This is a genomic window from Acinetobacter puyangensis, from assembly GCF_900096995.1.
Classification (GTDB): domain Bacteria; phylum Pseudomonadota; class Gammaproteobacteria; order Pseudomonadales; family Moraxellaceae; genus Acinetobacter; species Acinetobacter puyangensis.
In genome coordinates this window covers 519,043-576,713 of sequence record NZ_OANT01000001.1, presented here as the reverse complement: position 1 = coordinate 576,713, position 57,671 = coordinate 519,043, and the positions used below count along the sequence as shown (strand labels likewise).

50 protein-coding genes (1 of these 50 running past the window's edge) are annotated in these 57,671 nt (G+C 40.6%); 23 read left to right on the top strand and 27 right to left on the bottom strand.

The features are described from left to right. From CRO21_RS02695 to CRO21_RS02680, 4 genes are all read right to left on the bottom strand, one after another. Positions 1-472: the 5' portion of a CSLREA domain-containing protein gene (locus CRO21_RS02695; protein ID WP_097077787.1), read on the bottom strand. The gene continues 1,955 nt to the left of window position 1, outside the view; 472 of the gene's 2,427 nt are visible here — the first part of the coding sequence; it begins with the start codon at positions 470-472; the stop codon falls past the left edge of the window. Between the two features lie 14 nt (positions 473-486). Further along, positions 487-2,340, bottom strand: coding sequence for a rhombotarget A (gene rbtA, locus CRO21_RS02690; RefSeq protein ID WP_097077786.1), 1,854 nt, complete (start codon positions 2,338-2,340; stop codon positions 487-489). A gap of 116 nt (positions 2,341-2,456) precedes the next feature. Next, the gene (locus CRO21_RS02685; protein WP_097077785.1) at positions 2,457-3,164 is read right to left on the bottom strand and encodes a DnaA ATPase domain-containing protein; all 708 of its coding nucleotides are present in this window, start codon (positions 3,162-3,164) and stop codon (positions 2,457-2,459) included. A gap of 34 nt (positions 3,165-3,198) precedes the next feature. Then, positions 3,199-4,398 (bottom strand): AI-2E family transporter, encoded by a 1,200-nt coding sequence (locus tag CRO21_RS02680; protein ID WP_097077784.1) that lies wholly within the window; start codon positions 4,396-4,398, stop codon positions 3,199-3,201. A 143-nt stretch (positions 4,399-4,541) separates the two neighbouring features. Between CRO21_RS02680 and purM the strand changes: the two genes are divergently transcribed. From purM to CRO21_RS02665, 3 genes are all read left to right on the top strand, one after another. Beyond that, positions 4,542-5,612, top strand: a complete 1,071-nt coding sequence (purM, locus tag CRO21_RS02675) for a phosphoribosylformylglycinamidine cyclo-ligase (RefSeq protein ID WP_097077783.1) — start codon at positions 4,542-4,544, stop codon at positions 5,610-5,612. A gap of 3 nt (positions 5,613-5,615) precedes the next feature. Further along, positions 5,616-6,239 carry a phosphoribosylglycinamide formyltransferase gene (purN, locus tag CRO21_RS02670; protein WP_097077782.1) on the top strand — a complete coding sequence of 208 codons (624 nt, stop codon included), beginning with the start codon at positions 5,616-5,618 and terminating at the stop codon, positions 6,237-6,239. A 319-nt stretch (positions 6,240-6,558) separates the two neighbouring features. After that, positions 6,559-7,929, top strand: a complete 1,371-nt coding sequence (locus CRO21_RS02665; RefSeq protein WP_097077781.1) for an OmpP1/FadL family transporter — start codon at positions 6,559-6,561, stop codon at positions 7,927-7,929. Positions 7,930-8,011: 82 nt separating this feature from the next. Here the strand turns inward: CRO21_RS02665 and thrH are convergent, their stop codons facing one another. From thrH to orn, 4 genes are all read right to left on the bottom strand, one after another. Continuing rightward, complete coding sequence (gene thrH, locus CRO21_RS02660; protein ID WP_097077780.1) at positions 8,012-8,629, bottom strand: bifunctional phosphoserine phosphatase/homoserine phosphotransferase ThrH; 618 nt, start codon at positions 8,627-8,629, stop codon at positions 8,012-8,014. A gap of 178 nt (positions 8,630-8,807) precedes the next feature. Further along, a complete protein-coding gene (locus CRO21_RS02655; protein ID WP_097077779.1) occupies positions 8,808-9,611 on the bottom strand; it encodes an enoyl-ACP reductase FabI in 804 nt (267 codons plus the stop codon). Between the two features lie 163 nt (positions 9,612-9,774). Then, a complete protein-coding gene (locus CRO21_RS02650) occupies positions 9,775-10,506 on the bottom strand; it encodes a Bax inhibitor-1/YccA family protein (protein WP_097077778.1) in 732 nt (243 codons plus the stop codon). 243 nt (positions 10,507-10,749) lie between these two features. Then, positions 10,750-11,307, bottom strand: a complete 558-nt coding sequence (gene orn / locus CRO21_RS02645) for an oligoribonuclease (RefSeq protein ID WP_097077777.1) — start codon at positions 11,305-11,307, stop codon at positions 10,750-10,752. Positions 11,308-11,436: 129 nt separating this feature from the next. Between orn and rsgA the strand changes: the two genes are divergently transcribed. From rsgA to secB, 4 genes are all read left to right on the top strand, one after another. Beyond that, the gene (gene rsgA, locus CRO21_RS02640) at positions 11,437-12,510 is read left to right on the top strand and encodes a ribosome small subunit-dependent GTPase A (RefSeq protein WP_097077776.1); all 1,074 of its coding nucleotides are present in this window, start codon (positions 11,437-11,439) and stop codon (positions 12,508-12,510) included. 89 nt (positions 12,511-12,599) lie between these two features. Beyond that, positions 12,600-13,007, top strand: a complete 408-nt coding sequence (locus tag CRO21_RS02635) for a rhodanese-like domain-containing protein (protein WP_097077775.1) — start codon at positions 12,600-12,602, stop codon at positions 13,005-13,007. A 16-nt stretch (positions 13,008-13,023) separates the two neighbouring features. Next, positions 13,024-13,284, top strand: a complete 261-nt coding sequence (gene grxC, locus CRO21_RS02630) for a glutaredoxin 3 (protein ID WP_097077774.1) — start codon at positions 13,024-13,026, stop codon at positions 13,282-13,284. A 32-nt stretch (positions 13,285-13,316) separates the two neighbouring features. After that, entirely contained in the window at positions 13,317-13,778 is a 462-nt protein-coding gene (gene secB / locus CRO21_RS02625) for a protein-export chaperone SecB (RefSeq protein ID WP_097077773.1), read from the top strand. 400 nt (positions 13,779-14,178) lie between these two features. On the opposite strand, the gene typA is transcribed toward secB, so the two are convergent. Beyond that, complete coding sequence (typA, locus tag CRO21_RS02620; protein ID WP_097077772.1) at positions 14,179-16,014, bottom strand: translational GTPase TypA; 1,836 nt, start codon at positions 16,012-16,014, stop codon at positions 14,179-14,181. Positions 16,015-16,192: 178 nt separating this feature from the next. On the opposite strand from typA, the gene CRO21_RS02615 reads away from it, so the two are divergent. From CRO21_RS02615 to CRO21_RS02605, 3 genes are read left to right on the top strand one after another with little or no spacing between them, the layout of a single operon-like run. Continuing rightward, positions 16,193-17,557, top strand: a complete 1,365-nt coding sequence (locus CRO21_RS02615) for a uracil-xanthine permease family protein (protein WP_097077771.1) — start codon at positions 16,193-16,195, stop codon at positions 17,555-17,557. A 51-nt stretch (positions 17,558-17,608) separates the two neighbouring features. Continuing rightward, the gene (locus CRO21_RS02610) at positions 17,609-18,616 is read left to right on the top strand and encodes a class I SAM-dependent methyltransferase (protein ID WP_097077770.1); all 1,008 of its coding nucleotides are present in this window, start codon (positions 17,609-17,611) and stop codon (positions 18,614-18,616) included. 18 nt (positions 18,617-18,634) lie between these two features. Continuing rightward, a complete protein-coding gene (locus CRO21_RS02605; RefSeq protein WP_097077769.1) occupies positions 18,635-20,101 on the top strand; it encodes an amino acid permease in 1,467 nt (488 codons plus the stop codon). Positions 20,102-20,142: 41 nt separating this feature from the next. Here the strand turns inward: CRO21_RS02605 and CRO21_RS02600 are convergent, their stop codons facing one another. From CRO21_RS02600 to CRO21_RS02585, 4 genes are all read right to left on the bottom strand, one after another. Next, complete coding sequence (locus tag CRO21_RS02600; RefSeq protein WP_171293966.1) at positions 20,143-21,573, bottom strand: putative bifunctional diguanylate cyclase/phosphodiesterase; 1,431 nt, start codon at positions 21,571-21,573, stop codon at positions 20,143-20,145. 969 nt (positions 21,574-22,542) lie between these two features. Further along, positions 22,543-23,559, bottom strand: a complete 1,017-nt coding sequence (gene ilvC / locus CRO21_RS02595) for a ketol-acid reductoisomerase (protein WP_097077767.1) — start codon at positions 23,557-23,559, stop codon at positions 22,543-22,545. Positions 23,560-23,708: 149 nt separating this feature from the next. Then, positions 23,709-24,200, bottom strand: coding sequence for an acetolactate synthase small subunit (gene ilvN, locus CRO21_RS02590; protein ID WP_097077766.1), 492 nt, complete (start codon positions 24,198-24,200; stop codon positions 23,709-23,711). Continuing rightward, positions 24,200-25,924 (bottom strand): acetolactate synthase 3 large subunit, encoded by a 1,725-nt coding sequence (locus CRO21_RS02585; protein WP_097077765.1) that lies wholly within the window; start codon positions 25,922-25,924, stop codon positions 24,200-24,202. The genes ilvN and CRO21_RS02585 overlap by 1 nt, the downstream gene beginning before the upstream one ends. A gap of 510 nt (positions 25,925-26,434) precedes the next feature. On the opposite strand from CRO21_RS02585, the gene CRO21_RS02580 reads away from it, so the two are divergent. The 9 genes from CRO21_RS02580 (at position 26,435) to CRO21_RS02540 (ending at position 37,673) form a co-directional block, all read left to right on the top strand. Next, positions 26,435-26,806: a DUF4124 domain-containing protein gene (locus CRO21_RS02580; protein WP_097077764.1), complete on the top strand. Its 372-nt coding sequence runs from the start codon at positions 26,435-26,437 to the stop codon at positions 26,804-26,806. A 111-nt stretch (positions 26,807-26,917) separates the two neighbouring features. Then, the gene (leuS, locus tag CRO21_RS02575) at positions 26,918-29,542 is read left to right on the top strand and encodes a leucine--tRNA ligase (protein ID WP_097077763.1); all 2,625 of its coding nucleotides are present in this window, start codon (positions 26,918-26,920) and stop codon (positions 29,540-29,542) included. A 137-nt stretch (positions 29,543-29,679) separates the two neighbouring features. Then, on the top strand, positions 29,680-30,201 hold the full coding sequence (locus CRO21_RS02570) for an LPS-assembly lipoprotein LptE (RefSeq protein ID WP_097077762.1): 522 nt from the start codon (positions 29,680-29,682) through the stop codon (positions 30,199-30,201). A gap of 8 nt (positions 30,202-30,209) precedes the next feature. Beyond that, positions 30,210-31,199 (top strand): DNA polymerase III subunit delta, encoded by a 990-nt coding sequence (gene holA, locus CRO21_RS02565; RefSeq protein ID WP_097077761.1) that lies wholly within the window; start codon positions 30,210-30,212, stop codon positions 31,197-31,199. Positions 31,200-31,299: 100 nt separating this feature from the next. Further along, positions 31,300-32,655, top strand: a complete 1,356-nt coding sequence (locus CRO21_RS02560; protein ID WP_097077760.1) for a MacA family efflux pump subunit — start codon at positions 31,300-31,302, stop codon at positions 32,653-32,655. Between the two features lie 2 nt (positions 32,656-32,657). After that, a complete protein-coding gene (locus CRO21_RS02555) occupies positions 32,658-34,646 on the top strand; it encodes a MacB family efflux pump subunit (protein WP_097077759.1) in 1,989 nt (662 codons plus the stop codon). 18 nt (positions 34,647-34,664) lie between these two features. After that, entirely contained in the window at positions 34,665-36,065 is a 1,401-nt protein-coding gene (locus tag CRO21_RS02550; protein WP_097077758.1) for an efflux transporter outer membrane subunit, read from the top strand. A gap of 70 nt (positions 36,066-36,135) precedes the next feature. Beyond that, positions 36,136-36,969 (top strand): AraC family transcriptional regulator, encoded by an 834-nt coding sequence (locus CRO21_RS02545; RefSeq protein ID WP_097077757.1) that lies wholly within the window; start codon positions 36,136-36,138, stop codon positions 36,967-36,969. 71 nt (positions 36,970-37,040) lie between these two features. After that, the gene (locus CRO21_RS02540; protein ID WP_097077756.1) at positions 37,041-37,673 is read left to right on the top strand and encodes a LysE family translocator; all 633 of its coding nucleotides are present in this window, start codon (positions 37,041-37,043) and stop codon (positions 37,671-37,673) included. A 53-nt stretch (positions 37,674-37,726) separates the two neighbouring features. Here CRO21_RS02540 and CRO21_RS02535 read toward each other — a convergent pair whose 3' ends face one another. From CRO21_RS02535 to acnA, 6 genes are all read right to left on the bottom strand, one after another. Next, positions 37,727-38,023: a cyd operon YbgE family protein gene (locus tag CRO21_RS02535; protein WP_097077755.1), complete on the bottom strand. Its 297-nt coding sequence runs from the start codon at positions 38,021-38,023 to the stop codon at positions 37,727-37,729. Between the two features lie 3 nt (positions 38,024-38,026). Then, positions 38,027-38,128 (bottom strand): cytochrome bd-I oxidase subunit CydX, encoded by a 102-nt coding sequence (gene cydX, locus CRO21_RS02530; protein WP_087619165.1) that lies wholly within the window; start codon positions 38,126-38,128, stop codon positions 38,027-38,029. A gap of 21 nt (positions 38,129-38,149) precedes the next feature. Beyond that, positions 38,150-39,295: a cytochrome d ubiquinol oxidase subunit II gene (gene cydB, locus CRO21_RS02525; RefSeq protein WP_097077754.1), complete on the bottom strand. Its 1,146-nt coding sequence runs from the start codon at positions 39,293-39,295 to the stop codon at positions 38,150-38,152. Next, positions 39,292-40,875, bottom strand: coding sequence for a cytochrome ubiquinol oxidase subunit I (locus tag CRO21_RS02520; RefSeq protein ID WP_097077753.1), 1,584 nt, complete (start codon positions 40,873-40,875; stop codon positions 39,292-39,294). The genes cydB and CRO21_RS02520 overlap by 4 nt, the downstream gene beginning before the upstream one ends. Beyond that, the gene (gene cydP, locus CRO21_RS02515; RefSeq protein WP_097078115.1) at positions 40,872-41,066 is read right to left on the bottom strand and encodes a cytochrome oxidase putative small subunit CydP; all 195 of its coding nucleotides are present in this window, start codon (positions 41,064-41,066) and stop codon (positions 40,872-40,874) included. The genes CRO21_RS02520 and cydP overlap by 4 nt, the downstream gene beginning before the upstream one ends. A 549-nt stretch (positions 41,067-41,615) precedes the next feature. After that, the gene (gene acnA, locus CRO21_RS02510) at positions 41,616-44,369 is read right to left on the bottom strand and encodes an aconitate hydratase AcnA (RefSeq protein ID WP_097077752.1); all 2,754 of its coding nucleotides are present in this window, start codon (positions 44,367-44,369) and stop codon (positions 41,616-41,618) included. A gap of 266 nt (positions 44,370-44,635) precedes the next feature. Here acnA and CRO21_RS02505 point away from each other — a divergent pair, with 266 nt between their 5' ends. From CRO21_RS02505 to CRO21_RS02495, 3 genes are read left to right on the top strand one after another with little or no spacing between them, the layout of a single operon-like run. Continuing rightward, positions 44,636-45,187 carry a YfiR family protein gene (locus tag CRO21_RS02505; protein ID WP_097077751.1) on the top strand — a complete coding sequence of 184 codons (552 nt, stop codon included), beginning with the start codon at positions 44,636-44,638 and terminating at the stop codon, positions 45,185-45,187. Continuing rightward, positions 45,187-46,422 carry a diguanylate cyclase domain-containing protein gene (locus tag CRO21_RS02500; RefSeq protein ID WP_097077750.1) on the top strand — a complete coding sequence of 412 codons (1,236 nt, stop codon included), beginning with the start codon at positions 45,187-45,189 and terminating at the stop codon, positions 46,420-46,422. Before CRO21_RS02505 ends, CRO21_RS02500 begins: the two co-directional genes overlap by 1 nt. 19 nt (positions 46,423-46,441) lie before the next feature. Further along, positions 46,442-46,924 carry an OmpA family protein gene (locus CRO21_RS02495; RefSeq protein WP_171293965.1) on the top strand — a complete coding sequence of 161 codons (483 nt, stop codon included), beginning with the start codon at positions 46,442-46,444 and terminating at the stop codon, positions 46,922-46,924. Between the two features lie 469 nt (positions 46,925-47,393). Here the strand turns inward: CRO21_RS02495 and CRO21_RS02490 are convergent, their stop codons facing one another. The 7 genes from CRO21_RS02490 to CRO21_RS02460 all read right to left on the bottom strand — a co-directional run bounded on the left by CRO21_RS02490 (position 47,394) and on the right by CRO21_RS02460 (position 56,037). Then, complete coding sequence (locus tag CRO21_RS02490; RefSeq protein ID WP_097077748.1) at positions 47,394-48,740, bottom strand: MFS transporter; 1,347 nt, start codon at positions 48,738-48,740, stop codon at positions 47,394-47,396. Between the two features lie 71 nt (positions 48,741-48,811). Then, on the bottom strand, positions 48,812-49,192 hold the full coding sequence (locus CRO21_RS02485; protein ID WP_097077747.1) for a PaaI family thioesterase: 381 nt from the start codon (positions 49,190-49,192) through the stop codon (positions 48,812-48,814). Between the two features lie 25 nt (positions 49,193-49,217). Beyond that, positions 49,218-50,495 carry an OprD family outer membrane porin gene (locus CRO21_RS02480; RefSeq protein ID WP_097077746.1) on the bottom strand — a complete coding sequence of 426 codons (1,278 nt, stop codon included), beginning with the start codon at positions 50,493-50,495 and terminating at the stop codon, positions 49,218-49,220. Positions 50,496-50,558: 63 nt separating this feature from the next. After that, positions 50,559-51,698 (bottom strand): acyl-CoA dehydrogenase family protein, encoded by a 1,140-nt coding sequence (locus CRO21_RS02475; RefSeq protein WP_097077745.1) that lies wholly within the window; start codon positions 51,696-51,698, stop codon positions 50,559-50,561. Between the two features lie 30 nt (positions 51,699-51,728). Continuing rightward, positions 51,729-53,594, bottom strand: a complete 1,866-nt coding sequence (locus tag CRO21_RS02470) for a feruloyl-CoA synthase (RefSeq protein WP_228150341.1) — start codon at positions 53,592-53,594, stop codon at positions 51,729-51,731. Positions 53,595-53,700: 106 nt separating this feature from the next. Further along, the gene (locus CRO21_RS02465; protein WP_097077744.1) at positions 53,701-55,152 is read right to left on the bottom strand and encodes an aldehyde dehydrogenase; all 1,452 of its coding nucleotides are present in this window, start codon (positions 55,150-55,152) and stop codon (positions 53,701-53,703) included. Between the two features lie 45 nt (positions 55,153-55,197). After that, positions 55,198-56,037, bottom strand: a complete 840-nt coding sequence (locus CRO21_RS02460) for a p-hydroxycinnamoyl CoA hydratase/lyase (protein WP_097077743.1) — start codon at positions 56,035-56,037, stop codon at positions 55,198-55,200. A gap of 266 nt (positions 56,038-56,303) precedes the next feature. On the opposite strand from CRO21_RS02460, the gene CRO21_RS02455 reads away from it, so the two are divergent. After that, positions 56,304-56,789, top strand: coding sequence for a MarR family winged helix-turn-helix transcriptional regulator (locus tag CRO21_RS02455; RefSeq protein ID WP_378234911.1), 486 nt, complete (start codon positions 56,304-56,306; stop codon positions 56,787-56,789). 3 nt (positions 56,790-56,792) lie between these two features. Here CRO21_RS02455 and CRO21_RS02450 read toward each other — a convergent pair whose 3' ends face one another. After that, a complete protein-coding gene (locus CRO21_RS02450; RefSeq protein ID WP_097078112.1) occupies positions 56,793-57,602 on the bottom strand; it encodes an IclR family transcriptional regulator domain-containing protein in 810 nt (269 codons plus the stop codon). Positions 57,603-57,671 lie beyond the last annotated feature (69 nt).

Sequence of the window (57,671 nt, the reverse complement as noted above, 5' to 3'; positions counted from 1 at the left end):
CCCGATTAGACTTACCCTTTGTCAAACGTAGTCTATTTAAAGTTAAAGTTGCTTTTCCAGCAGTGGTATCAATTAAACCAAAACTTCCATTACCCTGTATCGTGGTTTGCAAAGCTGTACGTCTAGGGTAATCACCTGTAATTACATCTTTTTCCTCAGCAATTGAGTCCAGTGCACCGTATATACTGACCAGAGAACGTGGGGTCAAAGGCTTGCTAATTTGATATATACCCGCCTTTAATTGAATAATATCTGTGACACTTGCAGTAGTTTTCCCCGCACTACACCCCCCATAGGCTTTATTCTGATAAGCAGCAGTCAAGGCTTCGCGCAATGAACAGGCATTGGCATTCTCTCCATCTTCATCATCAAAAGTCGTCACATAAATTACAGTATCGTCTGAGGTTGCCGCCAGCAATGGGAAGGTCGCAAGCACAGAGATCGCAAACAAAGCTTTTTTATAGTTTTTCATCTTAACGCTCCGTGTTAAGCTTTTGTGCGTCGGCGTAATGCCAACAGCACTAATCCTAAAATACTCAATCCACCGAATGCACCACCTGAAACTTTAATTTTCTCACTTTTAAAATCATCTGGCGGATTCTGTAAAATTCTGGCCGGAATCACAATATCCCGATCCGTTTCCGATTCTGAAAAACGTGAGGCAGTGGTCACTATTCTTAAATTAAACTCATCCAGACCATGCCAATTAGAATTAGGGCGATAAACCAGCTTGCCATTTTCATCCAGTGTAAGCGTACCTTTGGATTGGGGTGTTGCTGTACTTTGTTCAATACGCAAGCAACCAATGGTCCATGGATTACCATTTGGATCTATATCTCTACCAAATACATTTTTGCATTCTTCTGCTGGCAACAACTCACCATCAGCCAGATTATCAGCAATGCTCATTTCGGCAATTTCGCCATAAAAAATGCTTTGACCAACACGGGAAATATTATCACTACTAACCACAAGCTCTATTGCGCCGAGATCACAATGCACTGCATTGGCACGTGTTAGGCCACGCTGATCGGTACTTTGACAGGTAAATTGCCCTTGACCTGTGCCATCACTATACAAACGACCACGGTTAACGATAGGTGAATCAAGGATTGTTTGATAAGTCGATAATAATCTTGGTTTAAAAAAACCTAGAAAAGCATTGTCAGGGGTTCTAAAAGGACATAATAATCCTTTGGCCGGAGGAAGATTACAATTGCCTTCGCTACTTGAACCTGCAAATAATTGATTATTGGATTGTGTCGATAAATCAATATTTTCATTGCCGGCTTCGCCTGTTCCACACAATGCACGACTCGCTACCAAATTGTTATAAAATAAGGATTTGTCACCTGATGCAAAGGTGCAATCCACATTATTATTCCCTGCCAGAATGCTATTGGAAAGATGGGCTTTGCCTTTTGGCGCATCAAAATACAAGCCTTTGCTATTATCCACTATGGTGACATTATTGGCGTAAACACCATCACGTAAGTTCACTAGATAGCCTGTATTTTTAAACAGTGTGCTATTTAAAATATAAGCAGCCCGAATAAAACTATCGGTACCCGTTGTTTCATCATCAAATGCATTGGCCGAATAAATAATACTGCCGTTACTGTCGGTTGCCGTATTGTTACGAATGACACTATTACTTATTCTAAATAATGGCTGACCTAAATAAAGTGCTGCTCCATTTTTTGCTTTATTCTCGGTAAAAATAGAATAACTAATGGTGACAGCGCCAGCAGAATAAGTATTATTACCTACAATCAAACCATCACTATAAATTGCCCCACCCTGATTGGCATAACCCTGAGAAATTTTTGAATAGGCAATTACCAAAGCTTCGCGGTTATAAATAATGCCACCTGAGTCTGCGCAGATACTCGTGCTACCACAGCCCTGTAAATTGACTTGGGTTAAATTGACCGTCAGTTGACTAATATCGGACTTACCATCATTAATATTAAACAAACGGTGATTACCGGAGGCTTTAATTGTGGCATTGTGCAAACCAATACCAACTGTATCAGATGACAGATCATTATTTTGAGTTTGTATGCTCAGTGCTGCCTTAATGTCTATGGCTTGATCCAGCGTATAAACCTGATCAGATTCAAGCAAAATCGTTGCAGTCGCATCTTCACCACCACAACCGTTATAACCTGCCTTCTTCTTATCTTCGTCACTTAAATACTCATTGACATAAGTAATCGCTTCACGCAAGGAACAAATATCATCGTCTTTGACCAGATCTTCTGTTGTGGTGACCTGTATTGTGGCATAGGAATGCCCAGCTAGAAATAACAGTCCAACACCAATGCCCTTTTTAAGCATTTACCTACTCCTTAAGAAATGCCGTATTTTTTGTTTTTTATGGCAAGCACTATGCCAATCTATTTCGCTATCCTTTCTCGCAGCACTACTGCTGCGACAAATCAATATCCTAGGTATTAATGACTATACTCATCAATCAGTGCAAAGATTTGTTTTAACTTTACATTTGAAAGTTTGAGCTGGTGCCCTTTTAGCAATTGCTCAAGTTTTTCCAGCGTTTGTAATAGCGTGGCTGTTTTTTGCGGTCCATGCAATAGCAGATAATCAACAATTGTCTGTTCAAAATGCAAACCGCGTCTCAGCATAACAGCCTTTAATAGCGCTTGTCGATCATTAAACTGTTGACCATTGGGTATACGGATACTGACCGCCTGTGTCAAGCGTGACTGTAAATCGGGGAATTGTAATTTTAGTTCTGTCGGGGCAAAACGCGAAGAAAACACCAGTTGCCCAGTGCCTTCATAGTTTAAATTAATTAAATGAAAAATGGCTTTTTGCCATTGTAACATGCCATTAATCGCCTCAATATCGTCCAATGCAACCAAATCGTAAGTATCCAGTGCATGGATGGCTTCCACAGGCGCATCAAGTAATTCCAGCAATGAAACGTTGATTGCTGTCTTGCCGACATCAAGATAAGAGTCACAAATCGCACTTAATAAATGCGACTTGCCTGTTCCAGCTTCACCATAAATATAAAACTGCTTGATTAACCCTGTATGTAATTGTCGAATATTATCAATTACAGGTGCCCAACTTGGACCTGCAAAATCACTTATTTTTGCATCCAAATAAGGTTCAATATCAAGCTGTAATTGACGCATGTTGACATTACCTCATTGTTTATCATGGCTAGGTTTATTTAGAACTATCATCTTTATTGGCATTATCTGTCTGTGCGATATCATAACGGGTATTTTTATGGGTACTGTCCTGATTCATTGATGTACTTAAATCAATATTTTCAATGTGTTCAGTTGTGACAACAGGCTGTGCACCATATAAACGGCTTCTTTCATAACTGGCACGAAGATGTCTTAATAATACAACAATTATCGCAGCAACGGGTAAAGCAATCAGCATTCCCGCAAAGCCAAGTAACTGTGCCCCGGCAAGTACAGAAAACACCACGGCAACTGGAGATAATCCAATTTTATCGCCCAATAAAAATGGCTGTAAGATATAACCTTCTACCGCCTGACCAATCATAAACACCAGAAAAACCAGCGCTAAATGCACCCAGTCCATGCCAAATTGTAAAAATGAAGCAATCACTGCTGCCACAATACCCACGGCAAAGCCCAGATAAGGAATGATACTTGCCAGCCCCGCCACCAAACCAATAATCAATCCGACATGCAGACCAATTAACTGTAAACCAACGGCATAAACCAGACCAAGTAAAATCATGACCAAAAATTGCCCTTTGACAAAAGCCCCCAGCACTTCATGGCATTCACGGGCAATTTGTACCACATCAGTTTCCATCGGACGTGGAATAGTACGACGCATGTGCTGCAACATTCTTTCCCAATCCAGTAAAAAATAGAAGGCAATGATGGGCACCAGCACCAATGTTCCGCCAATCTGGATAAAACTTAAACCAGATTGTGCCAGTCGCAGTGCGATATCCTGAATATTATCGACACTATAATTGGTCTGGATATAATCCATAACAGTCACAGACAATTCATCAGTATTGATTTCCATCGGCTCAAGATTAAAAGTCGTCGACGCCCAAGGTAGAAATGTTTCGTTAATCCAATGAATCATCTCTGGAATATGATCTCTAGCATACATCAACTGCGCCCAGATCATGGGAACAAGAAACCACCCCACCAGTGTCAATCCAACAATAATCAAAATAAAGACCGTTGAAATCGCAAGCCACCGTGGCAAACCAATTTTTTGCATTTTTTCGACCAGTGGACTAAACAGATAAGCCACTAAAAATGCAATCACAAACGGGAGCACTACGGGTAATAGTAAATAGATTACCCATAAGAAACTGGCGATGCCAGCAAGGATAAATATTCTTTTTAGCATTGGGTCATGCATAATTATGTATCTCAATCATTTTGATGTGTATTTTACTCGCATTAAGTAAAATATTTTTAAAAAAGATAACATTTTATGTGAGAAAAACCATAAGAGTTTTGTAGATTCAGGTATAATCAGCCGCCAATGCGGAGACTTCACTTATGAGCAACTCAACTTCTACTTCAAACACTGGTTTAAGCTACAAAGATGCTGGTGTCGATATCGAAGCTGGCGACTTACTCGTCGAGCGAATTAAATCGGTAGCAAAACGGACGACACGCCCTGAAGTCATGGGTGGACTCGGTGGTTTTGGCGCATTGTGCAAAATTCCCAAAGGTTATGAAGAACCTGTTCTGGTTTCTGGGACTGATGGTGTGGGAACCAAATTAAGACTGGCATTACAATTGAACAAGCATGACACGATTGGTCAGGATCTTGTTGCAATGTGCGTTAATGACCTCTTGGTAACTGGTGCAGAACCTTTATTTTTCCTTGACTACTATGCAACCGGACATCTCAATGTCGATGTGGCGGCCAATGTAGTGACCGGAATCGGTGTAGGCTGCGAACTTGCTGGTTGTGCGCTGGTCGGTGGCGAAACTGCCGAAATGCCGGGTATGTATGAAGGTGAAGATTACGACCTTGCCGGTTTTTCTGTGGGCGTGGTTGAACACAGCAAAATCATTGATGGTTCTAAGGTCAAAGCTGGTGATGTGCTGATTGGTCTGGCATCAAGCGGTGCACATTCGAATGGTTATTCATTAGTACGCAAAATTATTGATGTCAAAAATATCGATTTAAATACCGAGCTTGATGGCAAAGTATTAAGTCAAGTGGTGATGGAACCAACCCGTATTTATGTCAAGCCTATACTAAAATTGTGCAAACAGGTTGATGTTCATGCCATGGCGCATATTACGGGTGGTGGCTTACCTGGTAATGTACCTCGTGTCCTTCCTGATGGCTTACGCGCACGTATTGACGAGCAATCATGGCAATGGCCAGCTTTGTTCAAGTTCTTACAGGAACAAGGACAAGTTGAACAATTTGAAATGTATCGTACCTTTAACTGTGGTGTCGGTATGATCATTGCGGTGGATGCAAGCGACGCTGAACGTACCATTGAAATCCTGAACAGTCAGGGTGAGACAGCGTGGAAAATCGGTGAGATTGAAGCAGATGCAGCATCAGTAAAAAATGCTGATGAAAAAATTCGTGTTATCTTCGCTTAACTTATGCGTATAGCTGTTCTGGTTTCAGGCCATGGTAGCAATCTACAGGCATTAATTGATGCCAACCTCTGTGGCGAAATTGTTGGTGTTTTAAGCAACAAAAACACTGCCTATGCGCTTGAACGGGCCAGACAAGCCAATATTGACACAGCTGTCATTTCACATCAGGACTTTCCAACACGGGAAAGTTTTGATGCACAAATGCACCAGCAACTATTGGCATGGCATGTTGATCTGGTGGTGCTCGCAGGTTTTATGCGAATTTTGACGCCTGATTTTGTCAAAAAATGGGAAGGTCGAATGTTGAATATTCACCCTTCTCTGCTACCTGCTTATAAAGGCATGCATACACATCAGCGGGTTCTCAATACCGGTGATAGATTACATGGCTGTACTGTACATTTTGTCACAGCCGAACTTGATGCAGGACAAGCCATTGCGCAAGCTGTATTATCTGTTACCGCTCATGATAATATAGAAACACTAGCACAGCGTGTTCATCAACTCGAGCATTTTATTTATCCGCAAGTTGTTCAGTATTTCTGTATAAAACAACTGGTCTGGCATAATCATCAAGCCTATCTTAACAATCAACCCCTATTAAAACCAATTCGTTTTATCAAATAATCTTTAAGCACAAGTGTTCGATTATCTTTAAAGACAATACATTGTGCTAAAGCATACTATTTATTGACCTTATGTATTTTTTTTGAACTCACCAGTAACTAAAATAAAAGTATAAATTTCAATCAAATAACAAAAAACATTGGCTTTCACTACAATTTTATTCGTTTTTTTTCATAGATCAGTTATATTTAGCACATAGTGAAGAAATCACTACATCTTTACTCATTTTGCATACAGTTTTTACTTTTTGACGAGGTTTAAACAACATTGCAAATACGATAAAGATTAGTTTAAACCTCTTTTTCATGGATCGATGACAATGAAAATTAAGACGCTTACAGCTGCACTTGCATGTGCTTTACCTATGACTGGTGCTTTCGCAGCCGCACTAGACCGCTCTGGGCAATCAATTTCTTCCTTTTTACAACCTGGAAATTATTTTGAAGTTGGTGGATCTGTATTAGCTCCTGATGTATCTGGAAAAGAAAATTCAGGAAATAAAATAAGTGATATGGCGCAAAGTTACGCTTTCGCCAGTGCAGCCATTAAAATTCAAGCCACTGACAATTTTTCTGTAGGCTTACTTTTTGACCAGCCATTCGGCGCCAAAGCTGCATATTCTGGCGATAATATTTTCGTGTCAAAACCAACCAATAATGTACTCGGTGCCTTGCCTGTAACAACAGCTCAATTGGCTGGTGCAGCGGGTTCTACAGCACCTACAGGAAATACAGAGGTTAGTGTGGAAACACATAATCTTGCTTTAATTTTTGGTTTTCAACCGAATGAAAATTTCAACTTCTATGCTGGACCAGTCTATCAAGAAGTGAAAGGTGATGTAAGTTTAAGAGGTTCAGCCTATAGCTTATATAACGGTTACGATGCACATATCAAAAATACTGACGGCTGGGGATGGCTTGCTGGTATTGCCTACCAAATTCCTGAGATTGCATTAAAAGCATCTTTAACTTATCGTTCAGAAATTGATCATGATGTTAACATTGAAGAGCGTACACCTTTAGTTGATGATTTAACCACTGCTGCCGGTAACGGAGCTTTAGCACAATTGATGCAAAGTTTAGGAAGTAATCCAAATATTGCACCTTTACTTCCATCAATACAAGCAGCAATTGGTGGTGCAATCGCAGCCAATGGTGCATCAAGTAAAGAAACCAGAATTACGACACCGCAATCAGTTAATCTGGATCTACAATCAGGCATCATGGCTGACACTGTGGCTTTTGTAAATATTCGCTGGGTAAACTGGGAAGACTTTGCACTTAGACCTTATAAATTTGGTGCTATCTCAGAGCAAGTGGGTGGATTACTCAATCCATCACGACCAAATGGTTTCAATCTGGTTCAATATTCCAAGGATCAGTGGTCTGTAACCACAGGTGTAGGACGTAAATTTAATGATAAATGGGCTGGTAATGCTTCTGTAGGTTGGGATAGTGGTGCTGGTAATCCTGTTACCACATTAGGACCAACTGAAGGCTACTGGAATGTCGGTCTGGGTTTACAATATAGCCCAGCACCAAACTACTTTGTTGCTGGTGGGGTAAAATACTTTTGGTTAGGTGATGCCAAAGCACAAACCGGTGCTCAAGCTGGAAGTGACCAATATGTTGCAGAATTCGCTGATAACGATGCAGTCGCTTATGGTTTAAAACTTGGCTATCGCTTCTAAATTCTTATTCAAGTATAGATACATTTAATCACATAAAAATAGGGCATTTGAAATGCCCTATTTTTTACTCATTTTTATATGATCAGGCAGGAATATTGCGCTTTGAGACTGCACGAATCGCCTCTTTTAATGCATCATAGCCGTGGATTGCTGGGAATTGAGGAAATTCGGCAATTACATTGTCCGGTGCATCAAATAAAAACCCGTGATCAGCTTCACCTAGCATGGTTGTATCGTTATAAGAATCGCCTGCGGCAATCACACGAAAATTCAAACCATGTAATGCTTTAACCGCTTGACGTTTTTGATCAGGTTGACGTAGTTTATAAGCCGTCACATTACCCTGTGCATCAGTTTCCAGTTTATGACAAAAAATTGTTGGCCAGCCCAATTGCTGCATTAAAGGATGAGCAAATTCATAAAAGGTATCTGATAAAATAATAAGTTGAAAATGTGTACGCACCCATTCTACAAACTCTTTTGCACCCGGTAATGGTCCCATATCGGCAATAACAGCCTGAATATCTGGTAAACCCAAGTTATGTTGTTTTAAAATATTTAAACGTTGTGTCATCAGCACATCGTAGTCTGGAATATCACGCGTGGTCGCTTCCAATTCTTTAATACCGGTTTTTTTGGCAAAATTAATCCAAATTTCCGGGACCAATACGCCTTCTAAATCTAAACAAACAATTTCCATGGAACTTTCTCAAAGGTGGCTGATGTTTGTCCGGCATATTAGCATAAAGCCTATCATTTATTAACTTAGCACATTAAATTTAATATGGTTTTATTTTGAATTGAATTGCAAATTAACTGTTATTGAAAAAGAAATCCGCCCTTGTTAGAGCGGAATATCCATCATCAGATGAAGTGTTTTACTCGTCATTTAGTAAAGCTGTACTCATCCCTACTGTACTAAATCCGGCATCGACATAGAGAATTTCTCCAGTAATCCCCGATGCCCAAGGTGAACACAGAAATAAGGCTGCATTCCCGACTTCTTCGATGGTGACATTGCGATGCAATGGTGAAGTTTTTTCATTGACATCCAGCATTTTACGGAAAGATTTAATGCCACTTGCCGCCAATGTACGAATTGGCCCTGCGGAAATTGCATTAACACGAATACCTTCTGCACCCAAACTTGAGGCCAGATAACGTACACCCGCTTCGAGGGATGCTTTTGCCAAGCCCATGACATTATAGTTCGGCATCACACGCTCTGAACCCTGATAAGTCAGTGTCAATAAACACCCCTGACGTGCTGTTAACAATGGACGTGCTGCACGCGCCATGGCAATAAAACTGTATGAACTGATGTCATGGGCAATTTTAAACCCTTCACGACTGGTCACTTCAGTAAAGTCACCATCAAGTGTTTCAGCTGGTGCAAAACCAATGGAATGAATTACGCCATCCAGACCATCCCAATGCTGCGCCAGATCAGCAAACGCCTGTTCAATTTGTGCATCATCAGCGACATCGCAGGCAAAGACTAGATTCGAGTCCAGTTGTGCAGCAAAGTCATCTACCCTCTTTTTTAATTTTTCATTTGGATAGGTAAATGCAAGTTCTGCACCTTCGCGGTGAAGTGCTTGAGCAATACCATAAGCAATCGATAATTTACTGGCAATCCCAGCGACCAAAAAGCGTTTTCCGGCTAATAACCCTTGACTCATATGAACAATCTCAAACCATCTAAAAACTGTCCCATCATGCCGAATATTCGATAGCAATGTAAAGGTTGAAATCTTCCAAAATTTTAAGCTCAAAAAAAATAGCCTTGCAATGCGCAAAGCTATTTTTATATTTATACCCTAAGGTATAAAATAAATTTCAGGGTTAATCGTTGTTGAGTAGCCCGATCAAACGCAAGAAAGAAATATACATCCAGACCAGTGTAGCCAACAATGCAATTGCGCAGAGCCATTCAAAACTTTTAGGTGCGCCATTGGCAGCGCCATTTTCAATCAGGTCAAAGTCCAGAATCAGGTTAAGCGAAGCAATGATTGCAACAAACACGGCAAAACCAATGCCTAACCAAGAACTTTCAAACAATCCCGGAATTGAGCTACCAAATGCCAATGTCATGATCCACTGCACCACAAATACCGCCAAAATCGCAATACTGGCAGAAATCACCACGGCTTTAAATTTTGCAGTGGCTTTAATAATACCAAAGCGATATAAAGCAAACATAGTTAAGGCACTGGCAAATGTTGCCAATAATGCCTGCGATGCAATGCCCGGATAACGCATTTCAAAAAACAGAGAAATACCACCTAGGAATACACCTTCAAGCAATGCATAAGGCACAGCCAGAGTTGGCGCAAGATTGGTTTTAAATGTCGCAATCATTGCCACAACAAAAGAACCGATTGCACCAACCAGCAAACCTGCATTGGCAATGCTATAGGCACTTGTCATGGCACAATAGATATAAAATGCAACACCGACCAGTGCTGCAATAACGGTAAGCATGACAGATTTTTGCACAGCCCCTTCAACACTCATAGGGTGGCTATAATCTGCCCTGACTTCCACACGAGAAAGAATCGGGTTATTACTTTGCATAAAACTGATGTCCCATTAAACTGATTGTTAATTATAAAATTTGAAGCACAACTGGAATACAGAGATACGGTATCCCACTTTATTTAATTGGTTCAATGTAGCATAAAACAATGTAAAATTTGTATATTTATTTTATCTCTTAAATTCTAAAAAGATGCTTACGATCGTAAGCATCAGATAGGCACAATTATAATTAAAAGGTTTTAAATATAATAACTTAAACTAAAAATTCAGATTTTATTGTTATTTTAGTTCAACACGGAAAAAGTATTCACGGTAATATTTGAGTTCACGAATAGAATCACGAATATCATCTAAAGCCAGATGGGAGGCATCTTTCTTCAAACCACTCATGATTTCAGGCCGCCAACGTTTTGCCAATTCTTTTACAGAAGACACATCCAGATTACGATAGTGAAAATACTGTTCAAGTTCCGGCATTAACCGATGCATAAAGCGGCGATCTTGGCAAATTGAGTTGCCGCACATTGGGGAAATTTTTGCATTCACCCATTTTTTTAAAAATTCAATAGTTTGTTGTTCGGCATCGCGCGCAGTTAACTGACTACGTCGTACACGTTCAATCAAACCTGATTGGCCATGCTGACGTGTATTCCATTCATCCATGGCATTGAGGATTTGGTCAGATTGATGAATCGCCAATACCGGCCCTTCGGCGAGGATATTTAGCTCATCATCAGTAATAATTGTTGCAATTTCAATAATCTGATCTTTATCGGTATCTAAACCTGTCATTTCAAGATCAATCCAGATTAAACGTGTGTCGGCAGCGCTGCTCATGAAAATTCTTACTTATCCTGTTTGTTTCAATATACATATTAGCAAAATTTTTTGTTGCACACTGTAAATATACCTACTCTTCATGCTATTTTTGCCTATCCCAATTTTTTATGACGATATCGAGGATGAATGGCTTTAATTCGTAAGCGACGTTTAACCGAACAGCAACAGCGCCGTATTGAAAAGCAGCAAAAAAATCGACAACAAGAATTCGATCATGATTTGGATATCGAAGGTCTGATTGTGCAACATTATGGACGTCAACTGGAGGTACAAGTCTGCTCACTGCCAAAATCCCCACCTGCCGCCCCTCAAACCATTGAAGGTGAACCCGAAGTATTCTGGCGTCCCATTCAACTCGGTGATATCTGGCGTTGTCATACCCGTACCAATCTGGATGCCTTAATTACCGGTGATCGTGTAACGTGGCAAGCTGATCCAAATACCGGTCTGGGTGTGATCACAGCCCTACATCCGCGTACGTCATTATTAAGCCGCCCTGATCGATATCATAAATTAAAACCTGTTGCAGCGAACGTCGGTTTAATTGTGATTATTTTTGCACCCTCACCAGAACCTTCGGCAGGTCTGCTTGATCGCTATCTCGTTGCCTGTGAGAATGCAGATATTCAACCATTATTGGTGCTCAATAAGGCAGATTTATTAACAACAGATTCCCAAGCCAACGCATTTCTGGAAGAATATCAAAAACTGGGCTATGACACCTGTATCACACACGCCAATGCAGCGGAAGACAGCCCGTATCACCCACGATATTTGTCGCAAAAGATTCAGGATCAAACCGTGGTATTTGTCGGGCAATCCGGTGTAGGTAAAAGCTCTTTAATCAACACCATGATTCCAGAAGCTGCTCAAAAGACCAATATTATTTCTGAAAATTCGGCACTCGGGCAACATACGACGACGTCGACCCGTTTAATTCAGTTTGGCACACAGGGCGCATTGATTGATTCTCCCGGGATTCGTGAATTTGGTTTGTGGCATTTGAGCGAAAAGAATATTTATGCAGGTTTTCCGGAGTTTGAGCCATTTTACGGACAATGCCAGTTCCGTAACTGTACCCATCAACATGAAAAAAAATGTGCTTTACGTGATGCCGCAGCTCAGGGGCTGGTACTGCAACGACGATTGAATAGTATGAATCGTCTGTTGAATGAACTTGAGGATGCAGAAAAATCCTAAATTGCGATTAAATGCGCTTGAAGTTCGATTTTATAGCACCATATATGCGTTATACTGTGCTCGATTTAGATATTAACATAAGGTGAATTGTGGAACGTTGGTTCGAATTTATGGGTAATCACCCAATTTTGTTTGGCATTCTGGGTGTTTTGATTATCCTATTCTTCGTGTTTGAAAGCCGTCGTAGTGGTCGTAAAATTTCACCACAATCTTTAGGTATCTTAACGAAAGCACAAAATGCCATGCTGATCGATTTACGTGACGGTAAAGACTTTAAACAAGGACATATTAGCGGTAGTCGCAATATTCCTTATAGTCAACTTGAAAAACACGTAGAAGAATTAAAAACCACTGATCGTCCTTTGATCTTTATTTGCAATATGGGTCAGGTTGCAGGTACTGCATTACAAAAAGTTGGGCATCAGGATAGTTACCGCTTAGATGGTGGAATTATCAACTGGAAAGGTCAAGGTTTACCTTTAGTCAAATCTAAATAAATTGGAGCGTACAAGCATGACAGCGAATGTTGTTGTTTATTCTACAACTGTGTGCCCTTATTGTATTCGTGCCAAACAATTGCTCGAACGTAAAGGGATCGCATACCAAGAAATTAATTTATCAACAGAACCAGCAGAAGTACGCAGCGAATTGATGCAACGCACCCATCATCGTACCGTACCGCAGATTTTTATTAATGATCAATTTATTGGCGGCTTTGACCAGCTTTATGCCTTAGAGCGTCAGGGTCAGCTTGATCAGCTTTTAAACAACTAAGCACTCACTTCCATTTAATCAAGGATTCAACAATGAGCGAAGAACAACAAGCAGCACAATCACAACTGGCGCTTGAACGTATTTATGTAAAAGATGCTTCTTTTGAAGTACCTGGGGCACAAGTTTTTACCAAGGAATGGCAACCGGAATTAGGGATTAACCTGTCTTCTGCTGCCGAGCAACTTGATCCGACACATTATGAAGTGGCATTAAAAGTTGTGGTTACTGCAACCAATAACGATGAAACTGCATTTATTGTGGATGTGACGCAAGCCGGGATTTTCTTAATTGAAAATGTTGAGCAAGAACGTCTACCATATATTTTAGGCGCATATTGCCCAAATATCTTATTCCCTTTCCTGCGTGAAGCAGTGAATGATTTGGTCAGCAAAGGCAGCTTCCCACAATTATTGCTTAGCCCAATCAACTTTGATGCTGAGTTTGAAGCGAATATCCAACGCTTACAACAAGCAGATGCTGAAGGTCAGGCTTAATCAAACCAAACCTATCTAGCCGGACAAAGCTTGCGCCTTCAATTTAAAGTCGGATGTTTTAACGGTGATATGGTAGTGTAGAAAATAGGGAAATGACGATGATCATTTCCCTATTTTTATGTTTTCGATTTGAACTAAGATATTGGCTTGGTGATTTTAAGACTAATAAAGTGGATTAGTAAATATCTCAAGGGAACGATTCTGACATGTAGAAACGCAAAAGCTTATATGTTCCATGTTATTCATCTTGGCACAACAAACAAAGTATTCATTAAAAACAATATAAGCGTTCTTCGTAACTGAACTTAATGTCATCTATTTATCACCCAATAAAAATGCCAATCTATTTTCTGATTGGCATTTTAAGTTCAGATTTTAAAAATCTAAGCGAATAGCTTCTTTATTTATCACGATTACGTTTACGTTCATTCTCAGTCAAATAACGCTTACGGATACGGATTGATTTTGGTGTCACTTCAACCAATTCATCATCTTCAATGAATTCCAATGCTTGTTCCAGCGTATATTCCACTGCTGGCGTTAACGTTAATGCTTCATCAGTACCTGATGCACGCACGTTGGTTAACTGTTTTGCTTTGGTTGGGTTCACTGTCATATCATCTGAACGAGAGTTAATACCAATAATCATGCCTTCATATACTTCCAACTGTGGTTTAGCAAATAAACGACCACGGTCTTGAAGGGTAAATAGTGCATAACCAAGACAAGTACCTTGAACCATTGAAATCAATACACCATTTTGACGTTTCGCAACAGTCCCTTGTTTTGCAGGACCATAATGTGAAAAGCTTGATGTCATGATCCCTGTACCGGAGGTCATGGTCAAAAACTCGGAACGGAAACCGATCAGACCACGTGAAGGTACAGTTGCCTCAATACGGATACGACCTTTACCGTCAACTTCCATATTGGTCATTTCACCTTTACGGAAACCCATTTGTTCCATTACAGAACCCTGATGCTGTTCTTCAACGTCAAAAGTTACGTTTTCGTATGGCTCTTGTTTTTCACCATCAATTTCTTTCATGATGACTTGTGGACGTGAAACGCCCATTTCAAAACCTTCACGACGCATATTTTCGATCAATACAGAAAGATGTAGCTCTCCACGACCAGATACCTTGAAGCGGTCTGGACTATCGGTATCTTCAACACGAAGTGCCACGTTATGAATTAATTCACGATCCAGACGTTCACGAATATTACGTGAAGTCACGAATTTACCTTCTTTACCGGCAAACGGTGAATTATTTACCTGGAATGTCATGGATACGGTCGGTTCATCAACAGACAATGGTGGCAATGCTTCAACATTTTTCGGATCACAGATCGTATCGGAAATATTTAATGCATCAATACCTGTAATACAGACGATATCCCCTGCTGATGCTTCTTCTACATCAATACGCTCCAAACCATGATAACCCATGATTTTCAGGATACGACCATTACGGGTTTTACCTTCTTTATCGATCACTGTAACAGGTGTATTTAATTTCACCGAACCACGCTGAATACGACCAACACCAATAACACCAACAAAACTATTATAGTCCAATGATGAAATTTGCATCTGGAATGGACCATCAGCATCAACTGCTGGTGGTTCAACAATATCCACAATTGTTTCGAACAATGGAGTCATATCTTCGGCAAGTTCTTCTGGAGAAGGACCGGCCACACCACGTAAGCCTGATGCATAAACGATAGGAAAATCTAGTTGCTCATCTGTCGCACCAAGGTTATCAAACAGGTCAAATACCTGATCAATGACCCAATCCGGACGTGCGCTTGGTTTGTCGACCTTGTTGATAATTACAATTGGTTTTAAACCACGGGCAAAGGCTTTTTGTGTCACAAAACGGGTTTGTGGCATTGGACCTTCCTGTGAATCAACCAGAAGTAGTACACAGTCAACCATGGACATGACACGTTCTACTTCACCACCAAAGTCAGCATGTCCCGGGGTGTCAACGATGTTGATACGGTATGTGGTATCAGTACGTTTATCCAACCAAGTAATGGAGGTATTTTTTGCAAGAATGGTAATCCCACGTTCACTTTCCAGCGCATTCGAATCCATGATACGCTCAATCTCGCCCGCTCGGTCACCAAGTGCACCAGACTGTTGTAAAAGTTTATCGACTAATGTGGTTTTACCGTGGTCAACGTGCGCAATAATTGCGATGTTACGAAGATTTTTAATATCTGACATGGACTTTGAATGCTACCAAAAAATTTGAGGACAAATTATACAGCAAAAAGCATAGCATTGAGTAGTGACAGTTTCACGACATTTCGACCAGTTTTCATAATTTATATGTTTTTTGCTTTCTCATTGACTAGCTCTCCTTTAGAATACGCTACTTTCGCTACGCTAATGTATTTTTTACATGACTGAATTATCTAAAGATTCCTCAAAACACAATCTAATTTACGGCATTGATGCACGCCCTAAACCACTCGCGGCTTTTTTTGCAGCATTACAACATTTACTTGCGATTTTAGTGCCGATTGTGACACCGGGTTTGCTCATTTGCGGTGCTTTGGGTGTTCCGGCGCATGAAACCACCATGATTTTATCGATGTCGCTGATGATTTCCGGTATTGCAACTTTTTTACAATGCAAGCGTGTCGGACCATTCGGTGCGGAATTATTGATTGTACAAGGCACCAGTTTTAATTTTATTGGTCCGATCATGGCGATTGGTTCAGTGATGATCGCCAATGGTACGCCTTATCAACAAGTGATGTCCGCAATTTTTGGTGTAGTAATCTGTGGCGCATTTATCGAAATGGGTGTTTCACGTATTCTGCCCTGGATCAAAATGTTGATTACCCCGCTGGTCACTGGCATTGTGGTGTTACTCATCGGATTAACCCTGATTAAAGAGGGACTGATTAGTATGGGCGGTGGTTATGCTGCTTTGGGTGATGGCAGTTTTGCCAATAGCGATAATATCATTATGTCATGTAGTGTACTGGCAATTATTATTCTACTGAATCGTATTTCAATCATCTGGATTAAAAGCTCGGCTATTTTAATTGCCTTGGTAATCGGGTATATTCTCGCAGCCTTTATGGGGCATCTAGATTTTACTGCCCTTGGTCAAGCACCGTCTTTTCAGTTGCCCACACCTTTGCATTTTGGTTTGAGTTTTTCCTGGTCATTGTTTATTCCACTCGCCTTTATTTATCTTGTGACCTCACTGGAAGCGATTGGAGATATTACCGCCACCAGCAAGATTTCCAAAGAACCCGTGAGCGGACCGATCTGGATGCAACGGATCAAAGGTGGTGTACTGGTGAATGGTGCAAATTCTTTTCTGGCCGGCATTTTCAATACCTTTCCAAGTTCAGTTTTTGCCCAGAACAATGGTGTCATTCAACTGACCGGTGTTGCCAGCCGTTATGTGGGTCTATGGATTGCCGCCATGCTGATTATTTTGGGTCTATTTCCTAAAATCGCAGCCGTAGTTCAGGCAGTACCACAGGCAGTTTTGGGCGGCGCAGTGATGGTCATGTTTGGCGCAGTTGCCGCTTCAGGGATTAATATTCTGGCCGGGATTAAACTGGATCGACGGGCCTTGTTAATTATTGCCGTATCATTAGGTTTAGGACTTGGTATTGCACAAGTACCGGACTTTTTAAAACATATGCCCGAGATTATCCGTAATATTTTCAGTTCAGGTGTGGCAACTGGTGGCATCGCTGCATTGATCCTGAATTTCGTTCTACCAGATACAAAATCTGAATAAAGTATTTAATTCAGCATGTGTAATGAAGCTTTAAAACTGAGGTGTATAACGATGGATGCAAAAAGTGAAGTGCTTCTACGACAACCTGAACTATTTTCAGGTAATATTTTATTGGTCAATGCACCTCAGGATCAGCTTAGTCAATCACTGGATGCGACAGTTTCGATCTGGAGCTGGAACTTTGCTGACCATCAATACTTTTTGCAATCCGGTTATCACAGTGTATTTGACATTGTCCCGCCACAGCAAACCTTTGATCAGGCAATTATTTTTATTCCCAAAGCCAAAGAATTACTCAACTATGTGCTTGAACATTGCGCCGCAATATTAGGACAGGATAAACCGATTTTTCTGGTGGGCGAGAAAAAAGCCGGCATTGAAGGTGCAGCCAAACAATTACAGGCTTTTGCTAAGCCTGTTAAAATTGATAGCGCACGTCATTGTCAACTCTGGCAAGTCAAAGCCCAGCAGCAACATCAGGTAAAACCGCTAGAGGCATGGCTTAAACATTATCAATATACATTCAAGCAAACCCATCTGGATATTTGTGCTTTACCTGGTGTATTTAGTCAAGACCATCTGGATATTGGAACACAACAAATCCTGCCATTTTTAGCACAGGTCAAAGCAGGTAAAATTCTGGATTTTGGCTGTGGCGCAGGAATCATCTCTGCCATATTGGCAAAATCAAATCCCAAAAATCACATTACTGCGGTAGATATTGATGCTTTTGCTTTACATTCTACACAGCTCACCTTTGCCAGAAATAACATCTCCCCTCAACTGACCACCATTGCCATTACCGATATTCGGGATGTTGATGGTCGCTTTCATGCAATTGTTAGTAACCCACCCTTTCATCAAGGGATTAAAACCCATTATCAGGCCAGTGAAAATCTGTGCCAGTTTTCAAAGGCGCTGCTCAGATCTGCCGGGGAATTATGGATTGTGGCCAACCGTTTTCTAAATTATCAGCCGTTTATCGAAAACAGCTTTGGGCATTGTCAGATTAAATCTGATCAAAACGGTTTTAAAGTCTTTTATGCCAATAAAAAGTAATCTTCATCAGGACGATCTATGACTGACACTTCAAATCAGCATTTACAACGTAAATTAAGTGCACGCCATCTGAATATGATTGCCATTGGTGGTTCAATTGGTACCGGACTGTTTCTTGCCTCTGGCTCGACCATTGCCACCGCAGGACCCGGCGGTGCATTGCTGGCATATGCCCTGATTGGTGTCATGATCTACTTCTTAATGACCAGTCTGGGTGAACTGGCAACGCATTATCCAAGTTCTGGTGCATTTTTTACCTATGGCAGTAAATATGTAGATGAAGGCTTTGGTTTCGCGCTCGGCTGGAATTACTGGTATAACTGGGCAATCACGGTGGCATTTGAACTGGTCGCGGTACAATTCATTATGAAGTTCTGGTTTCCGGAAATTGCCGGTGTATGGTGGAGTGTAATCTTTCTTGCCATTATTTTTACCATCAATGCCATGACCGTCAAAGGCTTTGGTGAAAGTGAATTCTGGTTCTCTATGGTTAAAGTGGTTGCGATTGTCGTCTTTATTGTCATTGGTTTATTTACCATCGGCAAAATCATGCTGACACCAGATGTGAGCGTATTACAGAACTGGACCTATGGCGATGCGCCTTTTGTTGGTGGTTTACAGGCCATGATCGGGATTGCCATGATTGCAGGCTTCTCTTTTCAGGGCACAGAAATGGTCGGTGTTGCTGCGGGAGAGTCTAAAGAACCCCATAAAACCATTCCTTTAGCGATTAAACAGATCTTTTGGCGCATTTTACTGTTTTACATCCTGTGTATTTTTATCATCGGTACCTTGATTCGTTATGACAATCCACTACTGATGCATGCAGCAGAAACAGACAACGTTGCTCTCTCACCGTTTACCTTACTCTACGAACAGGCAGGATTTGCCTTTGCAGCCAGTGTCATGAATGCGGTGATTTTGACCGCTATTCTCTCTGCGGGAAATTCCGGCATGTATTCTTCCACACGTATGCTCTATGATATGGCACATCAAGGACGGGCACCTAAAGTGTTTGCCCGACTTGATCATCGCGGCGTACCGATGAAAGCGCTATATGCCACGACAGTGGTTGCTGCACTTTGCTTCTTAACCACATTTATTGGCGAGCAAACAGTGTTTAACTGGTTACTCAATACCTCCGGCATGTGTGGATTTATCGTTTGGTTAGGCATTGCAATTTCCCATTATCGTTTTCGTAAAGGCTATTTAGCACAAGGCTTTAAACTTGAAGATCTGACTTATCGAGCGCGATTCTTTCCTTTTGCACCTTGGTTTGCATTTATATTGTGTTCAATGATTATTCTTGGACAAAATTATCAAGCACTCACTGCGGGCAAAATTGACTGGCTGGGTTTATTGTCGACGTATATCAGTATTCCATTGTTTTTAATCATTTGGCTGGGTTATAAATGGAAGAATAAAAGCAAAATTATTCCTTATCACAACATGGATGTTCGTCCTTTAAAAATTGATGAAACATAATCTGTTCTTTTTAAAAAGCGGCTAAAATCATGGTCGCTTTGTTAATTTTCAAACTTAAACTGCTGCAACACTTCGGCTGTCATAGGCTTGGCAAAAAAGAAGCCCTGCAATTGCTGGCATCCCAATTTAATTAATATTTCCGCCTGCTCGGACGTTTCCACACCCTCGGCAGTTACAGTTAATCCTAGCTTTGTCGCTAGCTCAATAATGCTCGCCAGAATGGCTTCTTCTTTGGAGTCGGCAATTAAATCAGTAATAAATTCTTTATCGATTTTTAACTCATCTACAGGCAGGTCTTTTAAATAAGAGAAACTCGAATAACCGGTACCAAAATCATCAATAGCGATTTTTATCCCCATTTGTCGCAAACGTTCAAAACTTTTAACACTTAAATCTATATCCCGCATCGCTGTGGTTTCAGTAATTTCAATTGAAAGATGCTCTGGATTAATCTGATAGGTTTGCAAAGCATGTTCCAAATTTTCAAATAAGGCATGATGCTCAAACTGTAATGCGGAAAGATTAATTGCAATCGGATAAAACGGCTGCTCACTTTTTTCCCACTTCTGAATTTGATGACATGCCTGCTGTAACACCCAATATCCGATTGGAATAATTAATCCTGTTCTTTCTGCTTTATCGATAAATAAATCTGGTCCCAAGATTCCCAGTTTTGGATGCTGCCAACGGATCAAAGCTTCAACACCACATAATTGTTTTTGATCATTAAATTTTGGTTGATATAACAGAATAAATTGTTTTTCTTCAACTGCTTTATATAAATCATTTTCCAGTAAAAGTTCACTCTTCAGGTGCTGTGCATCCAGTGTTTCATTATACACCCGATAAGCATTTCGACCTCTTTGTTTTGAGGAGTACATAGCGATGTCGGCATTGATCAATAAATCCTTATAACTCACACCGTGCTGTGGATAGATTGCAATACCAATACTTGCCGAGATGGTTACTTTACGCCCACCAATTACATACGTATGCTGTATGAGATCCAAAGCATTTTGTGCAATATGAACAGCTTCATTGAGATGAGAATCTTCAATAATCAATAAAAATTCATCTCCTCCGATTCTCACCAGTTTATTTTTATGATTTAACAAAATCTGCATGCGTTGTACAACTGCAATCAATAGCTGATCACCGATTTCATGTCCAAATGCATCATTCACTACTTTAAAACGATCCAGATCTATATATAAAATGGCAATTTCTTTTCTGGATTTTCGATGATTTATAATTAACTGCTTAACATACTCTTCTACAAAATTACGATTGGGAAGTTTGGTTAAATGATCCTGTATCGTCAATTGTGCCAGTTGCAAATTTAGTTTTTTTAAATCTCGACTTTTTTGTTCTAATTTATATTCAAGTAATAAAATGCATAAACTGACAACGATCACCACCAAGATTAAAAATAAAACGATATAAAATAAGTCCTTATAGCTTACGTAATTCAAATAATGCAATCTAATTGTTAATAAAACATCAAAATAATTACCTTTTCGATTGATATAATACATACCAACGATAGCTAATATAAAGGGTAAAATAATCATCCCTCTTAGGATTCTTTTGCCTTGATATTTGAATTTATATTTATCATATAATAAAAATGATATTGCTGCGCCCATTGAAACAACAAGAATAGAAAACAATATAACCGAAGGATTTAAAATAGCATCCTGATCTAATATTTTAAAACTCATCAACCCCATATAATGCATAATAAAAGTACTGATACCGATCAGTAAAGAACCAATAATTAATCGAATATATGAAATAACATGACGTGCATTTAACCAAATTGCCAATGTATACATGGTAATATTAATTAACAATGAAAATAATAGCAGTCTATAATCCACCCCATCATTTATTGATAAAGGACAAAATAGGATACTTGTGGTATTTACTAACCAGATCAAGAAAGAAAATAGCATGCCAAAAATGACAATATTCAGATTATTTTTATTTAATTGTTCCTTTGCGAATGTTGTTTGCAACACACCAAGCGAGACATAACACAGTAAAAATGTAATTACCGTAGAGAGCATACTGAGAGATAGATCACAATTAACATCATAGAACATAAGTTCTTCCACAAATACTTTTTTGTTAGCGACGTGGCAAATAAACTAAAACACGAAAGACTTCCGATTTCTTATACAGAGATTATCAGTTGAGAAATTTCATTTACAATAGCGGTTTCTGTTTTGTGAGGCAAGTATTATTTAGTTTAAACATACATTGATCGTACAATAAAAATAATAAGGCATTAAAATCAATTGAGTCATATTGTCTAGTAGATCTTGAGGTTAACCCAGCTTATATTAAACAAATAAAATATAGGATAATATCGTACCTATATAAAATAAAACCTCTGCAATAAATACAGAGGTTTTAATAAAACCAAATGTTTAAAACAATTAGTTTTTATCTTTATCGATAATTTTGTTGGCTTTGATCCAAGGCATCATCGCACGTAATTTTTCACCTGTTACTTCAATACCGTGCTCGGCATTTAAACGACGACGTGCGGTCATAGAAGGATAGTTCAATGCACCTTCTTGGATAAACATTTTTGCATATTCGCCAGATTGAATACGTTTCAATGCATTACGCATTGCTTCACGTGATTGATCATTGATCACTTCAACACCAGTCACATATTCACCATATTCTGCATTATTTGATACAGAATAGTTCATGTCGGCAATACCGCCTTCAAACATCAAATCAACGATCAGTTTTAATTCATGTAAACATTCGAAATAAGCCATTTCTGGTGCATAGCCAGCTTCTACCAGAGTTTCGAAACCTGCTTTAACCAATTCTACTGCACCACCGCAAAGTACTGCTTGCTCACCAAAAAGGTCAGTTTCAGTTTCTTCACGGAAAGTTGTCTGAATAATACCCGTACGCCCACCACCTACACCAGACGCATAAGACAAAGCAACATTACGTGCATTTCCAGATGCATCCTGTTGAATGGCGATCAAATCCGGTACACCTGAACCACGTTGGAATTCTGAACGTACAGTATGGCCAGGTGCTTTAGGCGCAATCATGATCACATCAAGATCTTTACGCGGTACAACTTGGTTATACAAAATAGCAAAACCATGGGCAAATGCCAAAGTCGCACCTTCTTTAATATTTGGTTCAATCACATCACGATAAAGTTGAGATTGGAATTCATCAGGTGTCAAGATCATGACCAAATCAGCTTGTTTCACTGCTTCTGGTACTTCGGCAACTTTAAGACCTGCACCTTCTGCTTTTTTCCAAGAAGAAGAACCTGCACGTAAACCTACAGTAACATCTACGCCAGAGTCTTTCAGGTTTTGTGCATGTGCATGGCCTTGTGAACCATAACCAATGATTGCGACCTTTTTGCTTTGGATGATTGATAAATCACAGTCTTTATCGTAAAAAATTTGCATTTGTGTTCTCCGCTAAAATTCTGTTTATTCCTTAATTAAAGGAAATAAGGCTTAATATCTAAATCCCTCCCAACCTCCTTTTAATCATATATTTATATGAATTCGTGGAAGCCCCCCCCCTTTCTAAAAGGGGGATTTAAGGGGGATTTCTAAATACTTAAAATCTTTTCACCACGTGCGATACCTGATACACCAGAACGTACCACTTCTAAAATGGTATTTTCTGCCAGCGCATCGATAAAGCCATCGAGTTTTTCTGTTGTTCCCACAATCTGAATGGTGTAGGTATTGGGTGTGACATCAACAATCAATGCCCGAAAAATATCTGCTGTGCGCTTGATTTCTGAGCGTGCCACACCTAATGCCTTGACTTTAATCAACATTAATTCACGCTCGATATGCGCCCCATCGGACAAATCGACAACTTTTACCACTTCAACCAGTTTATTCAGTTGTTTGGTGATTTGCTCAATCTTGTGCTCATCGCCATGTGTGGTCAGTGTCAGACGTGACAGTGTCTCATCTTCTGTAGGTGCCACATTTAAAGTTTCAATGTTATAGCCACGCTGACTAAATAAACCGACCAAACGAGAAAGCGCACCTGATTCATTTTCAATGAGTACGGAAATAATATGTCTCATTAGGTACGCTCCCCTTTATGTAACCACATATCCTTCATCGCTTGACCAGCAACCTGCATCGGATAGACATGTTCGGTACGATCAACCATGACATTGATAAATACACATTTGTCATTAATATTCATGGCTTGTTCAAGCTTGGCTTCCAGCTCATCAGCATGGTCAATCTGAATACCGACATGACCATAGGCTTCCATCAATTTTGGAAAATCTGGCAATGATTCAACGTATGAACTGGAATGACGCCCTTCATAGTTCATGTCTTGCCATTGTTTTACCATACCGAGCGCACGGTTATTCAGGCACAGTATTTTGACATTCAAACCATATTGCTTACAGGTTGAAAGTTCCTGTATACACATCTGAATTGATGCTTCGCCTGTAATACACACCACCTGTTTTTCCGGAAAAGCCAGTTTGGCCGCCATTGCATACGGCAAGCCGACACCCATGGTCCCCAGACCACCGGAATTAATCCATTGACGTGGATGCTTATACTTGTAATACAGCGCAGCAAACATTTGGTGCTGCCCTACATCCGAGGTAATAATCGCATCGCCATGGGTAACTTTATATAATGCTTCGACCACTTGCTGCGGCTTCATGGTGTTATCAGTGGTGTGCTGATAGCGTAAACCATGGACCTTGCGCCATTCATCAATTTGCTTCCACCAATCAGCAATTGCTTCGCTATTTGGTTTGGATACATTCAATTGTTTCATTTGTGTCAGCATTTCCTGTAATACAGGTTCAACCGCACCAACAATTGGAATATGTGCTGCAATGGTTTTTGAAATCGTTGCCGGATCAATATCGATATGAATCACTCGGGCATTGGTACAGAATTTTGCTGGATTATTGGTTACACGGTCATCGAAGCGCGCACCAATGGCAAAAATTAAGTCGGCATTATGCATCGCCATGTTGGCTTCATATGTACCATGCATCCCTAGCATACCAATAAATTGCTGATCATCACCTGGAAAACCGCCCAATCCCATCAAGGTATTGGTCACCGGAAAACCGAGAATATGAGCAAGCTCAGTCAACAATGCAGAGGCGTTGCCCTGTACCACACCACCACCGGAATAAATCACTGGGCGCTTGGCAGTTAAAAGCTCATCAATCGCTTTACGAATCTGGCCTGAATGACCACGATTTGGTGGCTGATAAGAACGCAATTTAACTTTTTCAGGATATTCGTAGGCAAATTTGTCTACAGGATTGGTAGCATCTTTTGGAATATCAACCACGACAGGGCCTGGACGACCACTGGCAGCAATATAGAATGCTTTTTTAATAATCGAAGGAATTTCACTTGCATGGCGCACTTGGAAACTATGTTTCACAATCGGGCGGGAAATACCCACCATATCGGTTTCCTGAAATGCGTCTTCGCCAATCAGATGACTTGCGACCTGACCAGATAGGATCACCATCGGAATAGAATCCATATACGCAGTGGCAATCGGTGTAACCGTGTTGGTTGCACCCGGACCTGATGTAACAAGTACTACACCGGTTTTACCTGTGACGCGCGAATAGGCATCTGCCATATGGCCCGCAGCTTGTTCGTGCCGAACCAGATAGTGATTAATTTTATCTTGTCGAAATAAGGCATCGTAAATATGTAATACTGCGCCGCCTGGATAACCAAAAACGTGTTCAACACCTTCGTCCGCCAAAGCGCGAACGAGCATATCACCACCAGATAGAAGTTCCAACGTATTCACCCTAGACTTTCTGGATATAACAAAAAGTTTGTTACATCATATTCATAAACAGTTTTGACAGACTGATCACAGCTGTCGGATTCAGATTTAGTTCATTGTACCGTGACAGTAAAACACATACATGAAATGTAGTAATGTTGGGCTACATTTCTTAAAGAGCAATTTTGGGATGTAAAACCTACTCTTATCAATCATCTGCCCGTCTAGAGCCCAGATGTTTATCACGGTTATGTTTTGAATTCGAAGGGTGATCGAATCAACACATAAAACTAAAGCGAGCATTTTTGATGCTATCGACCCGAAAGTCAAGCAAAATAACGGTTTTTTCAGATGGTTTCTTAGAAATCACTGATTAAACTTATCGCTACACAGCTTATTTCTCATAAAAAAATCTTTCATTGAAATCAGCAATAAAATTTATGCAAAATAAATGTATTCCTGATCAATTTCATTTAAAATATCACGAAAAGACATATATCTTCTTTCGAGAGTACCCTCCTCATGTCATTACAAAAAAAATCCATTACACTTTGCCTAGTTAGCTTGTATTTTTTATTGTTACCGTCTTTAAGTTATGCGCAAAATTTTTATAAATGGATAGATGCCAAAGGATCTACACATTACACCACCACACCGCCACCTAAAAATGCAAAAAAATTGGGAAAAGTAATGACCTACAATGACAGGCCAAGTGGCAGTAACGCTATCCCACCAGCAAAAAATGCAAATACAGAAGTACCACAACAACAAACACCGTCGGGTAATCCAACACCTTCTTCCAACCAAAACCAACGTATTCCTTTACCACCACAACAGCAAAATTCAGGTGCCAATCAACCTTTGATCATTCAGAACAATCATACTGCACTTTAACCTGACATAATTTATAAAAAATGCGCAGGATTCAATCGAATCACAGCGCATTTTTTTTGATTTTGCGCTATGCTGTGCAACAAAATTTTTGATGTTAATTTGACTTAAGTTATGACTACGACGCACATTGATCCCGAATATCAAGCGAATTCGATTGAACCTCAAGTCCAGCAAGACTGGGAAAATCGCAAAGTATTTAAAGTTGCAGACACTGTGGAAGGCAAACATCGCTACATCCTATCGATGTTCCCTTATCCAAGTGGCAAACTGCATATGGGACATGTGCGTAACTATACCATTGGCGATGTTATTAGCCGTTTTCACCGTTTAAAAGGCGAAACCGTATTACAACCGATGGGCTGGGACGCTTTTGGCTTACCTGCCGAAAACGCAGCAATTGCCCATAAAGTCGCACCGGCAAAATGGACCTTTGAAAATATCGATTACATGCGTAATCAGCTCAAAAGTCTGGGTTTGGCGGTCGACTGGGATCGTGAAATTGCCACCTGTACGCCGGAATATTATCGCTGGGAACAATGGTTGTTTGTTCAGCTTTATAAAAAAGGTCTGATTTATCGTAAGCTGTCTACAGTCAATTGGGATCCTGTTGATCAAACTGTACTGGCCAATGAACAGGTGGTCGATGGTCGTGGCTGGCGCTCTGGTGCATTGGTGGAAAAACGTGATATTCCCATGTATTACTTCCGTATCACCGACTATGCACAAGAATTACTGGACGATCTGGAACAGCTAAAAGACGGCTGGCCACAGCAAGTATTAACCATGCAACGCAACTGGATTGGGCGCTCCGAAGGTATGGAAATCACCTTCCCTTCTGCTGACACTTCAATCTACGCAGACAGTTTAACCGTTTATACCACTCGCCCGGATACACTGATGGGCGTAACCTATGTTGCTGTTGCCGCCGAACATCCAATGGCATTAAAAGCTGCCGAAAGTAATCCTGTACTTCAAGACTTTATCGAAGAATGTCGTATGGGTTCAGTGGCAGAAGCAGATCTAGCGACTGCCGAGAAAAAAGGCATGACCACCGGGCTTTTCGTCAAACATCCGGTGACAGGCGAACAAGTGCCAGTCTGGATTGCCAATTATGTGCTAATGACCTATGGTTCTGGTGCGGTTATGGCAGTCCCTGCACATGATGAACGCGACTTTGAATTTGCCAATAAATTTAACTTGCCGATTAAACAGGTGATTGATGCCAAAAGTGCTGATGGTACTGACTTTGATGCAACACAATGGCAGGAATGGTATGGCAGTAAAGATGGAACACTGGTGAATTCTGGTGAATTTGATGGTTTAACCTTCCAACAAGCCTTTGATGCATTTATCGCCAAACTTGAACCACAACAGCTTGCCAACAAGAAAGTACAATTCCGCCTACGTGACTGGGGTGTTTCCCGTCAGCGTTACTGGGGCTGTCCAATCCCGATGATCAATTGTGAACAATGTGGTCAAGTGCCTGTTCCGGAAGATCAATTACCAGTGGTTTTACCGACAGATGTGGTTCCTGATGGTTCAGGCAATCCATTGGCAAAAATGCCGGAATTCTATGAAACCACCTGTCCGCATTGCGGCGGTGCTGCCAAACGTGAAACCGATACTTTGGATACCTTTGTTGAATCTTCATGGTATTACGCACGTTATGCTTCACCCGATTACACGACAGGGATGATTAAACCGGAAGCCGCACAAACCTGGTTACCCGTGAATCAATATATTGGTGGCGTTGAACATGCCATTTTGCACTTATTATATGCACGTTTCTTTCATAAACTGATGCGTGATGAGGGTGTTGTACAAGGTAACGAACCTTTTGCCAATTTATTGACCCAAGGCATGGTGCTGGCAGATACCTTCTACCGTGAAGATGAGGCTGGCAAAAAAACTTGGTATAATCCTGCCGACGTTGAGCTTGAACGTGATGAAAAAGGCCGCAGCATTTCTGCCATTTATAAGGCAGATGGTCAGCCTGTGGTCATTGGCGGTCAGGAAAAAATGTCCAAATCAAAAAATAATGGTGTCGATCCACAAGCCATTATTAATCAGTATGGTGCAGACACAGCCCGTATCTTCATGATGTTTGCTGCGCCACCAGATCAATCACTGGAATGGTCAGATGCAGGTGTTGAAGGCTCCAATCGCTTTCTAAAACGGGTCTGGCGTTTAACTGCTAACTTCCTTGAAAAAGATAGTAATGCCACCACACTGGATACAGCAAATTTATCCAAAGATGCACAGGATTTGCGCCGTAAAGTCCATGAAACGATTGCCAAAGTGGGTGATGATATTGAGCGCCGTCATGCCTTTAATACCGCAATTGCAGCGCAGATGGAATTACTCAATGCTGTTTCCAAGTTTGAGGCAAAATCTGACACTGACCTTGCAGTAGAACGTGAAGCAATTATTACCTTATTGACTTTACTGGCACCCTTTGCACCGCATTTAAGCCAAACTTTATTGGCAAAATTCGGAATCGACCTCACCACCACATTGTTCCCTGCCGTCGATGCATCTGCACTGACTCGAAATACCCAGACCATTGTGGTACAAGTGAATGGTAAACTTCGTGGTAAATTGGAAGTTGCAATTGATATCGCCAAGGAAGATTTATTGGCACAGGCCAAAGCCTTACCGGAAGTACAGCAATTTTTAACTGGTCCAACCAAAAAAGAAATTGTAGTACCGAATAAACTAGTGAATTTGGTGGTTTAAAACCCACCCTCCCTCCTTTTTGAATGTTTTTATCATTATAAAGGAGGGGAAATTCTCAAGTACATCATCTTTCAACTCGTGCAGTGTACTCTGTTGTAAAGAGAGATGAGAGAGATCTAAAAGATAGAGGAAAGAACATGCACTTATCTCAACGTTTCGCAGCGATCGTTCTAACTTTAGGCTTAAGTGCAAGCTTGGTGGGATGTGGTTTCCATCTACGTGGGACACAGCTTTCTGCCCTGCCGCAGGAGTATCAATCCATTCGTCTGGATTTAATTGAAAAGGCCGAACCGCTGAAAAAACCCTTATCTGTCTATCTTGCCGATCTTGGCGCACAGGTAAATCAGCCCAATGCCACCACCACTTTACGTATTAATAACTATGAGCTACGTAGACAGTTATTTAGCGGTAAACTGACTGAAGTCCAACTGCGTTTATCTGCAACATTTAGTATCGAAAATGCCCAAGGTGAGCAATTGACTGCGCCACGCACAGTCATTGCACAACGCAGCTATCAATACGATATTGCAAGCGTAAACACCGAACGTCAGGAAGAACAATATTTGATTAAAGTGATGCAAGAAGATGTGGCACAGCAAATTGTACGCCAACTCCATGCAAATCGTTTGCCTCAGGCACAAATCGATCAGGCACAATAATTTTAATTATGAAACTGGATTATAGCCAAGCATTAAATCGAATCACGCAAGTTCAGGGCGTCTGGTTAATGCATGGCAATGAACCTTTACTTGAACAAAATTTAATCTCTGCGCTACGAAAACACTGGCAGCAACAGGAGATTGAACGGCAGCGCTTTGACTTACAGAATGTAAATGACTGGAAGCAGATATTTTCTGCCTTAAACAGTTTGTCCCTATTTTCAACCCAGCTCGCGATTGAAGTACATGGCAACATCAAACCCGATGCACAAGGTTTAAAACAGCTCAAAGCATTTCTTCAAAATCCGCAAGATAATGTTTTGGTGATTATCTTTCCAAAACAAGAAAGTCAAAGTTTAAAATCTGCGTTTTTCCAAACCATCGAAGCCAATGGTACTCTAATTGGATTAACCGCCTATAACCGACAGGATCAACAGCGGATTTTACAGCTTGAAGCAGAAAATATGGGGATTCAACTAACGCCGCAGGCTTGGCAATGGTTACTCTATCATCACGAAAATAATCTATTATCCGCACGCAACAGTTTAATCAATGTCGCAGATAGCTTTAGTGAACTGAAACAGATTGATATCCAACAATTACAACAAAGTTTACAAGACCAATCGCGTTATAGCACTTTCGATCTTGGTGATGCCTGTCTAAAAGGCGATCTGGCTCAAGCCATCAAAATCTTAAACTTTTTGCTGGAGTCAGGAGAAGCACAACCTTTAATTTTTTGGGTGTTGCAAAAAGAAATGCGTTTACTCTTGCAATTGTTTGAACAACCTCAAAACGCGTTACAACTGGGTATCTGGAAAAATAAGATTGCGCTTTATCAACAGGCACTACGCCGCTGTAATCCTGCACAACTGATTACATGGTCAAAACTATTATTACGTACCGATAATGCCATTAAAGGCATCGGTCATGAAAATAGTCGGGATTTATTACTGCAATTGGTTTGCGCATTGGCAGGGAAACCCGTTTTAACCTTATAGATGCAATTAGCTCATATTGTTATTTTTTTTTAAATCCATGTTTTATTCTTAATTCGTATTTATACTACAACCCATTCCAATATTTTGATTGAAAATCATTATGCAATCCCGATCAAAACTTATCAAATATATTATCTCTGCCCTTGTTGTTCTCGCCATCGCCTTATGTGCATGGTGGTTTTTGAAACCCAAACAGCAAGCTCCAGATTATATTACCGCAGAAGTTAGCCGTGGTGATCTTGAAAATACTGTGCTGGCAACAGGTACCTTAGATGCCACTAAAATTATTAGTGTCGGTGCACAGGTTTCTGGTCAGCTAGAAAAAATGTATGTAGAGTTGGGTCAGGAAGTTAAAAAAGGTGATCCAATTGCACAAATCGATTCAACCACACAACAAAATAGCTTAAAAACGGCAGAAGCCAATATTAGAAATCTGCAAGCGCAACGACTGCAACAAGTGGCAAGTCTAAGTCAGGTCCAACAGGAATATCAACGTCAAAAACAAATGTATGCACAAGATGCAACGTCTCGTGCAGATTACGAAAGTGCACTGGCCAGTTATCAAACTGCACAAGCGCAAATTAGTGCCATTGATGCGCAGATTGAATCAGCAAAAGTAACTCGCGATACAGCACAAACCAATATTGGCTATACCCATATTGTGGCACCAATGGATGGCACGATTGTAGCGATTGTGACCGAAGAGGGTCAAACGGTAAATGCCAATCAAAGTGCACCAACCATTGTAAAACTAGCAAAATTAGATAACATGACCATCAAGGCCGAAATTTCGGAAGCAGATGTCATGAAAGTGGAAAAAGGGCAAACTGTTTATTTCACCACACTTGGTGATAGTGAAACCAAACATTATGCGACTTTACGTCAGATAGAACCTGCACCAGATTCTATCAGTGATGAATCAACCTCTTCATCTTCTTCGTCAAGTACGGCAATTTATTACAACGCCTTGTTCGATGTACCCAATCCGGATGGCAAGTTACGCATCGATATGACAGCACAGGTATCAATTATTCTTGCGGATGCTAAAAATGTACTGACTATTCCAGCATCTGCCATACAAAGTTCTAGCAATCGTAGTACAACTAATCAGACATCATCAAGTAGTCAAACAACTGCTAAAAAGACAGGCACACAGCAATCTTCCTCAACTTCGACAAATGCTAAACAAGGCCCGGCACGTCTGGAGCTTAACGACAATGAAAAAGCACTCATTGAACAAGGTAAGGCAACACGTGCCATGGTCCGTGTGGTACAAGCAGATGGCACTGCACGGCCGCAACCTGTATTAATCGGATTAAATAACCGTGTCACTGCTGAAGTCATCAAGGGATTGAACGAAGGTGACAAAATTGTGATTGCTGATGGTTCAGATACTTCAAATGATTCATCGAAACGTAGCAATCGTAATGCTGGCGGTCCACCAATGGGAATGTAATCATGAGTCAGAATACACAACCTCTGCTCGAGGTAAAAAATCTAACTCGTGAATTCCCGGCAGGTGAAGGCACTGTTCAGATTTTAAAAGGCATTAACTTAAATATTTATCCGGGTGAAATGGTTGCCATTATCGGACAATCTGGTTCTGGTAAATCCACCTTAATGAATATCCTTGGTTGTCTTGATAAACCAACGACAGGAAGTTATCAAGTACAGGGGCAAGAAACCAGAAAACTGGAGCCAGATCAACTGGCACAATTACGCCGGGAATATTTTGGTTTTATTTTTCAGCGTTATCATTTACTTGGCGATTTAACTGCCTCAGGCAATGTTGAAGTACCTGCCGTATATGCTGGTGTAAATGCCCAGCAACGTCATGAGCGTTCTGCCCAGATCCTGACTGAATTAGGTTTAGGTGAACGCCTTTATCATCGTCCAAGTCAATTGTCCGGCGGTCAACAACAACGTGTTTCTATTGCACGTGCCCTGATGAATGGTGGCGATGTCATTCTTGCCGATGAACCCACAGGTGCGCTCGATAAGCACAGTGGTATTGAAGTGATCCGTATTCTACGTGAACTCAATGCCAAAGGTCATACGGTGATTATCGTGACACACGATATCAATGTAGCCAAAAATGCGACCCGGATTATCGAGATTAGTGATGGGAATATTATTTCAGATCAGCCCAATACTCCGGTATATGCGGATGACGAAACACCTCTAGCCGAACCGCAAACATTAATACGTGAACCAAAAAAGAAATCTTCCAGTTTCCGCGCTTTTTTTGACCGGCTAAGTGAAGCGTTTAGAATGGCACTGATTTCGATGAATGCCCACCGCATGCGTACATTTCTAACCATGCTCGGAATTATCATTGGGATTGCCTCGGTAGTGTCTGTGGTTGCGCTCGGTAACGGTTCACAAAAACAAATCCTTGAAAACATCAGTAGTCTAGGCACCAATACCATTACGGTTTATCAAGGTCGCGGATTTGGGGATAACTCACGAACTGCACAGGTCAAAACACTGGTGCCCAGCGATGCTGTCGCCTTATCAGAACAACCCTATGTGCAGGCTGTTAGTCCGACTGTAAATACCAGTATTACTGCTCGATTCAAAGATACTGAAGCATCCGCAACAGTCAATGGGGTCGGTGATCAATATTTTGATGTTAAAGGATTAAGTTTTGCTGATGGTCAAGCCTTTGACAATAGAAGTATTACAGAGCTCAGTCAAGACGTGGTAATTGATCAAAACACCAAGGATACGTTTTTCTCTGATGGCACCGATCCTGTGGGACAAGTGATCTTGCTTGGAAGTGTACCCAGCCGGATTATCGGTGTACTTGAAAAAGAGAAAAGCACCTTTGGTAATTCGGACAGTTTAAATGTCTATTTGCCCTATTCCACTGTAATGAGCCGCTTCATGGGGCAATCCAATGTTCGTAGTATCATTGTGCGGGTCAAAGATGAATACTCCAGTTCTACTGCGGAAAATGCCATTTTAAATTTATTGGTACAACGCCACGGTGCAAATGATGTCTTTAGCCAAAACTCGGACAGCATACGGGAAACTATTCAGCAAACTACACAGACCATGACCCTTTTAGTTTCTGCAATTGCAGTGATTTCACTGGTGGTCGGTGGTATCGGTGTCATGAATATTATGTTGGTATCCGTGACCGAACGTACTCAGGAAATCGGTGTGCGTATGGCTGTAGGTGCCCGGCAGAGTGATATTTTGCAACAATTTTTAATTGAAGCTGTATTAGTCTGTATTTTAGGTGGTATTTTAGGTGTGCTACTGGCACTCGGCATTGGACAAGTCATCACAAAATTTGCTGGTAGTTCTTTCCAGATGGCCTATTCCACTACGTCGATGATTGCTGCTTTTGTTTGCTCAAGTCTAATCGGTGTATTATTTGGTTATTTACCTGCAAAAAATGCCGCACAACTTGATCCAGTTAATGCTCTTTCCAGAGAATAAAATATAAAGGTTCATTCCATGCCAAGACACTTTTCCCGTTTAACGATTGCACTTTTTGTTTCAGGTACATTGGTCGGTTGTTCTGCCATTGTGAAAACACCTTATCAGGCGCCCGCTGTGACAATTCCGGATCAATTCAAGCAACAACGTGCTGCAACAACTGGCGTTGATCAATTTGCAGATCAGTGGTGGACCTTGTTTAATGATGCAGAATTAAATCAGCTGGTTGAGCAGGTTATTGCCCAAAATAGTGATCTGGCCGTTGCTGGGATTGCCTTACGTCAGGCTAGATTACAAGCCAAACTAACTGAAAATCAACAAGGTTTAAGGGTAGGTTCCAGCGTCTCGACCGGACATAATATTAATTTGGGTTCGGGAAATGACAGTGCAAATGGTGTATCACTAAGTGGCAATGTCAGCTATGAACTGGATCTTTTTGGAAAACTGGCCAATCAAACCGAAGCATCGCGGTGGGAAGCTTTGGCTACCGAGCAGGATCTTCAAGCCACTGCACAAAGTTTAATTGCCACAACCTGTAGTCTGTACTGGCAACTGGGCTATCTGAACGAACGTATGACCTCCGCGCAGCAAAGTTTGGCCACCAGTAATAAATTACTGGATCTGGTCAAAGTGCAATATAATGCCGGTGCAGTATCTGGACTGGAACTGACCCAGGCAGAACAAGCGGTACAAAGTCAACAGGCCACAATTAGCCAGTTACGTCAACAACTGGTCGAAGCACATACTGCACTTGCAGTATTGCTACATCAACCTGTGCAACAGTTAAATATTGATGAACCGACCCGGTTGCCCAGCATACAATTACCGAATATCAATGCTGGCTTACCTGCGGAAATTCTAGCCCGTCGTCCCGATCTACAGGCAGCGGAATTACGTTTACGCAAAGCACTGGTAAGCAAAGATGCCACCAAAGCCAGTTATTATCCTTCGATTAGTTTAACCAGTTCTTTAGGCTCCAGCAGCACCTCATTAACAGAGTTATTAAAAAATCCTGTATTGGCACTGGGCGCAAGCTTAAGCTTACCTTTCCTGCAATATAATGATATGCAAAGAAATCTAGAAATTAGTGAACTTGAATATCAAAGCACCATCATTAATTATCGTAAAACACTGTATCAAGCTTTTGCCGATGTAGAAAATGCCTTATCCAACCGCATTGAACTCAGTAATCAGGTTGAGCACCAACAAAAAACCTTGGCACTGGCAGAGAAAAGTGCATATTTAAACGAAGTACGTTATCGCAATGGCGCAATTGCCTTAAAAAATGTACTGGATGCGCAGGAATCTGTACGCAATGCGCAAATCTCTTTAGCTCAAATGCGTTATAACCAATACAATGCCTATGTCACCTTAATGCAGACGTTAGGTGGTTCACCGCTGACGCAACTGCCTGAATAAAACTTTTGGCAAAATCGGAAACTTTTATCCGATTTTGTCTTAAATTTTTTTATTCCCCTATACTCCCAAAATGACAACACAATTCTTCCGTGATCCTGCATTACCCTTCTTAATAGAATCGCGGCGAGCTTGTGATAGCCGGGTCTGTTATCAAGCCCATAGTCATGATGATTATTCCATTGGCGCTGTCGATGCTGGGTGTAGTGTTTTTAATGCAAAATTCTGTCAAAATTATCAGCTCAATGTCGGTGATCTGGTATTTATTCCTGCAAATCAGCGCCATTCCTGTAATCCCGTGGCTGAATGCAGTTGGAGTTATCAAATGTTGCATATCCAGCCACACTGGATACAACAACTTGAACAAGAACTGCAAGCCCTCTCATTTCCAGCACAGGATTTACAGTATAATTTTCAGCATATTTATGTCGTGCATGATCAAGCATTATATGAACAATTTTGTCAGATGAACCAATGCTTATTTTCCTCTGCTTCAAACTTTGAAAAAGAACTGGCTTTTACCGATTTTATTCAGACATTTTTAACCCGTACCCAATCCAGTCAATTGACGCTCAATACAGAAGATTATTTACAACGTCCTCAATTATATCCTTATCTATCCGAATTAAATCAGAACTGCTTGCTGAGTTTGGAGCAGCTTGCACAGATGACGCATTTAAGTCGCTATCAAATTATTCGTTTGTTTAAAGCCCATACCGGCTTTACACCCCATTATTTCCAATTGAATTTACGTATTAATTGCGCACGCCAATATTTACAACAACATCAAAGCATCAGTGATGTTGCCTATCAATTAGGTTTTGCCGATCAAAGCCATTTTCAGCGTACCTTTAAGTTATTTACCGGTGTTACGCCACAGCAATACATGATGCAATACACCAGTTAGCGCAATTTTCTTCAATACGGATTTTTCAGATTCTTGCATCATAGACTTTTGAATTTTTCATCCTCTATACAATGAATACCTTTTTACTGATTGCCACTACTCATTTTTTAGCACTACTCTCCCCCGGACCGGATTTTTTTCTGATCTTAAGAACGTCTTTAACCCAATCCCGTCTCTACTGTTTTTATTTATGTCTGAGTATTGCACTTGGAAATGCAATTTATATTGCTCTGGTCTTTACAGGATTTAAGCAGTTTGAACAGTATCCGCAGCTTTTCTCTCTGATTCAGTTTTTAGGTGCCTGTTATCTGCTTTACCTTAGTTTTAGCATTTTTAAAGTAACAACCAAAAGCATTACACCACAACCGCAGCAAATGGATGCGCAACAACAGCACAGCATCTTTCATTATTTTTTAATGGGATTATTGTCCAGTCTGCTTAATCCTAAAAATGCCTTATTTTATGCATCATTGATCAGTTTATTAGGACCAAATATTGGACTCTCCACACAATTATTTTATGCCTTATGGATGATTGCTGTGGTATTCATCTGGGATCTACTGATTGCTTGGTTATTTCAACGACCTCAAGTACTGGAAAGATTTAATCATTATCTACTGATCATTGAAAAAATCACCGCTGCATTATTTTTCTGTTTTGCACTGTTATTGTTCGGTCTGCTGGTACAGCAATACTGTATTTAACAGCTTCATATAAGCAACAAGACCTCACATTGAGGCCTTGTTTGAGATATCGATTAAGTAAATAACCAGAGATAATAGCCATATAGCATCAGTGGCCATGCAACGACAGGACTAAACAACCATTTCCACAACCAAAATTGTGGTATAAATCCTACGCCATAAATAAAACCACCAGAAATGCCAAGCATAATCAGCATCATGGCATTATGGCTATAATGCCCATTGGCATCCAGCATCAGATTCGGATAGATCAAAAGAATCGCAGCAAGTGGCAATGCCAACAAAAAAGACACAGCCATCAACATCTTTTGACTTACTGAACTTTTCTTTACACTCACCACTTCACTCATGTTCTATTCCTCATCCAGATCCTGATTGTTTTCCATATACAGGGCTGCAATCACGCCTGCAAAGCAAGCCATCAATACACCCAAAATCCATGCGAAGTACCACATAATATTTCTCCGTACTTGCAATTAGTACAAACTGTGCGAGTTTGCTTCAATATGTTTGCTGGTAATTTTGCCCCACATTTTGTAATAACCCCAAGAGGTGTATAACAAAATAATCGGGACAAAAATCGCAGCAACCACGGTCATCACCATCATGGTTCGTTGGCTTGAGACCGCATCCCACATGGTTAAGCTGGAAACAGGATCCAGACTTGAAGGCAAGACAAATGGGGCAAGTGCAAAACCGGCTGTTAAAATTGCACCGACAATGGATAAACTGGTCCCCAAAAAGCTTAATCCTGATTTATTGGCTTTTGCTGAAGCAACCACGATTAAACCACCCAGAACACCGACAATCGGTGCAAGAATGGTAATCGGATACTGGCTATAATTGTTAAACCAGCCGTGATTGACATTGGTCACCACTTCTTTTGCCAGAGGATTTAATGCAGCACCAGTATCGATCGCTTGCGCATAACTATACCCTTCGATATTGCCTGCATATAACCAAAGACCAGCAAGAACAAAGGTCACCAGAAATACTGCACCACAAAGCAGCGTAGATTTACGTGAACGCTCATGCAAGGCACCATCGGTACGTAACATCAACCATGAACTACCATGCGCACACAGCATGCTTAAGCTTACAATACCGGTTAACAAGGCAAATGGATTGAGTAAGGCAAAGAAACTACCTGTGTATTGTGAACGCATGGTGTTATCCAGCTCAAAAGGTATGCCCTGAAACAAGTTACCAAAGGCAACACCGAATACCAAGGCCGGAACTGCCCCACCAACTGCCAATGCCCAGTCCCATGATGTACGCCATTTGGTATTTTCCAGCTTGGAGCGATAGTCGAACCCGACTGGCCGCAAGAACAAGGCAAATAATACCAACAATAACGCCCAGTACATACCAGAGAATGCAACGGCATAGACCATTGGCCATGCAGCAAATAATGCTCCACCTGCGGTAATAAACCAGACCTGGTTACCATCCCAATGCGGTGCAATGGTGTTAATGGCTGCACGACGCTCACTGTCGGTTTTACCTACAAACGGCATCACCGCCATAGATCCCATATCGAAACCATCGGTTAATGCAAAACCGATTAATAATACACCGACCAGCACCCACCAGATAATTTTAAGGATTTCATATTCAATCATGATTGAATCTCCTGAGTTTTGGCGTGGGCATCAAGTTTTTCAAAATGATAGCGACCGGTATGTAATGAACTTGGTCCCAGTTTGGCAAATTTGATCATCAAATACATTTCAATAATCAGCAACACAGTGTAGAAAGTTGCCAGCGCAATGATTGAACCCCAAACATCACCCGTACTTAGGCTAGACGCAGAAAGGTGCGTTGGCAAGATTTCACCAATTGACCACGGTTGACGACCATGTTCAGCTACGAACCAACCGGTTTGCGCTGCAATCCATGGTAAAGGTAAAGCAAGTAAGGCAAATTTCAATAACCATGGTTTGGTTTCTGCATTACGTTTAACCACAGCCCATGCAGCAAGAACAAAGAGCAACAGCATCAAGAAGCCGGATGCCACCATGGCACGGAAAGACCAGAACAAACTTGCAACGTGTGGAATAGAATCTTTCACAGCAGACTGAATCTGTTCATCATTGGCATCGGCAACATTTTCAGTATATTTTTTCAGTAATAAACCATAGCCTAAATCTTTTTGATTTTTTTCAAACGATGCCAATAATTCAGGAGAACGATCACCAGCACGCAACTGTTCTAACTCGCTATAAGCAACCATACCATTACGAATACGTCCTTCATGCTCTTTCATTAAATCAACCAAACCGGTGACCTGTTTATCGGTAGAACGTGTCGCAATCAGCCCCATGACATAAGGTATTTTAACCGCATAATCTGTACGCTGCTCTTCCTGATTCGGAAAACCAAATAAAGTAAAACTTGCTGGGGCCGGCTCTGTATGCCATTCGGCTTCAATTGCGGCAAGTTTAGTCTTTTGGACATCACCCAGTTCATAGCCTGATTCATCACCCAGTAGAATCACGGATAAAGTAGAGGCCAAACCGAAAATTGCAGCAATGGCAAAAGAACGACGGGCAAAAGGCAAATCACGTTTTTTGAGCAAGTAATAACTGGATATGGCCAAAACAAAAATCGCACCTGTTACATAACCGGCAGAAACTGTATGTACAAATTTCACCTGTGCGACCGGGTTAAATAACAATGCACCGAAATCGGTTAATTCCATACGCATGGTTTCAAAGTTAAATGCTGCACCGACTGGGTTTTGCATCCAGCCATTTGCGATGAGAATCCACAATGCCGATAGATTAGAACCAATTGCAACCAACCAAGTTACAGCCAAATGTTGAAATTTAGATAGGCGATCCCAGCCAAAAAAGAATAATCCAATAAAAGTCGATTCAAGGAAAAATGCCATTAAGCCTTCAATTGCCAGAGGTGCACCAAAAATATCACCCACATAATGTGAATAATATGCCCAGTTCGTACCGAACTGGAATTCCATGGTTAAACCGGTGGTCACACCCAAAGCAAAGTTAATCCCGAATAACTTCCCCCAAAATTTGGTCATGTCTTTGTAAATTTCTTTGCCGGAAACCACATACGTCGTTTCCATAATTGCCAGAATAAAAGCCAAGCCAAGAGTAAGAGGAACAAATAAAAAGTGATACATCGCAGTCATGGCAAACTGAAACCGCGATAAATCAACAACCGCTTCTGAGATCATCGAGATGACTCCTGTGATGCAGATGGCATACCTGCAATATGTTGCGCAACCTGATGATCAATGTCCCTAGGAATCGTAGGGGCATCAAACCAGATTGCTTTAATAAGCATTAGACAAATCAGCTTAATCACAAGGATTATGGCAATCTCTCTAACTAATGTTTTATTGCTAAAGTTAAGCCAGTCTTTCATATGAAAAACCATTCAAAAATTAGGTCATTTATATTATTTGCTCAATTTATACAAAACACCATACTCATAAAACGTGCCAACATACCTGACAACTTTGCTACAGATTGTCTTTTTTATATGCAAATATTTAAATAATATAATGATTTTATTACTTTTTAATTTTAAATATATGCTTATTAAATTATAAGATATAATGTTTTTTCTCATAAAAAAAAGAAACTCATCGATTTTCCAACTAACGAAAAAAGCACAATATAGTCAAACTATTATTTAGAAATTCTTACTAATTTACTAGGTTTATTTATGTATCATCTACAGATCAATAAAATATCTACCCAGACTATGCTCGTTACGAGTAGAAATGCTTCATCAACCCTTTAATATTTAAAATAAATTTAATTAAATCAATATAGTATATTAAATAATTTCAACTCATTAGGTCAAATTTATATTATTTTACAAAGAGAAAATTACGGAATGATAAAAAAGATGTATCAGCCTTTTATTCTTGATCAGGAATAATAGGGGCAATACATCTTTGAGGTAAAATTATGATGCAATCAGATTACGCAACACATAATGCAGAATGCCACCCGCTTTAAAATATTCGACTTCATTGAGTGTATCGATTCGACATAGCACCTGAAACTCTTCATATTCTCCAGTGCTATGTTGGACTTGCAGCGTCAACGGTTGATGAGGATGAATGTCATCACTTAAACCCACGATACTTAACTTTTCTTGGCCTGTTAAATGGTGCGTTTTGCGACTTTCATTGGCTAGAAACTGTAAAGGTAAAACGCCCATACCGACCAGATTAGAACGATGAATCCGCTCAAAACTTTCTGCTAGCACGGCTTTAACGCCCAAAAGATTGGTACCTTTGGCGGCCCAATCGCGTGATGAACCGGTACCGTATTCTTTGCCGGCAATCACGATCAAAGGCACATGGTTTTGTTGGTAGAGCATTGCCGCATCATAAATGGCCATTTTTTCCTGTGTGGGAATATAAAGCGTATTACCGCCCTCTTCGCCATTTAACATTTCGTTTTTAATCCGGATATTGGCAAAGGTACCACGCATCATCACTTCATGATTACCACGTCGTGAACCGTAAGAGTTGAAATCTTTGGCCTCAATCCCCTTCGATTGCAAATACCGACCTGCCGGACTGTCCTTTTTAATATTTCCCGCAGGGGATATATGATCTGTTGTCACAGAATCACCGAGAATCGCTAAAATTCTAGCATTGTGAATATCGGTAATGGCAGCAGGTGGTTGATCAATATCCTCAAAAAATGGCGGATGCTGAATATAAGTCGAATCGGCTTGCCAAGCATAGGTCTGTGATTGTGGTATCTGGATGGCCTGCCATGTTTCATCGCCCTCAAACACAGCCGAATATTCCTGACTAAACATTTCTGTGGTTACGCTCTGTAAGGCCGCACTAATTTCTGCCTGTGTCGGCCAGATGTCTTTAAGATACACATCATTACCTTGAGAATCCTGCGCAATCGGCTCCGCAGTAATATCTTTTTTCACGGTGCCTGCCAACGCATAAGCCACCACCAAAGGTGGCGAAGCCAACCAATTGGTTTTGACCAAAGGATGCACGCGACCTTCAAAATTTCGATTACCCGATAATACCGATGCGACGGTTAAATCATGAGTTTGAATCGCATCTTCAATCGGTTGTGGTAAAGGACCAGAATTTCCAATACAGGTGGTACAACCATAGCCCACCAGATTATAGCCAAGTTGTTCAAGATAAGGGGTCAAGCCTGCGGCATTGAGATAATCTGTCACCACTTTTGAACCGGGTGCTAGCGAGCTTTTAACCCAGGGTTTACGTCGTAAGCCTTTTTCTACGGCTTTTTTTGCCACCAAACCCGCTGCCAACATGACACTTGGATTGGAAGTATTGGTACATGAGGTAATTGCGGCAATCACCACGTCACCATGTTGTAATGGATATTTTTGTCCTTCAAGCTCAAAGAAAATACCATTTTCATGTTCAAAAGCGGCTTGCTCGACATCAATCGCAGTACCACCACCTTCATTTTCAAAACGTTGTTCTTCTTTAACAGGTTTTAAACTGAGATCCATAAAAGCCTGAAAAGCGTGCGGAACTTGACCTAGCACCACCCGATCCTGAGGACGTTTCGGTCCAGCCAGACTCGGTTCAACAGTTGACATATCCAGACTTAAACTGTCGGTAAAAATGGGTTCATCACCGCTATTACGCCACAAACCTTGCGCCTGACTATACGCTTTAACCAAAGCGATACGATCCGGATCACGACCTGTTAAGGTTAAATAATCAATGGTGACTTGATCAATCGGGAAAAAACCACAGGTTGCGCCATATTCCGGCGCCATATTGGCAATCGTCGCCCGATCTGCCAAAGGCAAATCTGCCAAGCCATCACCATAAAATTCAACAAATTTGCCGACGACGCCTCTTTTTCTCAACATCTGCGTCACGGTTAAAACCAAATCTGTGGCAGTAATCCCTTCTCGTAACTTACCGGTTAATTTAAATCCGATCACTTCTGGAATCAACATAGAAACAGGTTGTCCCAACATCGCAGCTTCCGCTTCAATCCCACCCACACCCCAGCCCAGCACACCCAAACCATTGATCATAGTGGTATGTGAATCTGTACCGACCAAGGTATCTGGGAAAGCATACTGCTTGCCGTCATCTTCATTGGTCCATACTGCCTGTGCCAGATATTCAAGATTAACCTGATGACAAATGCCAGTACCGGGCGGCACTACCTGAAAATTATCAAAAGCGGATTGTCCCCAACGTAAAAACTGATAACGTTCGCCGTTACGCTGCATCTCAATGTCTACGTTTTCCGAAAAAGCTTGCGGTGTAGCAAAATGATCCACCATGACGGAGTGGTCAATCACCAGATCAACAGGTGATAAAGGATTAATTTTTTCCGGATCACCACCTGCTTTTTGCATTGCAGCCCGCATCGCAGCCAAATCCACGACCGCAGGTACGCCAGTAAAATCCTGCATTAATACACGTGCGGGACGATATTGTATTTCCTGTTCAGAGGATTTTATATTCTGCCAATCCACAATTGCCTGAATGTCGGCTGCCTTAACAGTAATGCCATCTTCGAAACGCAGTAAGTTTTCGAGTAAGACCTTTAAAGACTTTGGTAGCCGATCAACTGACCCTAATATTTTTTCAGCCGTTTTTAAATTAAAAAAGTAATATTGTTGCTGATTGATGTCTAGACAATCCAAACTTTCAAAACTATTTTTTTGGGCATAGCTAGCCATGGTCTTTCTCCTTCGGCTTGGCGTTTAAATTTGTTTAATTATTAATCTAAACCACCATAACACTTTTTTGCTCACGCAAATGTATGCTTTTATTTCTTTAGTTGAAAAAATAGATTACCTTGAAGACATTTACCTCACTTTAAGCATTAAATTATAAATATTTCACACTTATTACAATTTTATAGTGACTCATCACTATTGTAATTACGCTATTTATTGTATATTTAACAAAATTAAAACGAATATTTAGATGAGTGAAAGCATTTATGTCATGGAGAAAATCTTATTTTTCCCAAGCAGTTCTGCTTTGTAGTTTAGGGGTAATACCACTTGGTTATGCTCAAGCTCATCCGGTTAATGCTAATCATTTGGTTTCAGGTATCTTAAGTTATGTGACATGGTCGACCAACCTAAATCAAATTAATTTTTGTGTTATTGATGGCCCAGCAAATTTTATTAGCGCAAATATTTTTGATCCTACGCCACAAATTATTCAACCACAAAATGTAAAACGCTTTAATTATACTGCTGAACAATTGCTTAAGCCCGCTGCCTCGAATCCGGCAACACATTGTCAAGTCTACTATTTTGTTCAAACATCAGATACGGTGCAACAACAGATTATTAATCGCAATCCACTAAAAATTTTAACTCTGTCAGAGAATAATCCAGAATGTAGTATCGGCAGTGCATTTTGTATTTATCTCAGCAAAAGACAATTTAAATTCAAAGTCAATTTGGACAGCTTAAAAGCATCGCAAGTAAGAGTAAATTCAAAAGTATTGTTACTCTCACAACAGCAAGAGGAACAAGAGTGATGTTTACGCCTATTTCCTCACAAACTTCTCTAAAGTCCTATCTGATTAAATCACAAGCCTATCTCTCGCTACTGATACTTCTGGTCTGTGTGATTGGCATGACCGGAATTGCTGCACATACATTTAAAAAGTATTCCGAAGATAATCTGCAACTGATCGCTCAGCTACTTTCTGAACAGTTACAAGCAGCAATCATATTCGATGACAAAGAAACAATTCATGAAACACTTAAGATGTGCATCGGAAAATATCCTTTGGAAAGTATTCAGGTCACGCATGTCAATGGACAACTTATTTCTTATATCAATGACGCCACAAAACATACCTTTTATGCCCCTATACTCGAAAAAATACAACGCTGGTTAATTTCTGATGAAGCCGGACATACTAATATCACGCATAACGGACAAACCATTGCCAAAATTAAAGTGGTCAATAGTATTTATCCTTTAATAAGCTTTTTACAGCAATTCCTCATTTTATTTACGATCAGTCTCATCTCCGCATTGCTATTAATTTCTTTTAGTACACGGCTGATTTACCGAAAAATTAGTTATTCACTGGATACCTTGACTGAAACCACAGAATCTGTGACAGCACATCGTGATTTTGACCAACGGGTTCCTTCGGGTCATATTGCAGAATTTAATATTATTTCTCAAAGCTTTAATGCCTTATTAAATGAAATTCAAACTTGGCATACGCATTTACAACAGGAAAATTCTCATCTGGAACATCGGGCTTTACACGACACCTTAACGCAACTACCAAATCGAGCATATTTCAATCAACGATTGAGCCAGATTTTTGAAAACCAAGACCGTCATCAGTTTGCATTACTTTATATTGACAACAATAACTTTAAAGAAATCAATGATACTCATGGTCATTTATATGGTGATGCAGTGCTACGTGAAATGGCAGTTCGCCTGAAACTAGCACTTCGCCCAGATGATTTTCTGGCACGTATCGGGGGTGATGAATTTGCTGTATTAGTACTCAATATTAATAAACCTATCTATGCAATTACAGTTGCCCAAAATTTATTACATGTAAGTGATGCTCCGCTTTTGATTGAGAACCTCGCCATTCGGTTTAGTTTTAGTATTGGGATCGCACTCTCGTCTAATGCAGAATCAGTCGAAGACTTAATTCACCAAGCTGATCAAGCCATGTATCAAGCCAAATTAAACAATATACAAAAATTGTCGATATACGATCAATCCACACATTAAACTTTTTCAAAGGATGCCTATGAAAACACATTACAGCTTCAAAATTTTGATGATCTGTGCACTAGCAATTGTACTCAGCGGATGTTTGGGACTCGGTGGCCTATCACGCCATCAAATTAAGGTCTTAAAACAACAGGGTTTCACCTACACTGAAGATGGCTGGGTATTAGATATGCCTACACGACTATTATTTGAAACGGATCAATACTTAATTAATGCAGATACTCAAAATAGTATTGCCCAGCTTAGTCAAAAATTAAAGTCAATTAAAATTAACAAACTTATTATTCAGGGTCATACCGATAACATCGGCAATGAACAATACAATCAGGAATTATCTTTAAAACGTGCCCAAAGTGTTGCACAGATTGCCCAAAAAAATGGTTTTATCGGTAATAATATTAAAATTGTCGGTTACGGTTCAAGTAAACCAGTTGCAAACAATGATACTGAGGTAGAACGTAGTAAAAACCGTAGGGTTGCGATTATTGTTGTACCTTGAGGTTAGATCACTTTTCTATAAGCAATGTTTCGGCATTGCTTTTTTTGTGCGCAGGATTAAAGATATATCATTCAAGTTAGATATAATAAGGAATCCAGTACGCCATTGTCACTATAGCAAAATTCGATTTATAGGCTACATATCATCTCGTCATACTTGCGAAAGCAAGTATCCAGAGCAAAGTTCAAAAGTTGTTAAGGTCTAGGCTTTAGCTTTATAGCGTTTGATGTAGGTTACGTTAGCTCTGGATGCCGGATCAAGTCCAGCATGACACAAATATAGTTTACATTTTGAATTTTGCTATAGATACCTGCTAACCACAGCTCAAAGCAGAACGAATATCATGCTAAGCATTTAATCTTAATACGACAGTACACACATGCAATGTGGTCTATTGCCATGATAAACATGACATTAGACCACTTAAACACACAACAGTTTATTATCGTTAAATGACCGAATCATCTTGCTATGATTTTATCAATTGTTTTGCAAGCTGTGGATCATTTTTACTGTAATAGAGTTTCGTTAGGATAACGATAGCGATTGCTGCGAGAATGAAAATAAATAAATAGTATCCATATAAACTCAGTGGCGAAATGCCATGATCCAGAAAATAGCCTGCAATAATCGGGGAAGAAATGCCACCAAATCGTCCCAATCCTGTTGCAAACCCAACGCCTGTTGAACGCACTTCCGAATCATAGACCAATGCCGAAATGGTATAAATCCCTGCCATGCATCCATTGAGGAAGAATCCTAAAACCACGGAAATTACTGGCAGGAAACCTAGATTATGTGTCATATTCACAAAAACGAAGATAGTCAAGGCAACGCATAACAGGAACACCGTCTGGATATGAAAAATCTTGAACCGTGTGGTCAATAAACCCAGTGTTAACGAACCTAAAATACTGCCCAGACTCACCCACATTCCAATCTGTACACCAGCTTGCGGAGATAAACCCGATTGCGCCATAATTTTTGGTGTCCAGCCCATGACAAAATAAAACCCATACAGTAAAAAGAACATTGCCACCCATAAACAAATGGTTTGTGCAAAATAACGTGCTGTAAAGAGTTGTCTTATCGTGCCCTGCTGCTGTTCAGTTACCGTAATGATGGGCAACTCATTGATCAAATTTCGCTTGAATTTTGCCAAGACCACATTGATTTTGGCTAAAGCATTTTTAGGTTGTTTATGTAATAAATAATCAATTGATTCAGGGATATAAATATAAGCAACTAAAAATAAAATCAAGGTTGAAACACCACCAAACATAAACGCATGGCGCCAAGAATGATGCTCAATAAAAACACCTGCCAGAACTCCGCCAATGGTCGCACCCAAGCCATAACCTGCCGAAAGTAAGGCGAGATTAAAACCACGTACTTTTTTGGCGGAAAACTCGGCGGTCAGAACCATACAGCTAATTTGAATTCCACCAATGCCAATTCCTGCAATAAATCGTGTAAATGCCAACTGATTAAAGCTATGCGCAAAGGTTGCAGCAACCATACTCATACCGCAGATGAAAGCACTGATTAAGACTAACTTTCGGCGCCCTAACTTATCACCCAGTGGTGCAATACACAGCGATCCTACTGTCATCCCTATAATACCGGCACTAATCAAAGTACCCACCTGCGTGCCATTTAAAGCCAGTTCACCCGATACTGCACTCGCGACATAGGCCATCACCATAAAATCATAGCCATCGACGACATAGAGTAAGAAACAGATCGTAATGATAATCCATTGAAACTTTGACATAGGTAAAGTATCAATATCATTTTTAATTGGGTGTATGAACATAAAAATATCCTTATTTTATGCTGCCATAGATTTGTTTTTAATCCTAATTTAAACAAACCTGACATGATTCATTACAAAACCAAGAAGGCTGCGCTGCATTTAGCAATCAGTTTGTCTTTTTGCCATGCTTCACTTTCCATACTCAGCACTTTTTTTCCCTCTTTGACGAACCATGCTTTGGCGAGAACCTCACCAACCTGACAGGGTCTAAAAAAATCAATATGAAGATTAATAGTCGCAGCCGGGCGTTCTGCTTTATTAAATACACTTAAGATGCCCATCACATCATCCAATATGGCACACAACATTCCCCCCTCAATGCTGCCTCGAGGGTTGGTAAAGCACTGTTGTGTCTGATACTTAATTTCCAAAATGCCTTGTTCTGCATGCCATTTAATATCATGCCCACCTAAAAAATGATGAATGGGTGGTAATTGATGAGAATCAAACATATATGGACTTCCTATTGTAAAAGACCTACTTGAACTTCCATGTATAATCCAGATTGACTCGTGTTTCTCTGGTCGGCTTAATCGCCGCACTTGACGTCATGTTGTTATCGGAAATGGCATGACGAATACGAAAGCCCAGATTTTGAAACCGTCCTTGTGGCACACGATACATCAGGTCAAAATCTAGCTCACTTTCATGCAAATTATCGCCACCGAGTAAATATGGATTACCACCCGGTAAGCTTTGATTGGTTGTGGTATGAATATTATTGGCATAGGTATAACGGGTCATAAACCTTAAACCCGGCAATAATGCTTTGGCATCATAGTCATAACGGATACTGTAGGTATGCTCTTTCGCATTCCAGAATTCATTGGGCCAAGTATCTAAAAACACCCCCACTTCGCTGTTGTAAAGATAAGGGAAAGCCGTTTCACCACGATTGATAATCGTACCCAAAGAGACTTTATGCACACCACGTTGCACCGCAAAGTTTGCCATATACATGTCGTTATCGACATTACCGCCATTTGCCTCACCAATATCACGACTGCGATAATATTTAACATCGCTAAGTAAATTGACCTTTTCATTTAAGGCATATGTATTTTCAAAACCGCCTTCAACCTGATCATAAATATCTTCTACATTGAGATAGAATAAATGTGCTTTGGTCTGCGGTGAAAAGTGATAATATCCACCCGCAAAATACACGGCATCAGTCTCTGCTTGTTGCTTAAAGCGCCAGTTGGTATTTGCCAAAGTGATTTTTTCCCAATCTGTCGAATCACGATGATTCACTTTATTCACATACGCCGCAGATAACTCAAAATGATCAATATCCTTAGAACTTACCGAAATCCCCTGAAATAATTGTGGTAGTAAACGTGCTGGCGAAGTAATAAAGACCGGATTCATGATATTGAGCGCACCAACCTTTAACTCTGTCTGACTCACCTTAGCTTTCGCTGTAAATGCGACATCACCCCATGTATTGGTCTCATCAGACGGTACGATATACACACCACGACCGGCATTATCCGAATTGATATTAATACCTAGTGTCGCAATCATATCGGCACCAAACTGAATTTTGCCCGGTGTATAACCTGATTTTGCATCAAAAATAAAACCTTGTGCCCATGACACAGCAGAAGGCTGATTGACGGTATTGTTATAGAAATTTTTATTCATATAAAAATTTCGTGCTGTTAAGCTTAACGAACTATCCTCAATAAAGCCTTCAGCAAAAATAGAGGTAGATACCGCCAGCAAAGACGGAATAATTAGTAACTTTTTCATCATTTTCATCCTGAAAATTTATCAAGCTCACATCCAGTGTTGCCATAAACAAATCGCTTGTGTTTATTTACCAAGTAAAGATCGTGCAACAATTTCCTTCATAATTTCATTGGTACCGCCATAAATTCGCTGCACTCGTGCATCGACAAAAAATCTTGAAATTGGATATTCCTGCATATAGCCATAGCCACCAAACAGTTGCAGCAGTTGATCAATAATTTCGCCTTGTGTATCGGTGATAAAACATTTGAGCGCAGCAACATGAGGAATGCTGAGTTGTTCCTGTTGATATAAGTCAACACATTGCTGCAAAAACGCCGCTGCTGCTTTTGCTTTAATTTCCGCTTGTGCAATGACAAATCGGGTATTTTGCATCTGGCTTAGATACTGTCCAAATGCCTTACGCGCTTGCACATATTGCGTGGTGATTTCGATTGCACCGTGTATTGCGCCCATCGCCATCATCGAAATACTCAAACGCTCACGTGGTAATTCCTGCATCAAATAGGCAAATCCTTTATTTTCTTCACCCAGTAACTGCTCGGCAGGAACCTGAACATTGTCAAAAAACAACTCAACCGTGTCTTGTGCATGTAAACCAATTTTCTTTAATGCACGCCCCTTGCTCACGCCTGGTAAATACGCGTCTATTAAAAAAATCGACATGCCTTTTGCACCCTGTGCGCTATCAGTTTTGGCAACGAGTACGATTAAGTCTGCATTACGACCATTCGAAATAAAGGTTTTGGTGCCATTAATAATGTAATGCTCTCCCTCTCGAATCGCCTGAGTGCGAATAGCTTGCAAGTCCGATCCAGCATTGGCTTCGGTCATGGCAATTGCGACCACAACTTCGCCACTCACCATTTTTGGCAACCAGTATTGTTTTTGCGCTTCATTGCCAATATTTTGAATATAAGGTGAAACCAGTTCACTTTGCCCACCAATGGCAACGGCTAAAGCGGTAAATCCTGCGCGTGCTGTTTCTTCTACCAGCATCAATGAATAATCGACAGGTGCAGCATAACCGCCGTATGCTTCGGGGACATCTACACATAAAAAGCCATTTTCACCGAGTTTGTACCACAATTCACGAGGGATCAGGCCCTGTTCTTCCCATTGTTCATAATATGGCGCAACATATTCAGCCAAAAAACGCTGATAATTACTGCGGAATAATTCAAATTCTTGATCTTGGTTCATCATCAAATCCTTTGTTGATGTCACATTGCTTCAGATTCGGACAATCAATGGATGACTGATGTCTTCATCGTATAATTCAGTGATTAAATCATGGCGGCGTTTGATGATATTGGCTTGATTCAAATTACCTTTATCAGTGACTTCACCAGCATCAAGTTGTGGAGGTTCTACCATCAAATATAATTTATTGACTCGATTTGAACTGCCTGTGGCATTCTGATTGTATTGTTTTAAAAATTGCTGAAACCAATCCCGTACTTTGGCATGTGACAGGATCTTTTCAGGTGCAACAGATTTAGAGTTTAAATGTGCAATTTCGGCACAGGCATCTAGTTTGGGAAAGATCAGAAAACCAATTGATGCCAGATTACTACCAGTAATTGCAACTTCCTGAATCAGTTGATTCCCCATTAATAATGCGGTGTTGCGCAAGGTACCGACATTGACAAAAGTCCCTGTATTCAATTTAAAATCTTCTGCCAATCGCCCGTCATACATTAAGCCTTGACGCGGGTCTTTATCATCAACCAAACGCACGGCATCACCAGTATGATAAAATCCTTTTTCATCAAAAACAGTGGATTGCTGATCGTCATTTAAACGCCAATAGCCTTTCATGACATGCTTGCCCTTGACACAAAACTCCAGTTTGTCACCCGTTGGTACCAGTTTGACTGTGCAACCTGGTGCTGGATAGCCAATAAAGCCTGCCATCACTTGGGGGCCAGTGGTAAATGCACATGAAGGTGCAGTTTCTGTCATGCCCAAACCACTCATGATTCGAATACTTTCGCCGCAATGCTGCTGTGCGATACGATCCAAGCGCTCCCAAGCCGCATTTGATAGGGCTGCACCGGCAAAAAATAAAATTTTAACTTTGGCGTAGAAGCTGTCACGTAATGCCTTGTCATTTTCAAGCGCAATGGTCAGTTCTTCCCAGCCTTTTGGCACATTAAAATAAACAGTTGGGGAAATTTCTTTGAGATTGCGAATGGTTTCATCAAATTTACCTGCAACAGGTTTACCATCATCAATATAAATCGTACCGCCGTTATATAAGGCAATCCCGACATTATGGCTGCCACCAAAGGTATGATGCCAAGATAGCCAATCCAGCAAGATAGGCGGTTCATCAGCAAATTCAGGAAAGGTCTGCAACAACATTTGCTGATTGACACACAGCATTAAATGCGTTGTAGGCACAGCCTTTGGCATTTTAGTTGAACCTGAGGTAAATAAAAATTTGGCAATGGTATGCTCATCCAGCGTGGCATAATGCGCCTGAATATCACCAATCGGTGTATCCAATAAAGTTTGAAAAGATGTACAGGGTTGATCCCCGACCAGACCTGAATTTGTCACCACTTCGATATCATCTGCAACACAGCTTTGAATTGCTCTAGCAAATAACTGCCCATCTGCCGCATATACCATGCCGGGCGTTAATACCTCAATAATATGTTTGAGTTTGCCAAAATCCTGAGAAATTAAAGAATACGATGGTGAAATTGCCGAAAATGGAACACCAGCAAACATTGCAGCCATTGATAGAACCAAATGCTCAAGATCATTGCCGGATAAAATAATCAGCGGGCGATCTTCTGATAAATCACGCTGATATAAAGCTTGAGCGATATGCCATGCCCGCTGTGCCACTTCGGCATAGCTTAATCTTATCCATTGACCCTGATTATCACGTTTTGCAGCAAATGTTCGATCTGGATGCGTTTCAGCAAATTGAATTAAGCGGTCGGTTAATTTTTGCGGATAATCTTTCAATTGCTCTTGTGGATAGAGATATAACGCACCCTCGTTATATTCATAATCAATCTCATGACTACCCAAGCGTACATAACGCTCAGGATAATTTGGCGAGAACATTTTTGCGTGTGCCATATACATACTCCATGTATAAGAATGACCTCTTGTCATCCATATTTCGCCTCTTGCGAAATTTTTATCGTGAACCAACTCATTGAAGCGAAATCAATTTTACCAATTTCTAAATTGGGTAATGTCTAGGCTCAGTTTGAATCGTGATCCAACGTAACTCGGTAAATTCGACAATTGAGGCTTTACTGCCAAAACGACCATAACCGCTTTGTTTTACCCCACCAAATGGCATGGGCGCTTCATCTTGTACAGTGGCACTATTAATATGACAAATGCCAGACTCGATGCGTTTTGCCACAGACAGCGCCTGTGCAATATTTTGACTAAATACCGCAGCAGATAAACCATATTGGCTATCATTCGCAAGGGCTATTCCTTCATCCACCGTCTCAAAACGCTGAATTGTACACACTGGCGCAAAAGACTCTTCGGCATACAATTTCATCTGCTGGGTCACATCAACAATAATAGTTGGCTGCATGACTGTACCTTCAATTTGGATTCCTAAAGGCAATGTTGCACCATGATCCAAAGCATCCTGCAATAAACCCTGCATCCGCGTGGCAGCCTTTAAACTTTCCATGGTGCCCAGTTGGTTTTCCGATATTCTGGGATCACCAGCTTTTAGGCTTCGGGCTTTTGCCGTCAGTTTTTCGATAAATTGTTCAGCAATCTCTGACTGTACCAAAACACGCTCGGTTGACATGCAAATTTGACCTTGATTAAAAAACGCACCAAAGGCAACGGCATTCACCGCTTCATCGAGATCGGCATCATTCAGGATAATTACCGGCGCTTTGCCACCAAGTTCCAGTAACACAGGTTTTAAAAACTTAGCAGCGATTTCTGCGATAATTTTACCGACATGCGTCGAACCGGTAAAATTAACCCGTTTGGTCAAAGGGTGACTGACCAGGCGCTCTACAATTTGCGGTGCATCTTCTGCACGATGCGTAATCACATTCACCACACCATCACCCAAACCCGCCTCCAGCAAGACTTCTGCCAGAAGACGATGGGTGGCAGGACAGGATTCCGAAGCTTTTAAAACCACGGTATTACCACATGCCAGAGGCATGGCCAAAGCACGGGTTGCAAGAATGATTGGCGCATTCCATGGTGCCATGCCAACGATCACACCACAGGGTACCCGCATACCCATTGCAAGATTTCCCGGTACATCTGAAGGAATCAGACTGCCATCAATTTGTGTGGTCATGGCAGCAGCTTCTCGCAGCATATTGGCAGCAAGATGTACATTAAAACCATACCAAGTTGGCGATGAACCAATTTCATTTACAGCAACATCAATAAATTGCTGCATTCTTTGATTGAGTAAATCCGCAGCCTTGAGTAAACGCATTCTCCGCTCTGTCGGTGACAAGGCAGACCATGTGGCAAATGCCCGATGTGCCGATGCAATGGCTGCATCAACATCGTCTATCGTTGCCGCAGCAGCAACACTCGCAACCTTGCCATCTATTGGGCTGATGCGCTGAAATGTTTCTGCTGTACTTGCATCAAGCGACTTTCCATGAATTAATAATTGTACGTTTTGCATGACCCATTGCTTCCTTTCTGGTTCATCAATCAAAATACGATTAATTTAAGCGCTTTTTTTACGCTTATAGGTTTGTAAGCCTGGTTTAATACTTTTTTCATCCAAGAACTGTTTTAAACCTTCAGCTCGTCCACCTTCGGTATCACGATAGCTGCACTGGTCAATTTTGGCATATAAATAGTCTTCATTTTGATCCCAAGTCAGCTCACGACAGCGTTTGAAGCCATTTTTCGCATAGCGCAGTACAATCGGATTTTTTTCTAGTAACACATGGCATAATTCGGTCACTTCGGCTTTTAACTGGCTCAGTGGAACGCTTTTATTGACCAATCCCATTTTCTCGGCTTCTTGTCCTGAGAATGGTTTACCTGTCATGATGTAATACAATGAAGCCCGATGTCCGACGGTATCTGCCATTGCCTTGCTCACCAGATTACCGGGTGGAATGCCCCAGTTGACTTCCGATAAACCAAAGGTTGCTTCGTCTGCACAAATTGCCAGATCACATGCCACAAGTGGTGAAAAACCACCCCCAAAACACCAGCCATTAACCATTGCAATTGTTGGCTTGGAATACATGCGTAGCAATTGCCACTGCCAACGACATGAATCGCGACGAATACGCTCTTGAATATAATCAGATTTTGCGTCAATTTCCCGGAAGTATTCTTTTAAATCCATACCCGCAGTCCATGAATCACCTGCACCTGTCAATACCAATACTTGTGCATCATCATCTAACTCTAATGTTTCAAGTACATCAATCATTTCGCGATTTAAAGTTGGACTCATGGCATTTCGTTTTTCTGGACGGTTAAGCGTCACCCAAGCGATTCCGCTCTCAACCTTTACATCCACTGTTTGCCATTTATTTTCATATGTCATGTTGTACTCCTCATCTGACATCATTCCCTGTTTGTTTATTTAATATAATATAAGACAAGCTTACATTCAATAGCAAATTAAAATTATTTTATTTTACATATTAATAAATATTAAACAAATACTTAATTAATATTTTAGTTTAAATAATTGTAAGATAGACTTATATTTAAAATTATTTTTGATGCAGTCCTATTTAGAATAAAGTTTAATTTTTTTGTATTTATGCTTTAATTCTCCTTTAAATTCATTTGTATAATGTTTTACAAATGACAAAAGAGCTTTTAATTAAAATGACTGAACACATCACGATTTCCGAAGCACGTACCACTTTAAGCTATGTGATTGCACGTACTGATCGTTTAATCAATAAAATTTTAAATGATGAACTTAAAAAAATTGATATTTCGCTTTCACAATTTACAATGCTTTCTGTTATCCAGCGCAAACCGGGCTTATCCAACGCCAAACTCGCTGAATTATCCTTTATCAAGCCGCAATCGACCACCAAGGTCATTCAGGAACTTGAAAATCGACACTGGATTATCAAAAAGTCTGATCCACAACATGGCAGAAGAATTCTAATTGAACTTTCCACATTAGGTCTGGAAAAAGTGCAAGCCTGTCGTGAAATTGTTCAGCATATAGAAAGCCAGATGCTTGACTCTATTGACAAAAATCTGGCCATGGTGATCAAAAGCAATTTAGAAATGATGTCTAATAATTTAAAGCACTATACGGCGCAAGCGCATTAACCACTAATTTAATGCGTATCGAATATCCTGCGCTGTTTGTCGTAGTTTTGGCAAAATATGTTCAACTAAATCAGGTGTATCCATTTGATTGGTGGTGCTAATACAGTTAAGTGCTGCAATCGCATCACCTTTTGCTGATAACAGCGGTACAGCAATTGCAATAACACCCAATTCATGTTCTTCTTTTGAAATACAATAATCTTGTTGTCCTATTTCAATTATTCGTTGTTTAAACAGATGTTCATCGGTAATGCTATACGGTGTTAACCGCTTTAAACCAAACTGTTCGATCCATTGCTGTAACTCATCAGGACTTAAATAAGACAAAAGTAATTTACCTGTCGAGGTTGCATGCGCAGGCAAACGATTACCCAAATGAATCCCATAAGGCATGATGCGTTGCTCATTTTGACGCATGACACTATGTGCAATCGGTACGACTTCGTGACCATCCAAAACCACAACAGAAAAACTCAGACCGCTAAGCTGATTTAATGTATTGAGGTAAGGCTGGGCTAATTTTGGTAAAAAACTGGAATTTAAATAAGCACTTGAAAATCTCAGCACCTTATGGGTAATCCAATAGTGTGTACCATCACTGGATAAATAACCCAGATATTTAAAGGTGTATAAATAACGCCTCACCGCTGTACGGCTAATCCTTGTTTTTTCTGCAACCTGCCCCACACTCAACTTTTGTCGCTCGGTGCCAAAAGCTTCAAGCACTTCCATGCCTTTGGCAAGGCTCGCAATATAATGCTCAGTTAAAATTTCTTCTGATGAAATCGGGTTAATCTTTTTTCGCTTGTCCATCAGCATTTCACTCACCATTTTGTCCGCTCTACGGACAAATATAATAGATTTCGGACAAAATAACGAGAT

What these genes read in the sequence shown, in the direction of transcription:
- purM (WP_097077783.1), top strand. Translation starts at nt 4,542, where the DNA reads ATGAGCAACTCAACTTCTACTTCAAACACTGGTTTAAGCTACAAAGAT.
- holA (WP_097077761.1), top strand. Translation starts at nt 30,210, where the DNA reads ATGAAACTGGATTATAGCCAAGCATTAAATCGAATCACGCAAGTTCAG.
- CRO21_RS02545 (WP_097077757.1), top strand. Translation starts at nt 36,136, where the DNA reads ATGACAACACAATTCTTCCGTGATCCTGCATTACCCTTCTTAATAGAA.
- cydP (WP_097078115.1), bottom strand. Translation starts at nt 41,066, where the DNA reads ATGAAAGACTGGCTTAACTTTAGCAATAAAACATTAGTTAGAGAGATT.
- CRO21_RS02540 (WP_097077756.1), top strand. Translation starts at nt 37,041, where the DNA reads ATGAATACCTTTTTACTGATTGCCACTACTCATTTTTTAGCACTACTC.
- CRO21_RS02520 (WP_097077753.1), bottom strand. Translation starts at nt 40,875, where the DNA reads ATGATCTCAGAAGCGGTTGTTGATTTATCGCGGTTTCAGTTTGCCATG.
- thrH (WP_097077780.1), bottom strand. Translation starts at nt 8,629, where the DNA reads ATGGAAATTGTTTGTTTAGATTTAGAAGGCGTATTGGTCCCGGAAATT.
- CRO21_RS02570 (WP_097077762.1), top strand. Translation starts at nt 29,680, where the DNA reads ATGCACTTATCTCAACGTTTCGCAGCGATCGTTCTAACTTTAGGCTTA.
- rsgA (WP_097077776.1), top strand. Translation starts at nt 11,437, where the DNA reads ATGGCTTTAATTCGTAAGCGACGTTTAACCGAACAGCAACAGCGCCGT.
- cydB (WP_097077754.1), bottom strand. Translation starts at nt 39,295, where the DNA reads ATGATTGAATATGAAATCCTTAAAATTATCTGGTGGGTGCTGGTCGGT.
- cydX (WP_087619165.1), bottom strand. Translation starts at nt 38,128, where the DNA reads ATGTGGTACTTCGCATGGATTTTGGGTGTATTGATGGCTTGCTTTGCA.
- CRO21_RS02680 (WP_097077784.1), bottom strand. Translation starts at nt 4,398, where the DNA reads ATGCATGACCCAATGCTAAAAAGAATATTTATCCTTGCTGGCATCGCC.
- acnA (WP_097077752.1), bottom strand. Translation starts at nt 44,369, where the DNA reads ATGGCTAGCTATGCCCAAAAAAATAGTTTTGAAAGTTTGGATTGTCTA.
- CRO21_RS02500 (WP_097077750.1), top strand. Translation starts at nt 45,187, where the DNA reads ATGTTTACGCCTATTTCCTCACAAACTTCTCTAAAGTCCTATCTGATT.
- CRO21_RS02655 (WP_097077779.1), bottom strand. Translation starts at nt 9,611, where the DNA reads ATGAGTCAAGGGTTATTAGCCGGAAAACGCTTTTTGGTCGCTGGGATT.
- CRO21_RS02465 (WP_097077744.1), bottom strand. Translation starts at nt 55,152, where the DNA reads ATGCAAAACGTACAATTATTAATTCATGGAAAGTCGCTTGATGCAAGT.
- grxC (WP_097077774.1), top strand. Translation starts at nt 13,024, where the DNA reads ATGACAGCGAATGTTGTTGTTTATTCTACAACTGTGTGCCCTTATTGT.
- CRO21_RS02685 (WP_097077785.1), bottom strand. Translation starts at nt 3,164, where the DNA reads ATGCGTCAATTACAGCTTGATATTGAACCTTATTTGGATGCAAAAATA.
- CRO21_RS02470 (WP_228150341.1), bottom strand. Translation starts at nt 53,594, where the DNA reads ATGGCACACGCAAAAATGTTCTCGCCAAATTATCCTGAGCGTTATGTA.
- ilvN (WP_097077766.1), bottom strand. Translation starts at nt 24,200, where the DNA reads ATGAGACATATTATTTCCGTACTCATTGAAAATGAATCAGGTGCGCTT.
- secB (WP_097077773.1), top strand. Translation starts at nt 13,317, where the DNA reads ATGAGCGAAGAACAACAAGCAGCACAATCACAACTGGCGCTTGAACGT.
- CRO21_RS02505 (WP_097077751.1), top strand. Translation starts at nt 44,636, where the DNA reads ATGTCATGGAGAAAATCTTATTTTTCCCAAGCAGTTCTGCTTTGTAGT.
- typA (WP_097077772.1), bottom strand. Translation starts at nt 16,014, where the DNA reads ATGTCAGATATTAAAAATCTTCGTAACATCGCAATTATTGCGCACGTT.
- CRO21_RS02550 (WP_097077758.1), top strand. Translation starts at nt 34,665, where the DNA reads ATGCCAAGACACTTTTCCCGTTTAACGATTGCACTTTTTGTTTCAGGT.
- CRO21_RS02460 (WP_097077743.1), bottom strand. Translation starts at nt 56,037, where the DNA reads ATGACATATGAAAATAAATGGCAAACAGTGGATGTAAAGGTTGAGAGC.
- CRO21_RS02455 (WP_378234911.1), top strand. Translation starts at nt 56,304, where the DNA reads ATGACAAAAGAGCTTTTAATTAAAATGACTGAACACATCACGATTTCC.
- CRO21_RS02665 (WP_097077781.1), top strand. Translation starts at nt 6,559, where the DNA reads ATGAAAATTAAGACGCTTACAGCTGCACTTGCATGTGCTTTACCTATG.
- CRO21_RS02490 (WP_097077748.1), bottom strand. Translation starts at nt 48,740, where the DNA reads ATGTTCATACACCCAATTAAAAATGATATTGATACTTTACCTATGTCA.
- CRO21_RS02615 (WP_097077771.1), top strand. Translation starts at nt 16,193, where the DNA reads ATGACTGAATTATCTAAAGATTCCTCAAAACACAATCTAATTTACGGC.
- CRO21_RS02555 (WP_097077759.1), top strand. Translation starts at nt 32,658, where the DNA reads ATGAGTCAGAATACACAACCTCTGCTCGAGGTAAAAAATCTAACTCGT.
- CRO21_RS02495 (WP_171293965.1), top strand. Translation starts at nt 46,442, where the DNA reads ATGAAAACACATTACAGCTTCAAAATTTTGATGATCTGTGCACTAGCA.
- CRO21_RS02560 (WP_097077760.1), top strand. Translation starts at nt 31,300, where the DNA reads ATGCAATCCCGATCAAAACTTATCAAATATATTATCTCTGCCCTTGTT.
- CRO21_RS02480 (WP_097077746.1), bottom strand. Translation starts at nt 50,495, where the DNA reads ATGAAAAAGTTACTAATTATTCCGTCTTTGCTGGCGGTATCTACCTCT.
- CRO21_RS02580 (WP_097077764.1), top strand. Translation starts at nt 26,435, where the DNA reads ATGTCATTACAAAAAAAATCCATTACACTTTGCCTAGTTAGCTTGTAT.
- orn (WP_097077777.1), bottom strand. Translation starts at nt 11,307, where the DNA reads ATGAGCAGCGCTGCCGACACACGTTTAATCTGGATTGATCTTGAAATG.
- purN (WP_097077782.1), top strand. Translation starts at nt 5,616, where the DNA reads ATGCGTATAGCTGTTCTGGTTTCAGGCCATGGTAGCAATCTACAGGCA.
- ilvC (WP_097077767.1), bottom strand. Translation starts at nt 23,559, where the DNA reads ATGCAAATTTTTTACGATAAAGACTGTGATTTATCAATCATCCAAAGC.
- CRO21_RS02485 (WP_097077747.1), bottom strand. Translation starts at nt 49,192, where the DNA reads ATGTTTGATTCTCATCAATTACCACCCATTCATCATTTTTTAGGTGGG.
- CRO21_RS02605 (WP_097077769.1), top strand. Translation starts at nt 18,635, where the DNA reads ATGACTGACACTTCAAATCAGCATTTACAACGTAAATTAAGTGCACGC.
- CRO21_RS02610 (WP_097077770.1), top strand. Translation starts at nt 17,609, where the DNA reads ATGGATGCAAAAAGTGAAGTGCTTCTACGACAACCTGAACTATTTTCA.
- leuS (WP_097077763.1), top strand. Translation starts at nt 26,918, where the DNA reads ATGACTACGACGCACATTGATCCCGAATATCAAGCGAATTCGATTGAA.
- CRO21_RS02650 (WP_097077778.1), bottom strand. Translation starts at nt 10,506, where the DNA reads ATGCAAAGTAATAACCCGATTCTTTCTCGTGTGGAAGTCAGGGCAGAT.
- CRO21_RS02450 (WP_097078112.1), bottom strand. Translation starts at nt 57,602, where the DNA reads ATGGACAAGCGAAAAAAGATTAACCCGATTTCATCAGAAGAAATTTTA.
- CRO21_RS02535 (WP_097077755.1), bottom strand. Translation starts at nt 38,023, where the DNA reads ATGAGTGAAGTGGTGAGTGTAAAGAAAAGTTCAGTAAGTCAAAAGATG.
- CRO21_RS02475 (WP_097077745.1), bottom strand. Translation starts at nt 51,698, where the DNA reads ATGAACCAAGATCAAGAATTTGAATTATTCCGCAGTAATTATCAGCGT.
- rbtA (WP_097077786.1), bottom strand. Translation starts at nt 2,340, where the DNA reads ATGCTTAAAAAGGGCATTGGTGTTGGACTGTTATTTCTAGCTGGGCAT.